This window comes from Streptomyces sp. NPDC030809, from assembly GCF_055572195.1.
In genome coordinates this window covers 32,971-89,549 of record NZ_JBVIDV010000030.1, presented here as the reverse complement: position 1 = coordinate 89,549, position 56,579 = coordinate 32,971, and the positions used below count along the sequence as shown (strand labels likewise).

Annotated in this window: 47 protein-coding genes and 1 tRNA gene (1 of these 48 running past the window's edge); 24 read left to right on the top strand and 24 right to left on the bottom strand. The window is 74.9% G+C overall.

Features of this window, described 5'->3' with window-relative positions:
* Together ACZ407_RS30905 and ACZ407_RS30900 are read left to right on the top strand one after the other, a co-directional pair.
* Positions 1-575, top strand: the 3' portion of a protein-coding gene (locus ACZ407_RS30905) for an ABC transporter permease (protein ID WP_468134078.1). It extends 307 nt beyond the left edge of the window; the window shows 575 of its 882 coding nt (coding positions 308-882); its start codon lies beyond the left edge, outside the window; its stop codon occupies positions 573-575.
* Positions 576-582: 7 nt separating this feature from the next.
* A complete protein-coding gene (locus ACZ407_RS30900; RefSeq protein WP_468134076.1) occupies positions 583-1,356 on the top strand; it encodes a sirohydrochlorin chelatase in 774 nt (257 codons plus the stop codon).
* A gap of 15 nt (positions 1,357-1,371) precedes the next feature.
* Here the strand turns inward: ACZ407_RS30900 and ACZ407_RS30895 are convergent, their stop codons facing one another.
* Positions 1,372-2,397 carry a ketopantoate reductase family protein gene (locus tag ACZ407_RS30895; RefSeq protein ID WP_468134074.1) on the bottom strand — a complete coding sequence of 342 codons (1,026 nt, stop codon included), beginning with the start codon at positions 2,395-2,397 and terminating at the stop codon, positions 1,372-1,374.
* Between the two features lie 73 nt (positions 2,398-2,470).
* Positions 2,471-3,079: a DUF1697 domain-containing protein gene (locus ACZ407_RS30890; RefSeq protein ID WP_468134072.1), complete on the bottom strand. Its 609-nt coding sequence runs from the start codon at positions 3,077-3,079 to the stop codon at positions 2,471-2,473.
* Positions 3,080-3,218: 139 nt separating this feature from the next.
* Between ACZ407_RS30890 and ACZ407_RS30885 the strand changes: the two genes are divergently transcribed.
* Entirely contained in the window at positions 3,219-4,073 is an 855-nt protein-coding gene (locus ACZ407_RS30885; RefSeq protein ID WP_468134070.1) for an aminoglycoside phosphotransferase family protein, read from the top strand.
* Positions 4,074-4,244: 171 nt separating this feature from the next.
* Here the strand turns inward: ACZ407_RS30885 and ACZ407_RS30880 are convergent, their stop codons facing one another.
* From ACZ407_RS30880 to ACZ407_RS30865, 4 genes are all read right to left on the bottom strand, one after another.
* Positions 4,245-4,979, bottom strand: coding sequence for an exonuclease domain-containing protein (locus tag ACZ407_RS30880; RefSeq protein ID WP_468134068.1), 735 nt, complete (start codon positions 4,977-4,979; stop codon positions 4,245-4,247).
* Positions 4,980-5,083: 104 nt separating this feature from the next.
* On the bottom strand, positions 5,084-6,328 hold the full coding sequence (locus ACZ407_RS30875) for an SAV2148 family HEPN domain-containing protein (RefSeq protein WP_468134066.1): 1,245 nt from the start codon (positions 6,326-6,328) through the stop codon (positions 5,084-5,086).
* A gap of 111 nt (positions 6,329-6,439) precedes the next feature.
* On the bottom strand, positions 6,440-7,756 hold the full coding sequence (locus ACZ407_RS30870) for a copper amine oxidase (RefSeq protein ID WP_468134064.1): 1,317 nt from the start codon (positions 7,754-7,756) through the stop codon (positions 6,440-6,442).
* 64 nt (positions 7,757-7,820) lie between these two features.
* On the bottom strand, positions 7,821-8,648 hold the full coding sequence (locus tag ACZ407_RS30865; protein WP_468134062.1) for a Tat pathway signal sequence domain protein: 828 nt from the start codon (positions 8,646-8,648) through the stop codon (positions 7,821-7,823).
* A 141-nt stretch (positions 8,649-8,789) separates the two neighbouring features.
* Between ACZ407_RS30865 and glgX the strand changes: the two genes are divergently transcribed.
* Positions 8,790-10,904, top strand: a complete 2,115-nt coding sequence (gene glgX, locus ACZ407_RS30860) for a glycogen debranching protein GlgX (protein ID WP_468134060.1) — start codon at positions 8,790-8,792, stop codon at positions 10,902-10,904.
* On the opposite strand, the gene ACZ407_RS30855 is transcribed toward glgX, so the two are convergent.
* On the bottom strand, positions 10,889-12,181 hold the full coding sequence (locus ACZ407_RS30855) for an MFS transporter (RefSeq protein ID WP_468134058.1): 1,293 nt from the start codon (positions 12,179-12,181) through the stop codon (positions 10,889-10,891). The genes glgX and ACZ407_RS30855 overlap by 16 nt on opposite strands.
* An 82-nt stretch (positions 12,182-12,263) precedes the next feature.
* Between ACZ407_RS30855 and treY the strand changes: the two genes are divergently transcribed.
* Positions 12,264-14,726, top strand: coding sequence for a malto-oligosyltrehalose synthase (gene treY, locus ACZ407_RS30850; protein ID WP_468134088.1), 2,463 nt, complete (start codon positions 12,264-12,266; stop codon positions 14,724-14,726).
* A gap of 75 nt (positions 14,727-14,801) precedes the next feature.
* Positions 14,802-16,076, top strand: a complete 1,275-nt coding sequence (locus tag ACZ407_RS30845; protein WP_468134056.1) for a M14 family zinc carboxypeptidase — start codon at positions 14,802-14,804, stop codon at positions 16,074-16,076.
* On the opposite strand, the gene ACZ407_RS30840 is transcribed toward ACZ407_RS30845, so the two are convergent.
* Both ACZ407_RS30840 and ACZ407_RS30835 read right to left on the bottom strand, forming a co-directional pair.
* A complete protein-coding gene (locus tag ACZ407_RS30840; protein ID WP_468134054.1) occupies positions 16,066-16,608 on the bottom strand; it encodes a GNAT family N-acetyltransferase in 543 nt (180 codons plus the stop codon). The genes ACZ407_RS30845 and ACZ407_RS30840 overlap by 11 nt on opposite strands.
* A gap of 70 nt (positions 16,609-16,678) precedes the next feature.
* Positions 16,679-17,239 carry an FHA domain-containing protein gene (locus ACZ407_RS30835; RefSeq protein WP_468134052.1) on the bottom strand — a complete coding sequence of 187 codons (561 nt, stop codon included), beginning with the start codon at positions 17,237-17,239 and terminating at the stop codon, positions 16,679-16,681.
* Positions 17,240-17,344: 105 nt separating this feature from the next.
* Between ACZ407_RS30835 and treZ the strand changes: the two genes are divergently transcribed.
* Positions 17,345-19,090: a malto-oligosyltrehalose trehalohydrolase gene (gene treZ / locus ACZ407_RS30830; protein WP_468134050.1), complete on the top strand. Its 1,746-nt coding sequence runs from the start codon at positions 17,345-17,347 to the stop codon at positions 19,088-19,090.
* 388 nt (positions 19,091-19,478) lie between these two features.
* Here treZ and ACZ407_RS30825 read toward each other — a convergent pair whose 3' ends face one another.
* Positions 19,479-19,970 carry a GNAT family N-acetyltransferase gene (locus tag ACZ407_RS30825; protein WP_468134048.1) on the bottom strand — a complete coding sequence of 164 codons (492 nt, stop codon included), beginning with the start codon at positions 19,968-19,970 and terminating at the stop codon, positions 19,479-19,481.
* A gap of 172 nt (positions 19,971-20,142) precedes the next feature.
* On the opposite strand from ACZ407_RS30825, the gene ACZ407_RS30820 reads away from it, so the two are divergent.
* Positions 20,143-20,215: transfer RNA gene (locus ACZ407_RS30820), tRNA-His, on the top strand.
* 73 nt (positions 20,216-20,288) lie between these two features.
* On the opposite strand, the gene ACZ407_RS30815 is transcribed toward ACZ407_RS30820, so the two are convergent.
* On the bottom strand, positions 20,289-21,044 hold the full coding sequence (locus ACZ407_RS30815) for an alpha/beta fold hydrolase (RefSeq protein ID WP_468134046.1): 756 nt from the start codon (positions 21,042-21,044) through the stop codon (positions 20,289-20,291).
* A gap of 131 nt (positions 21,045-21,175) precedes the next feature.
* Positions 21,176-23,236, bottom strand: a complete 2,061-nt coding sequence (locus tag ACZ407_RS30810) for a phosphocholine-specific phospholipase C (RefSeq protein ID WP_468134044.1) — start codon at positions 23,234-23,236, stop codon at positions 21,176-21,178.
* Between the two features lie 219 nt (positions 23,237-23,455).
* Between ACZ407_RS30810 and ACZ407_RS30805 the strand changes: the two genes are divergently transcribed.
* The 3 genes from ACZ407_RS30805 (at position 23,456) to ACZ407_RS30795 (ending at position 28,886) form a co-directional block, all read left to right on the top strand.
* On the top strand, positions 23,456-26,668 hold the full coding sequence (locus tag ACZ407_RS30805) for a hypothetical protein (RefSeq protein WP_468134042.1): 3,213 nt from the start codon (positions 23,456-23,458) through the stop codon (positions 26,666-26,668).
* Between the two features lie 113 nt (positions 26,669-26,781).
* Positions 26,782-28,053 (top strand): VWA domain-containing protein, encoded by a 1,272-nt coding sequence (locus tag ACZ407_RS30800; RefSeq protein WP_468134041.1) that lies wholly within the window; start codon positions 26,782-26,784, stop codon positions 28,051-28,053.
* Entirely contained in the window at positions 28,053-28,886 is an 834-nt protein-coding gene (locus ACZ407_RS30795) for a hypothetical protein (RefSeq protein ID WP_468134039.1), read from the top strand. The genes ACZ407_RS30800 and ACZ407_RS30795 overlap by 1 nt, the downstream gene beginning before the upstream one ends.
* Positions 28,887-29,038: 152 nt before the next feature.
* Here the strand turns inward: ACZ407_RS30795 and ACZ407_RS30790 are convergent, their stop codons facing one another.
* The 5 genes from ACZ407_RS30790 to katG form a co-directional block, all read right to left on the bottom strand.
* Positions 29,039-29,647 (bottom strand): GTP-binding protein, encoded by a 609-nt coding sequence (locus ACZ407_RS30790; RefSeq protein WP_468134037.1) that lies wholly within the window; start codon positions 29,645-29,647, stop codon positions 29,039-29,041.
* The gene (locus ACZ407_RS30785; protein WP_468134035.1) at positions 29,634-30,122 is read right to left on the bottom strand and encodes a DUF742 domain-containing protein; all 489 of its coding nucleotides are present in this window, start codon (positions 30,120-30,122) and stop codon (positions 29,634-29,636) included. Before ACZ407_RS30785 ends, ACZ407_RS30790 begins: the two co-directional genes overlap by 14 nt.
* Entirely contained in the window at positions 30,122-30,526 is a 405-nt protein-coding gene (locus ACZ407_RS30780; RefSeq protein ID WP_468134033.1) for a roadblock/LC7 domain-containing protein, read from the bottom strand. The genes ACZ407_RS30785 and ACZ407_RS30780 overlap by 1 nt, the downstream gene beginning before the upstream one ends.
* Positions 30,523-32,958 carry a sensor histidine kinase gene (locus ACZ407_RS30775; protein ID WP_468134031.1) on the bottom strand — a complete coding sequence of 812 codons (2,436 nt, stop codon included), beginning with the start codon at positions 32,956-32,958 and terminating at the stop codon, positions 30,523-30,525. Before ACZ407_RS30775 ends, ACZ407_RS30780 begins: the two co-directional genes overlap by 4 nt.
* Before the next feature lie 231 nt (positions 32,959-33,189).
* Positions 33,190-35,415 (bottom strand): catalase/peroxidase HPI, encoded by a 2,226-nt coding sequence (gene katG, locus ACZ407_RS30770; protein ID WP_468134029.1) that lies wholly within the window; start codon positions 35,413-35,415, stop codon positions 33,190-33,192.
* A gap of 248 nt (positions 35,416-35,663) precedes the next feature.
* Here katG and ACZ407_RS30765 point away from each other — a divergent pair, with 248 nt between their 5' ends.
* Complete coding sequence (locus ACZ407_RS30765) at positions 35,664-36,092, top strand: Fur family transcriptional regulator (RefSeq protein ID WP_468134086.1); 429 nt, start codon at positions 35,664-35,666, stop codon at positions 36,090-36,092.
* A gap of 137 nt (positions 36,093-36,229) precedes the next feature.
* Here the strand turns inward: ACZ407_RS30765 and msrB are convergent, their stop codons facing one another.
* From msrB to ACZ407_RS30745, 4 genes are all read right to left on the bottom strand, one after another.
* Complete coding sequence (msrB, locus tag ACZ407_RS30760; protein ID WP_468134027.1) at positions 36,230-36,643, bottom strand: peptide-methionine (R)-S-oxide reductase MsrB; 414 nt, start codon at positions 36,641-36,643, stop codon at positions 36,230-36,232.
* 13 nt (positions 36,644-36,656) lie between these two features.
* Positions 36,657-38,051: a UDP-N-acetylmuramate--L-alanine ligase gene (murC, locus tag ACZ407_RS30755; protein ID WP_468134025.1), complete on the bottom strand. Its 1,395-nt coding sequence runs from the start codon at positions 38,049-38,051 to the stop codon at positions 36,657-36,659.
* Between the two features lie 75 nt (positions 38,052-38,126).
* Positions 38,127-38,600: an indole-3-glycerol phosphate synthase gene (locus tag ACZ407_RS30750; protein WP_468134023.1), complete on the bottom strand. Its 474-nt coding sequence runs from the start codon at positions 38,598-38,600 to the stop codon at positions 38,127-38,129.
* Between the two features lie 125 nt (positions 38,601-38,725).
* Positions 38,726-39,496 (bottom strand): pyrimidine reductase family protein, encoded by a 771-nt coding sequence (locus ACZ407_RS30745; RefSeq protein ID WP_468134021.1) that lies wholly within the window; start codon positions 39,494-39,496, stop codon positions 38,726-38,728.
* A gap of 37 nt (positions 39,497-39,533) precedes the next feature.
* On the opposite strand from ACZ407_RS30745, the gene zapE reads away from it, so the two are divergent.
* The 5 genes from zapE (at position 39,534) to ACZ407_RS30720 (ending at position 44,584) form a co-directional block, all read left to right on the top strand.
* On the top strand, positions 39,534-40,649 hold the full coding sequence (gene zapE / locus ACZ407_RS30740) for a cell division protein ZapE (protein WP_468134019.1): 1,116 nt from the start codon (positions 39,534-39,536) through the stop codon (positions 40,647-40,649).
* Positions 40,650-40,704: 55 nt separating this feature from the next.
* Entirely contained in the window at positions 40,705-41,133 is a 429-nt protein-coding gene (locus tag ACZ407_RS30735; protein ID WP_468134017.1) for an OsmC family protein, read from the top strand.
* Positions 41,134-41,272: 139 nt separating this feature from the next.
* Positions 41,273-42,637 carry an alkaline phosphatase PhoX gene (locus ACZ407_RS30730; RefSeq protein ID WP_468134015.1) on the top strand — a complete coding sequence of 455 codons (1,365 nt, stop codon included), beginning with the start codon at positions 41,273-41,275 and terminating at the stop codon, positions 42,635-42,637.
* A 70-nt stretch (positions 42,638-42,707) separates the two neighbouring features.
* Positions 42,708-43,667: a PPK2 family polyphosphate kinase gene (locus tag ACZ407_RS30725; RefSeq protein ID WP_468134013.1), complete on the top strand. Its 960-nt coding sequence runs from the start codon at positions 42,708-42,710 to the stop codon at positions 43,665-43,667.
* A 17-nt stretch (positions 43,668-43,684) separates the two neighbouring features.
* Positions 43,685-44,584 (top strand): polysaccharide deacetylase family protein, encoded by a 900-nt coding sequence (locus tag ACZ407_RS30720; protein WP_468134011.1) that lies wholly within the window; start codon positions 43,685-43,687, stop codon positions 44,582-44,584.
* 47 nt (positions 44,585-44,631) lie between these two features.
* Here ACZ407_RS30720 and ACZ407_RS30715 read toward each other — a convergent pair whose 3' ends face one another.
* Entirely contained in the window at positions 44,632-45,306 is a 675-nt protein-coding gene (locus ACZ407_RS30715; protein WP_468134009.1) for an AIM24 family protein, read from the bottom strand.
* Between the two features lie 127 nt (positions 45,307-45,433).
* Here ACZ407_RS30715 and ACZ407_RS30710 point away from each other — a divergent pair, with 127 nt between their 5' ends.
* From ACZ407_RS30710 to ACZ407_RS30690, 5 genes are all read left to right on the top strand, one after another.
* A complete protein-coding gene (locus tag ACZ407_RS30710; protein ID WP_468134084.1) occupies positions 45,434-46,135 on the top strand; it encodes a peptidyl-tRNA hydrolase in 702 nt (233 codons plus the stop codon).
* A gap of 76 nt (positions 46,136-46,211) precedes the next feature.
* Positions 46,212-47,600 (top strand): MbnB/TglH/ChrH family RiPP precursor modification enzyme, encoded by a 1,389-nt coding sequence (locus ACZ407_RS30705; RefSeq protein WP_468134007.1) that lies wholly within the window; start codon positions 46,212-46,214, stop codon positions 47,598-47,600.
* Positions 47,597-48,652: a TIGR04222 domain-containing membrane protein gene (locus ACZ407_RS30700; protein ID WP_468134005.1), complete on the top strand. Its 1,056-nt coding sequence runs from the start codon at positions 47,597-47,599 to the stop codon at positions 48,650-48,652. The genes ACZ407_RS30705 and ACZ407_RS30700 overlap by 4 nt, the downstream gene beginning before the upstream one ends.
* Before the next feature lie 78 nt (positions 48,653-48,730).
* Positions 48,731-49,531 carry a TIGR04222 domain-containing membrane protein gene (locus ACZ407_RS30695; RefSeq protein WP_468134003.1) on the top strand — a complete coding sequence of 267 codons (801 nt, stop codon included), beginning with the start codon at positions 48,731-48,733 and terminating at the stop codon, positions 49,529-49,531.
* Between the two features lie 99 nt (positions 49,532-49,630).
* Positions 49,631-51,268, top strand: a complete 1,638-nt coding sequence (locus ACZ407_RS30690; protein WP_468134001.1) for an alpha/beta hydrolase — start codon at positions 49,631-49,633, stop codon at positions 51,266-51,268.
* A 138-nt stretch (positions 51,269-51,406) separates the two neighbouring features.
* On the opposite strand, the gene hemQ is transcribed toward ACZ407_RS30690, so the two are convergent.
* Together hemQ and hemG are read right to left on the bottom strand one after the other, a co-directional pair.
* Positions 51,407-52,120: a hydrogen peroxide-dependent heme synthase gene (gene hemQ, locus ACZ407_RS30685; protein WP_226733729.1), complete on the bottom strand. Its 714-nt coding sequence runs from the start codon at positions 52,118-52,120 to the stop codon at positions 51,407-51,409.
* Between the two features lie 4 nt (positions 52,121-52,124).
* Positions 52,125-53,612: a protoporphyrinogen oxidase gene (gene hemG, locus ACZ407_RS30680; RefSeq protein WP_468133998.1), complete on the bottom strand. Its 1,488-nt coding sequence runs from the start codon at positions 53,610-53,612 to the stop codon at positions 52,125-52,127.
* Positions 53,613-53,753: 141 nt separating this feature from the next.
* Between hemG and ACZ407_RS30675 the strand changes: the two genes are divergently transcribed.
* Both ACZ407_RS30675 and ACZ407_RS30670 read left to right on the top strand, forming a co-directional pair.
* Positions 53,754-54,863, top strand: coding sequence for a DUF4349 domain-containing protein (locus ACZ407_RS30675; protein ID WP_468133996.1), 1,110 nt, complete (start codon positions 53,754-53,756; stop codon positions 54,861-54,863).
* 124 nt (positions 54,864-54,987) lie between these two features.
* Entirely contained in the window at positions 54,988-56,406 is a 1,419-nt protein-coding gene (locus tag ACZ407_RS30670) for an FAD-dependent oxidoreductase (protein WP_468133994.1), read from the top strand.
* The last annotated feature ends 173 nt before the right edge of the window (positions 56,407-56,579 follow it).

Here is a 56,579-nt window from a genome sequence, read left to right as displayed (position 1 = left end):
TCCTGATCGCGCTGGCCATCGGTACCCCGCTGGGCCTGCTGGTCGCACGGGTGAAGGTGGTGCGCGCCGCGCTCGGCCCGATCCTGTCCGGTCTGCAGTCCCTGCCCTCGGTGGCCTGGGTGCCGCCGGCCGTGCTGTGGTTCGGCCTGGACGACGCGATGATGTACACCGTGATCCTGCTCGGCGCGGTCCCCTCGATCGCCAACGGGCTGGTCTCCGGCGTGGACCAGGTGCCGCCGCTGTTCCTGCGGGCGGGCCGCACCCTGGGCGCCACCGGCCTCAAGGGCACCTGGCACATCGTCATGCCGGCCGCGCTGCCCGGCTACCTGGCGGGTCTGAAGCAGGGCTGGGCCTTCTCCTGGCGCTCGCTGATGGCCGCCGAGATCATCGCCTCCTCGCCGGAACTGGGCCTGGGCCTGGGCCAGCTGCTGGAGAACGCCCGCAACAACATCGACCTGCCGGGCGTGTTCCTGTCGATCCTGCTGATCCTGATCGTCGGCATCGCCATCGACCTGCTGATCTTCAGCCCGGTCGAGCGCTGGGTGCTGCGCAGCCGCGGCCTGCTGGTGAAGTGAGCCGGCCGTGCACCACCGTCCCGTCCTCCTCGTCATCGCCCACGGCAGCCGCGACCCGCGGCACGCGGCGACCGTCCACGCCCTGACCCGGCGGGTGCGGGCGCTGCGGCCGGGGCTCGCCGTGGAGACCGCGTTCCTCGACTTCAACGCCCCCGCCGTCGGGCAGGTGCTCGCCCGGCTGCACGCCGACGGGGTGCGCGAGGTGGTGGCCCTGCCGCTGCTGCTGACCCGCGCCTTCCACGCGAAGGCCGACATCCCGGCCGTCCTCGCGGAGGCGGCCGAGCGGCTGCCCGGGCTGCGGATCCGCCGGACCGAGGTGCTGGGCCCGTCCCCGCTCCTGGTCGCGGCCCTGGAGCGGCGGCTCTTCGAGGCCGGGGTGGACCCGGCCGACCGCTCGACCACCGGCGTGGTGCTCGCGTCCGCCGGTTCATCGGACCCGGAGGCGATCGCAGCGATCGCTGAAACCGCGCGGGAGTGGCGGCTCACCGGTTGGTGCGCCGTGCGTCCTGCGTTCGCCTCCGGAGCCTCTCCCGCCGGCTTCCCCCGTACCGAGGACGTGGTACGGGAGCTGCGCGCCGAAGGGGTCCGCCGGGTGGTGGTGGCCCCGTACGTGATAGCCCCGGGACGGCTCCCGGACCGCATCGCGGACGGGGCGCGCACCGCGGGCGCGGACGTCCTGGCCGCGGTGCTGGGCGCGGCCCCGGAGCTGGCCCTGCTGCTGCTGGAACGCTACGACGGGGCACTCGCGGCCGGCGCACGGCCGGTGGCCCTGTCCGCCTAGCCCCTCCTGCTGCTCCTACTGCGCCTTCGCCGCGCGGGCCGCCGCCTCGTCGGCGAGGGCGGTCAGTTCGGCGATGTCCATGGAGCCGGGCTCCCAGCCCTCGCGGGCGAAGATGTTCGCCGCGTGCCGCAGGGTGTCGTTCACCGGGGTCGGGACCGCGTGCAGCCGGCCCAGCAGGGAGATCTCCCCGTTGAGGTAGTCGGCTTCGACGGATCCGGTGCCCCGGCGCAGGCTCTGCCAGGAGGAGCCCCCCGTCACCGGCCCCTCTCCGGCGGCCGGGGGGACGATCTTGCCGGAGCGGGCGGCCTCCTGCTCCGCGGGGCCGACGGCGGCGATGCCGGCCGCGGCGAACACCGCTTCGCCCTCCTCGGCCGCGCGCCGCAGCAGGGCGCTCTTGGCGGGGTGCGGCTCGGGGCCGGTCACGGCCTGGACGGCGTTGCCGAGGTTGCCGAGCAGCTTCGCGTACTTCCAGTCCATCACGTTGTCGACCACGGGGGCCTCGAACGGGGCCTTCTCCAGGTCCTGCGCGATCCGCCGGACCAGCTCGTCGGAGCCGGAGGGGTAGCGGCCCAGGTGCAGCATGCCGGTGAGCGGGGCGCACAGCGCCGAGACGGTGCCGGGCTCCAGGAAGGTGGAGGGCAGCCAGACGCACATGCCGTACACCCGGTCGAAGCGGCGCAGGGCGAGCCGCTGGCTCTCCACCCCGTTCTGTGCGCAGACCACGGGGAGCCGCTGGGCCGCGGTGCCGCCGCCCGCGACGGGGGCGGCAGCCCAGGTGTCCAGGGCCTCGACGGCGTGCTGGGTCTTCACGGTGAGCAGGAGTACGTCGTCCCGGCGCAGCTCGCCCAGCTCCTCCGGCCCCTCCACGACGGGCAGCCGGTGGGTGCGGGTGCCGTCCGCGGTGGTCAGGTGCAGGCCTTCGGCGCGCAGGGCCTGCGCGTGGGCTCCGCGCGCGACGAGGACGACCTCGCTGCCGGTCTCGGCGAGCCGGCCGCCGACGGTGGCGCCGACGGCGCCCGCTCCGATGATGATGTAGCGCATGCCCCGACCTTGGCACACGGGGGTGGCCGGAGGGGCGGCGGGTGGCCCCTGCGCGGTGGCCGCGGGCCGGGGGTCAGCCTTGCTCCGGCCCGCTGCCGCCGGTGAGTTCGACCAGCTTCAGCACGGTGTTCCAGTTGCGGGTGGTGGTGAGGACCCCCTTGAGCAGGGCCGGGCGGCCGAGGGCCTCGGCGAGCTTGGAACGGCCCAGGCCCTCGGGGGCGTAGAGGTAGAGCACCCGGTCGCCGAGGCGGTAGTCCTCGGGGGCGAAGTCGGCCGGGTCCACCGCGTCGAGCCGGCCGGGCGCGGGCTGCTCCGACAGGAAGGTGGCGTGCAGCTGCTTCCCTTCGAGCTCGTCCGCCGGGTACGGGCACTGCGCGGCCACGGCCGCCAGCCGCGCCCCGTCGAGCACGAGGCAGGGGACGGCGAAGCCGAAGTGCGCCTCGATGGCCCGTTCCAGCTGCCGGGCGAGGGTGTCGGGGTCCTGCCGGGGTGCGGTGAACACGGCGTTGCCGCTCTGGAGGTAGGTGACCACCTCGCGGTGCCCGAGGCCTTCGAGCACGGTGCGCAGCTCGGCCATCGGGACCTTCTTCTTGCCGCCCACGTTGATCCCGCGCAGCAGGGCCGCGTACCGCTCCGCGGGCTCCCCGGCGGCCGGGTCCGGCACGGTCTTCGTCTTCGCCATGCCCGCAGGGTAGGGGACGGCACCGACAGCGGAAGGGTGCCGGTGGCTCCGGGGCGTGCGTGCCGGTGCGAGACTGGGCCGGTCCGCCCGGCCGGTTGCGGGGGGCGGCGGCGAACGGCGGGAAGGACGGACGGCCGGCATGGACGAGGCGAGGGCCAGGGAGGTGCTGGCGGAGGCCGGAATCGGGGCCGCGGGGGCCGAGTTGCTGGCCCTCGGCGAGAACGCGGTGTTCGCGGCCGGGGAGCTCGTGGTCAAGGTGGGGCGGGATGCGGAGCTGCTGCCGCGGGCCGAGCGGGAGCTCGCGGTGGCGCGGTGGCTGGCCTCGGCGGACGTGCCGGCGGTACGGGCGGCCGAACCGGCGGCCCGGCTGGTCGGCGGGCATCCGGTGACCTTCTGGCACCGGCTGCCGGCCGCGGTCCGGCCCGCGGAGGCGCGGGACCTGGCGCTGCTGCTGCGGCGGGTGCACGCGCTGGAGGCGGCGCCGTTCCCGCTGCCCCGGCGGGAGCTCCTCGGCGGGGTCGAACGGTGGCTGCGGCTGGCGGGAGATGCGGTGGACCCCGGGGACGCGGCCTTCCTGCGGGCCCGCCGGGACGCGTTCGCGGCCGAGGCCGCGGGGCTGGAGCCGTTCCTGCCGCCGGGGCCGGTGCACGGGGACGCGCTCCCGCGCAACGTGCACGTCGGTCCGGACGGGCCGGTCCTGGTGGACCTGGAGACCTTCTCCTCGGACCTGCGCGAGCACGACCTCGTGGTCATGGACCTCCAGCGGGACCGGTACGGGCTGCCCGGGAAGGCGTACCGGGAGTTCGTGCGGGTGTACGGGTGGGACGTGCGGGAGTGGAGCGGCTGGGCGGTGCTGCGGGGGGCGCGGGAGACTGCGAGCTGTGCCTGGGTGGCGCAGCATGCCCCTGCCGGGGCTGCCGCCCGGGCCGAATTCCGCCGCCGCGTGGCCTCCTTGCGCGCCGGCGACCCCCACACCCGCTGGCACGCGTTCTAGCCCCCCGGGGGGGGCTCCGCCCCCGCACCCCCGCGCCTCGATCGCCGGCGAGGCTTGGCCCAAGCCGGGGGCGGCGGAATACAGCCCGTCCGGCGTTTGAGGACCGGGGGTTCGGGGGCGGAGCCCCCGAGGCCGCGCGGCGGGCCCCGATGGCCCGCCCGCCGGGTCTCGTTACGGCGTGAGCGGGGTCAGGGGGCGGAGGGGCCAGGTGGGGTCGATGTGGGCGTCCGGGGTGCCCTGGCGGCGGAGGTAGGACTGGAAGTCCTCCGCCCACCGCGCGTACCAGGAGACCTGGCGCAGGTGCAGGTCAGCCGGCGTCAGCGCCCCCACCTTCGGGTGCCGGACGGCTATCGCCCGGGCCACCTCCACCGCCGCCAGCGCATCCGCCCCCGCATCGTGCGCGTCCGCGAGGACCACCCCGTACTCCCGGCAGGCCGCCTCCAGCGTCCGCTTGCCGCGCCGGTAGCGGTCCACCGCCCGGTCGATGGTCAGCGGGTCCACCACGGGCCCGGTCCCCCCGGCCGCCACCCCGCTCCGCTCCGCGAGCGAGGGCAGCCCGTGCCGGTGCAGTTCGGCCGCGAGCAGCGTCAGGTCGAAGGCGGCGTTGTACGCCACCACCGGTATGCCCCGGTCCCACAGGCCCGCCAGCGCACTCGCGACCTCGTCGGCCACCTCGGCCGCCGGACGGCCCTCGGCCGCGGCCTCGGCCGTGCTGATCCCGTGGATGGCGGTGGCCTGTTCCGGGATGGCGATCCCGGGGTCGGACAGCCAGAGGGTCCGCCTGACCACCGTCCCGTCGGGCTCCACCTCCAGCACCGCGGCCGTCACGATCCGCGCCTCGCGCGGCTCCGTGCCCGTCGTCTCCAGGTCGAATCCGGCCAGTACTCCCCCGTGCCAGTCCCCCATGCGTCCCTCCCCCGTTCGTTCTCGACGGCCTCAGCCTCGCACGCCGCACTGACACCGCCGCGCCCGGGACCGCCGCACCGGGGGCCGCGGCGGGCGGCGGCCGCTCAGGAGACCGGCCGCGAGTCCTGCCACACCGACTCGAACTCCTCGCGGTACGTGGTGAAGAGCCCGTGGTCGGCGTCCTTCGGCACGCCCCGGCCGCCGCCGCGCAGGACGAGCACCGGCGCCTCCATCCCGCGGGCCCGCCGCAGGTAGGACTGCACCACCGCTATGCCGTGGCCGGGGGTCTCCCCGTCCACCAGGTAGGCCGTGAAGCGCGGGGTCTCGTCGAAGACGTGGATCGCGAAGGCCGAAGGGTCGGTCAGCCGGGACCGGACCCGGCGGACGTGCAGGATGTTCATCTCGACCGAGCGGCTCAGCTCGCCCTTGCGCAGCCCGAGCTCCCGCTCCCGCCGCTTGACCGCGCTGCTCGCCGGGTTGAGGAACAGCAGCCGGACCCGGCAGCCCGCCTCGGCGAGCCGGACCAGCCGGCGGCCGGAGTAGTTCTGGACGAGCAGGTTCAGGCCTATGCCGATCGCGTCGAGCCGCCGGGCCCCGCCGAAGAGGTCCTCCGCGGGCAGCTGCCGCTGGAGCCGCACCCGGTCCGGGTGCACCGAGACCACGTCGGCGTACCGGTCCCCGACCAGGTCCTCCACCGCGTCGATCGGCAGCCGCTCGGCCGAGGGGCTGCCGGCGCCGCCGCCGAGCACCTCCAGCAGCCGGGCGGACGCCCGCTCGGCCTGGGAGAGCACGGCCCGGGACAGCGCCCGGTTGCGGGAGACCACGTTGCGCGTGACCTCCAGCTCGTCGAGGGCGAGCTCCACCTCGCGGCGGTCGTCGAAGTACGGCTCGAAGCAGGGCCAGTGCTGGACCATCAGCTCCCGCAGCTGCGGCAGGGTCAGGAAGCTCAGCACGTTGTCGTCGGCGGGGTCGAGCAGGTAGCCCTTGCGGCGGCTGACCTCGCGGACGGCGACGGCCCGCTGCACCCACTCCTGCCCGGCCGGTCCGGCCGCGGCCACCACCCAGTCGTCCTCGCCGTGCACCGGCTCGTAGATGGGCCGCAGCACCGCGCCCACCACGGCGCGCAGCCGCTGTTCGATGAGGTTCAGCCAGATGTAGGCGCGGCCGGCGCGCTGGGCCCGGGTGCGGACCTCGCTCCAGGCCTCCGCACTCCAGTCCAGTTCGGCCCCGGCCCGCGCCGCGGCGGCGTCCGGCGGCTGCGCCAGGGACACCGCCCCGGCCGCACCCTCCGGCGGACCGCCCTCGTGACCGCCGTCACCAGGGGGAAGCTCCAGCCCTCCCGAGCTCACCCGTGCACCGCCTCCCGCTCCTGGCTGGACGCCTTCTCCAGTGATCAAGGAAGGGTACTCCGGGAGCGGGAGGCGGTGCAGCCGGATGGCCGCTACGGTTGGCCAACTCTCTTAGTTGGGGCGTCCGTTCTGTCCTGCGAGGGCCGGCGGAGTGAGCGGATTCATAGCGGTGACGTCACGCGGGCTGAGCTGGAAGCCCTGCCAGTGCACCGGCATCGGCTGCTGGTCCTCGTCGCGGGCGACGTGGTGGAAGCCGATGTTGACCCACGCGATGGGGTGCTTGAGCGCCTCGCCGTTGACCCAGGTGTCCACGCTCCGGCCCGCCTCGGGGCCGCAGTTGCGCAGGTTGTGGGTGGCGAACTGCTCACACGCCTTGTACTCGGTGAAGTACACGTCGTGCTGGGTGTAGGGCCGTCCGGGGTACTTGGCGGAGGCGCCCGGCACGATCTCGTAGCTGCGGGCGTGCCCGTCCTTGTTCCTGCCGGTGGCGCTGACCATCCGCCACCAGCGCATGCCCTGCGCGTCGCCCGCGAGTTCCTTGGTGACGGGGGTGCGGGTGGTCAGGGTCTTCGGGGTGGACCCGTCCGCGCTGGGGGTGGTCTGGGAGTCGTACTGCTCCACCGTGCCGTTGGGCGAGCCGTCGAGGGCGAAGTTCAGCCGCCAGAAGACGTTGTGGCTGTGGCTGGTGGCGTAGGCCTTGGCGCCCTTGCCGATGGGCCAGCCGCGGCCGTCGCCGGCGTCGTAGTCACCGGGCGAGAGGCTGCCGGTGGCGCCGACGTTGGCGTGGATCATGCCGTCGTCCTGGAAGCGCCATTCGGTGATGTACTCGTACCAGCCGACCTTGTTGACGGTGTAGACCAGCAGGTCCTTGCCCTGCTCCTGCCAGATCTGGCCGGGGTTGTCACCCGCCATCCGGTACGCGTGGCCGCGTGCGCGGGTGGTGGTGCACAGGCCCTTGACGTCCTTCTGGGTCTGGTCCCAGGTGTTGGTGACCTTGACGGTCTTGATGGTGCCCCCGGGGCACTCGCCCACGGCCATGTCCTGGAGGCCCGCGCCGAAGCCGGCGCCGGTCAGGTCGTCGTACTCGGCGCGGCCGTCGTCGTAGGGGACGTGGATCTGGCCGAGCTTGGCGGAGGTGAGCACCGCGATCGGGGCGGGCTCGCCCTTGGGCTGGTACGAGATCTGGTCGAGGACCAGGCCGGCCTCGCTCTCGTAGCGCCAGCACATCCGCCAGGTGGTGCCGCCGGCCAGCGTCTGCTGGATCCGGTAGGCCTCGCTGCAGTCGGGTTCGGGGGCGCTGGGGGCCTTCTTGGCCAGGGGGGCGGCGGAGACGGGGCCGGCGGCCGCGGTGGCTCCGCCGAGCAGGGCGGCGACCGCCAGGGCGACGGCGGCCTTGCGGCGGGTGCCGCGGGAACGGTTCACGTGCATGTGGAGAGACTCCTGGACGGGAGGGGCAGGACGGCCTGCGCTGCGGGGAGGGCGCGGGAGGACGTCAGAGCTTGTGTACGGTGCGGGCGCTGAGGTCGACGACCAGCGAGCGGACGTCGATCCACGGACCGTTCTTCACCTTGAGGAAGAGGCGGGCACAGCGGTGCCTGCCGCATTCGGCGACGGCTGCGGGGCCCGGGTTCTCGGCGTCGACGCGGTAGACGAGCGCGTTCTTCAGGGACAGCTGGTCCGGCGTGGTGAGCGCCCTGCCGGTGGCGTCCTTGTAGTCCTTGCGCAGCCCCTCGCCCTGCTTCGCCGCGATGATGAGCTTGACCGCCTCGACGGCCTCCTCGCGGGCGAGCGGCGGCTGGACGCCCTTCTGGACGTCGGTGGACTCCACCTTGCCGGTGTCGAGGTTGACCACCGAGGTCCGCAGGGCGTCGCCCTTGTAGTCGTACGAGGTGACCTGGGCGCGCCGGGGCGCGTGGCCCTTGCGCACGTCCTCGGGGCGCAGCTCGGCCAGGTCGGTGGTCAGCCACTGGGGGCCCTTGCCGCCGCGGGCGTTCTTCGCCCCCAGGCCGGCGGGGCCGGTGACGAGCGCCTTGAGCCGGTCGAGCTCGGCGTCGGTCAGCGGGTCGCGGCCGAATCCCCTGGTCCCCTCGGCGGGCGCCGCCTGGACGGTGCCCGGCCGTACGTTCTGCAGGCCCCGGCCGGCGCTGCCGGCCGCCTCGGCGGCCGCCGCGGTGCCGCTCGCCGCGCCCTTGGCGTCCTGTCCGCCGGCGGCGTCCGCGGAGCCCGGCAGGGTGACGCCGATCATCACGGCGGTGCCGGTGACGGCGATGGCCGCGCCGGCCAGCAGCTTCCCCAGATGGCGGCGTACTGTTATGTGCACATTTCCCCCTTACATGCATACCTGGTATGCGTGGTCACCCGGTAGGACGGTCCCAAGTCCCCCCGGGTTGCCCTCCTTTCGGGGAAGATCTGGCGAAGGAAAAGACCCAGATGCCGGATCAGGAGCGGAAGAGTCACATATATGCAGGTCTGGCCGGGACAGGCGTACCCCCTCGGTGCCACGTACGACGGCGCCGGCACGAATTTCGCGGTCTACTCCGAGGCCGCCCGACGCATCGAGCTCTGCCTCCTCCACGACGACGGCTCGGAGACCGCCGTCGAGCTGCGCGAGACGGACGCGTTCGTGCGGCACGCGTACCTCCCCGGGGTGATGCCCGGGCAGCGGTACGGCTTCCGGGTGCACGGCCCGTACGAGCCCGAGCGCGGGCAGCGCTGCAACCCCGCGAAGCTGCTCCTCGACCCGTACGCCCGGGCGATCAGCGGGAGCATCTCCTGGGGCGAGGAGGTGTACGGGTACCACTTCGGGCGGCCGGACTCCCGCAACGACCTGGACTCCGCCCCGCACACCATGAGCTCGGTCGTGGTGAACCCGTACTTCGACTGGGCGAACGACCGCCCGCCGCGGACCGAGTACCACCACACCGTGCTCTACGAGGCCCACGTCAAGGGGCTCACGATGCGGCACCCGGAGCTGCCGGAGGAGCTGCGGGGCACGTACGCGGCCCTGGCCCACCCGGCGGTGATCGGGCACCTGGTGAAGCTCGGCGTGACCGCGCTGGAGCTGATGCCGGTGCACCAGTTCGTCAACGACCACCGGCTGGTGGACGACGGCCTCAGCAACTACTGGGGCTACAACACGATCGGCTACTTCGCCCCGCACAACGGCTACGCCTCGGGGGACCGCGGCCAGCAGGTGCTGGAGTTCAAGTCGGCGGTGCGGGCCCTGCACGAGGCGGGCATCGAGGTGATCCTCGACGTGGTCTACAACCACACGGCCGAGGGCAACCACCTCGGCCCGACCCTGTCCTTCCGGGGGCTGGACAACGCCTCGTACTACCGGCTGGCGCAGGACCCGCGGTACTACGTGGACACCACCGGCACCGGGAACTCGCTGCTGATGCGCTCCCCGCACGTGCTCCAGCTGATCATGGACTCGCTGCGGTACTGGGTCACCGAGATGCACGTGGACGGCTTCCGCTTCGACCTGGCCGCCACGCTGGCCCGGCAGTTCCACGAGGTGGACCGGCTCAGCTCCTTCTTCGACCTGGTGCAGCAGGACCCGGTGGTGAGCCAGGTGAAGCTGATCGCCGAGCCGTGGGACCTGGGCGAGGGCGGCTACCAGGTGGGCAACTTCCCGCCGCTGTGGACCGAGTGGAACGGCAAGTACCGCGACACCGTACGGGACCTGTGGCGGGGCCAGCCGCGCACCCTCGCGGAGTTCGCGGGCCGGCTCACCGGCTCCTCGGACCTCTACCAGGACGACGGGCGGCGCCCGCTGGCCTCGGTGAACTTCACCACCTGCCACGACGGGTTCACGCTGCACGACCTGGTGTCGTACGACGAGAAGCACAACGAGGCGAACCGCGAGGGCAACCGGGACGGGGAGGCGTACAACCGGTCCTGGAACTGCGGGGTGGAGGGCCCCACCGACGATCCGGAGGTGCAGGAGCTGCGGGCCCGCCAGATGCGCAACTTCACGGCCACCCTGATGCTCTCGCAGGGGGTGCCGATGCTCAGCCACGGGGACGAGTTCGCCCGCACCCAGGGCGGCAACAACAACGCCTACTGCCAGGACAACGAGGTCTCCTGGGTGGAGTGGCCGGAGCCCGGCAAGCCGGCCCCGCCGCTGCTGGAGTTCACCCGGCAGATGGTGTGGCTGCGGCGCAACCACCCGGTGTTCCGGCGCCGCCGGTTCTTCCACGGCCGGCCGGTGGAGGGCACCCACGACGAGCTGTCGGACATCGCCTGGTTCACCCCGGCGGGCGAGGAGATGCGGGCCCGGGACTGGCAGGCCCAGCACGCCCGGGCGCTGACGGTCTTCCTCAACGGGGAGGCGATCTCGGAGCCGGGGGTGCGCGGGGAGCGGATCACCGACGACTCGTTCCTGCTGATGTTCAACGCGAGCGCGGAGCCGCTGGGGTTCACGCTCCCGCCGGGGCACGGGCGGCAGTGGCAGCTGGTCGTGGACACCGCCAGGGAGGATCTGCCGGCACCCGGCACCGGCCCGCGATGGGGGGCCGGCGACCGGGTGACGCTGGCGGGGCGGAGCCTGGTGGTGCTTCAGCGGCCGGCGTAGGCCCGCCCGCCGGGGACCGGTCCGCCGGGCCCGGGCCGCCCGGGGGCCGGGTTCGGGTGGACGGGCGCGGTGCGGCCGGCCGGGACCCGGGTGAACAGGGCCAGGCACAGGCAGAGGGCGGCGGCCGCGACGGCGACCAGGAAGGCCCCGGCCGGGCCGTGGTGCTCGGCGAGCCGCCCGGAGAGGGCGAGCGCGAGGGCCTGGCCCGCCACCAGCGAGCTGGCCGCGAAGGCCATGGCCTCGGCCAGCCGCGCCGGGGCCACGGCCCGCTCGGTCAGCGCGAAGGCGGTGATCAGGTGCGGGGCGTAGGCCGCGCCGAGCACGGTGACGACCGCGTACAGGCTCCACAGGCCGTCCGTGAACACGAGCGGTACGGACAGCACGAGAGCGGCGGCGGTGGCGGCCCGCCAGCGCAGCCGCAGTCCGATACGGGCGGGGAGGGCGCCCAGCGCCAGGCCGACGGCCGCGCTGACCACGCCCATGGCGGCGTAGACGAGCCCGGCCTGCCCGGGCACGCCGAGCCGGTCGGTGAGCGAGGCGATGCCCGCCTGGCAGGCGCCGAACATGGCGCCCTGGAGGGCGAGGGAGGCACGGACGGCGTGGACCACGCCGGGGTGCCGGCGGCGGGCCGCGCCGCCCGGGGGCCGGCGGGCGGCGGGGCTCCCGGCGGTGACGGCGGCGGTCGGGTGCAGGGCGAAGGCGGTGCCGAAGACGGCGACGAGGGCGGCGGCACCGCCGAGGGCCACGGCCGGGTGCGCCACGAGGGCGGCCAGGCCCACGAGGGCCGGCCCGAAGACGAAGGAGATCTCGTCGAGGGTGCCCTCCAGCGAGTGGACGGCGCCCACCACGGGCTCACCGGCCCCGGCCCGGTGCGCGAGGGCCACCGAGCGGGTCCGGGCCAGCGGCCCGATCAGCGGGACGGAGGCTCCCGTGACGGCGCCCACGGCGGCGAGCGCGGCGGTGCCGAGCCCGGCGAGGGCGCCTGCCACGAGGGCCGCGGTGGCCACGGCGTTCACCGCGGCCGCGGCGAGCACGACGGGCCGCTGGCCGCGGCGGTCGGCGCACCGGCCGAGCAGCGGCCCGCACACGACCTGCCCGGCGGACAGGGTGCCGCCGACGATCCCCGCGGTCGCCAGCGAGCCGCTGGTCTCGGCGACGAGGAGCACGCTGCCGAACTGGGCCATGGCCACGGGGAGTCGGGCGAAGAAGGAGACGAGCGGGAGTAGGGGCCCGGTCAGGGCGATGACTCTGCGATAGGTGAGGACGGTTCCAACCACTCGGTCAACGCTAACGCGCTGGAGTCACCCGAATGCACTGGGCAATGGCACGGAAACGCGGCCGGTGGGTACGTACGTTCTCATGACCGAGGAGTACTCCAGCAGGATTCCGACGGACCGTCAGCAGACGGCCCCGCACGGGGCCCCGGCCCCGCCCACGGCCACCTACCGGCTCCAGCTCCAGCCGGACTTCCCCTTCGCCGCGGCCGCGGCGGCCGTGCCGTACCTCGCCTCGCTGGGGGTCTCGCACCTGCACCTGTCCCCCGTACTGGAGGCGGTGCCCGGATCCTCGCACGGCTACGACGTGGTGGACCACACCCGGGTGCGGGAGGAGCTCGGCGGGGAGGCCGGGCTGCGGGCACTGGCGGACACGGCGCGGGCCCACGGGCTGGGCCTGGTGCTGGACATCGTGCCCAACCACATGGCAGTGCCGGTCCCGGAGCGGCTCAGCCGGCCGCTGTGGGAGGTGCTGCGGGAGGGCCCGCACTCCCCGTACGCGCGCTGGTTCGACATCGACTGGGCGGCCGGCGGGGGCCGGGTGCTGCTGCCGGTGCTGCACGGCCCGCTGGCCGGGGAGCTGGGCCGGCTGGTGCCGGTGCCCGGGGCGGGCGTGCTGCGGTACGGGGACCACGAGTTCCCGCTGCGCGCCGGCACGGCCGGGCTGCCGCTGCCGGAGCTGCTGGCGGCGCAGTGGTACCGGCTGGGCTGGTGGCGGCTGGCTCGGACCGAGCTCAACTACCGGCGGTTCTTCACGGTTTCGGAGCTGATGGGGGTCCGGGTGGAGGACCCCGAGGTGTTCGCCGCCACCCACGGCAAGGTGCTGGAGCTGCTGCGGGACGGGGTGGCCGACGGCCTGCGGATCGACCATCCGGACGGGCTCGCGGATCCGGGGGCGTACCTGCGGCGGCTGGCGGCGGAGACCGGCGGCCGGTGGACGGTCGTGGAGAAGATCCTCTCCCCGCAGGAGCGGCTCCCGGCGGGCTGGCCGGTGGCCGGCACCACCGGGTACGACGCCCTGCACCGGCTGGACGGCCTGTTCACGGATCCGGCGGGGGCCCGGGCGCTGGAGCGGCTGCACCGGGAGTACACCGGGGCCGCCCCGGACGCCGGCGGGGAGTGGGAGGCCACCGCCCGGCGGGCCGGGGCCGAGGTGGCCGCGCACGACCTGGCCGCCGAGACGGCCGCCCTGGTGCGGCTGGCGGAGCCGCACGCCGCGGCCCGGGACCACGCGCCGTGGGCGCTGCGCACGGCGGTGCACGGGCTGCTGCTCGCGCTGCCGGTCTACCGGCCCTATCCCGAACCGGACGCGGCGGACCTGCTGCCGCCGGAGGCGGTGGCCGCGGCCCGGGCGGCCTTCGCCGTGCCGGCCGAGGCGGCCGCCGTGGACTGCGTACGGCACCTCGCGCTGGGCGGGGACCCGGCCTTCGCGGCCCGGTTCGCGCAGACCGCGGCGGCCCTGCGGGCCAAGTCCCTGGAGGACCGGGCCTTCTACCGGTACGCGCCGCTGCTGTCGGCGACGGAGGTGGGCGGGGATCCGGCGCGGCCGGCCCGCTCCCCCGAGGAGTTCCATGCGTACTGCGCCCGGATGGCCCGGGACTGGCCGCTGGGCGGGACGGTGCTGTCCACGCACGACACCAAGCGCAGCGCCGACGTGCGCGCCCGGATCTCGGCGCTCTCCCAGCTGCCGGAGCGCTGGGCGGAGTTCCTCGGCTCGGTCCCGGCCGGCCCGGACCCCCAGCTGGCCTGGACGGCCTGGCAGACGGCCCTCGGCCTGGGCGCGGCGGACCGCGGCCGGCTGACCGCGGCCCTCCTGAAGGCGGCCCGGGAGGCGGGGCTGCGCACCTCGTGGACCGAGCCGGACGAGGCGTACGAGGCGGAACTCGCGCAGTACGTGGCCGCGATGCCCGGTCCGCCGCTGGCCGCGCTGGCCGCCGAGCTGGCCCCGCACGCCCGGGTGAACGCGCTGGGGGCGGCCCTGCTCCAGCTGACCATGCCGGGCGTGCCGGAGCTCTACCAGGGCTGCGAGGCGGACTACCGGGCCCTGGTGGACCCCGACAACCGGGCCCCGTTCCGCGTTCCGGCCCCGGACGAGAAGACGGCGGTGACCCGGGCGGCGCTGCGGCTGCGCCGCCGGCGCCCGGAGCTCTTCGCCCCGCTGCCGGGCGGGCCCGCGGGGGCGGGCTCGTACGAGCCGGTGGCGGTGCGCGGACCGGCGGCCGGGCACTGCGTGGCCTTCGTACGCGGCGGCGGGGCCCTCACCGCCGTCACCCGGCTGTCGGCCGGGCTGTCGGCGGAGGGCGGCTGGCGGGACACGGAACTCCTCCTGCCGCCGGGGCGCTGGGTTCCGCTGGTGCCGGAGGCGGCGGGGGCGCCGGGCCCGGCCGGACCGGCGGGCGCCGCGGGGCAGGCGGGGTCCGTGGCGCAGGAGGGGCAAGAGGGGCAAGAAGAGGCAGGCGGGGTGGTCGTCGGCCCCGGGTGGGTGCCCGTGAGTGCGTTGTTCGGGGTGCTGCCGGTGGCCCTGCTCGTACGGGAGTCCTACTGCTGAGCGCGCCCGCCACAGCATGGCAACAGGAGCCCCGCCGGAGCAGTACGCGGTGCGTGCGACGGGCAGCACAACGGGGTGACCCTTTCCCGTGACACGTGCTACCCCACCGCACACGAACTCGCCCTGACCGCACGCGCCCTCGCGGACGAGCACCCCGGCCTGGTCCGGCTCCGGCAGGCCGGCACCTCCCGGGCGGGCCGCCCGCTGTGGGTGCTGTCCGCCGGTGAGTCCCCGCCCGGCGGGGCGGGTGGCCGCGACGTGCTCGTCGTCGCCGGCGCCCACGCCAACGAGCCGGCCGGCGGCCCCACCGCCCTGGCCCTGGCCCGGCAGGTGATCCGCGAGCCGGCCCTGCGGGAGGGCGCCGGCTGGCACTTCCTGCTGTGCGCCGACCCGGACGGCGCGGCCCTGCACCGCACTCCGCGGCCGTACACCCTGCTCGACTACCACCGGAACTTCTTCCGCCCGCCCGGGCCGGAGCAGCCGGAGTGGGCGCCCTCTTTACTGGCCCCCGACCGGCTGCCGCCCGAGACCCGCACCCTGCTGCGGCTGATCGACGAGGTGCGGCCGGCCCTCCAGGTGTCCCTGCACGGCACCGACCTGGGCGGCAGCTGGGTGCAGCTGACCCGGGACATACCGGGGCTGGCCGAGCCCTTCGGGAAGTCCGCGGCCGAGCTGCGGATCCCGGTGGAGACCAGTGCCTCGGACGCGGCGGGGTGGCCCTCGCCGGGCCCCGGCATCTTCGTGATGCCGGAGCCGGGCGGGGACGGAGCCGGACCCTTCCACCCCGAGGACACCCGGCTCAGCACCTGGTACCACGCCCACCGGTACGGCGGGACCACGGCGGTGGTGGAGGTCCCGATGTGGGCGAGCGACCTCGTGGACGACCCCGCCCCGCATCCCGACCCCCGGCAGGCCCTGCGGGTGCTGGCCCGGCGGCTGGACGACGAGGCCCGGCAGGTGGGGGCGGTACTGGCCCGGGTGCGCCCGGAGCTGCCCGCCGACCCGGCCGCGGCCCCGCTGCTGCGGGCCGTGGACTGGACCCTCGCGCTGATCCCGCGGATCGCCGAGGAGTGGCGCAGCGCCGCCCCGGCCGAGGCCAGTGCGGCGTACGTGGGCTCCCTCGACGCGTTCGGGCGGCGGCTGGTGCTGCGGGTCGCCGCCATGCTGCTGCGGGTGCTGCGGGCGGCCGGGCACCGGGCCGCGCCGGAGCTGGAACGGCTGCTGGCGGGCGGCTGCGAGTCCTTCGCCGCCCGCTTCGGGGCCCGGTGGGTGCCGGTGGCCACGCAGGTGGAGCACCAGGCGAGGACGGTGGTGGCGGCCCACCGGCTGCTGCCCGCGCTCAGCCGGTGACGGAAGGTACGGGCGGTACGGGCGGGCCCGGCGCAACCGGCGGGACGGCCAGGCTGTAGCGGTGCTTGGGGCGGGAGCGGGCCCCGAGCCGGTCGTAGAAGCGGACCGCCCCCGCGTTCCACTCGGGGGTCTGCCACTGCACCTCGGCGAAGCCGAGTTCGCGGGCGAGCTCCGCCACGGCCGCCATCAGCTGCGCGCCCAGGCCGAGGCCGCGCGCCCCCTCCGCGAGGTAGAGGCAGTCCATGTGCAGGTAGTGGCGGGCCTCCCAGAAGCAGAACTCGGGGGCGCAGGCCGCATATCCGACGAGGCGGCCGTCCGGGTCGGCCGCCACGAGGACCTGCCGTCCGGGCTCGCGACCGGGCCCGAACAGCAGCGGGTGCAGCCGCTCGGCGAGGCCTTCGGGGCGCAGGGCGGACTTCTCGTAGGCGATGTGCTCGTGCATGAGCTCGACGATGCGCGGCAGGTCCTCGGGGCGGGCCGCCCGCACGGCGGGGCCCCCTTCGCGCCGGTCCGTCTGACGGGTCTCGTTCATGATCGCCATCATGCGGGGGGACCGGACCGGGCCGGCGGGCGGGGCGCGGTTCGGCCCGCGGAGAGCCGGGTCAGCCCGCGGAGAGCCGGAAGGACATCCGGCCGAAGGCGACCTGGTCCCCGTCGCGGACCACCGCGGAGCCGGTGACCCGGCGCCCGTTGACGGTGGTCCCGTTGGTGGAGCCCAGGTCGCGCAGCACCCACTGGCCGCCCTGGAGGCTCAGTTCGGCGTGGGCCCGGGAGACCGTGTCGTGGCTGAGGCGCAGTCCGTTGCCGGGGTCCCGGCCGATGCGCAGCGGGTGCGGGCCGTGCTGGGGCAGGAGCAGGGTGGGGAGTTTCTGGGTCTGCCAGGCCCGGCGGACCCCCTCGGAGACCGCGGAGACCCGGCCGACCCAGCCGAACAGCCGCACGGACCACGGGCTTTCGGCCCGGTGGGGCACGAGGTCGGCGGTGAGCACGGCGAGTTCGTCGGACCGGCGGGCGGCGAGGGCGAGTTCCATGCGGCGCATGAAGGTGTCGTGCGACAGCCTGCCCTGCGCGGCTCCCTCCCTGAGGAGGCCCAGCGCCCGGTCGCGCTCGGCATCGGACAGCCGCGGCGCGGGGCGGAGGGGGAACTCGAAACTCGATGTCACAGGGTGATTGTCGGCCCGTCGGGCCCGGAGTGTCCAGAACTCCCGCGCCCGGCCGGTGATGATGGGCCACGGCAGGTGAGTCACTCCGCTACGAGGGGACCTTCCGTGCAGTTCGAGGTGTGGGCACCACAGGCAGAACGGGTCGCGCTGCGGCTGGGCGACGGCGCGCCGCATCCGATGGCGCCCGATCCGCAGCGGCCGGGCTGGTGGGCGGTGGCCGCGGATGCCGCCGACGGGGACCGGTACGGGTACCTGCTGGACGAGGACCCGGTGCTGCGGCCGGACCCGCGCGGGCGGCGGCTGCCCGAGGGGCCGGACGGGCCCAGTGCCGTGGTTGATTTCGACCGGTTCGTCTGGTCGGTGCCGGGCCCGGCCACCCCCCTCCAGGACGCGGTGCTGTACGAGCTGCACATCGGCACGTTCACCCCGGAGGGCACCTTCGACGCGGCGGCCGCACGGCTGGGCGAGCTGGCCGGGCTGGGGGTGACGCACGTGGAGCTGATGCCGGTGTGTCCGTTCCCCGGCCGGCACGGCTGGGGCTACGACGGGGTGGCGCCCTGGGCGGTGCACGAGCCGTACGGCGGGCCGGCCGGGCTGGCCCGGTTCGTGGACACCGCGCACGAGCACGGACTGGGCGTGGTCCTGGACGTCGTGCACAACCACCTGGGGCCGTCCGGCAACCATCTGCCCGCCTTCGGGCCGTACTTCACCGAGGCCCACCACACCCCGTGGGGCGCGGCGGTGAACCTGGACGCGGCGGGCTCGGACGAGGTGCGGGCCTACCTGCTGGGCAGTGCGCTGGCCTGGCTGCGGGACTACCGGATCGACGGGCTGCGGCTGGACGCGGTGCACGCGCTGGTGGACGGGCGGGCTCTGACCTTCCTGGAGGAGCTGTCGGCGGCGGTGGACGCGCTGGCGGCGGAGACCGGCCGGGCGCTGTTCCTGATCGCCGAGTCGGACCGGTGCGATCCGCGGACCACCACTCCGCGGACGGCCGGCGGGCTGGGCCTGCACGCCCAGTGGAACGACGACTTCCACCACGCCCTGCACACCGCGCTGACCGGCGAGGACCAGGGCTACTACGCCGACTACGCGGCGGCCCCCATGGCGGCGCTCGCCAAGACGATGACCCGGGGCTTCTTCCACGACGGCACGTACTCGGCGTTCCGGGGGCGCACCCACGGCCGTCCGGTGGACCGGCGCCGCACCCCGGCGCACCGCTTCCTCGGCTACGCGCAGACCCACGACCAGATCGGGAACCGGGCGCGCGGGGACCGGTTGTCGGCGTCCCTCTCCCCCGGCCTGCTGGCCTGCGCCGCGGCCCTGGTGCTGACCGGGCCGTTCGTGCCGATGCTGTTCATGGGCGAGGAGTGGGGGGCCTCGACCCCCTGGCAGTACTTCACCGACCACACCGACCCGCGGCTCGGGCAGGCCGTACGGGAGGGGCGGCGGCGGGAGTTCGCGGCGCAGGGCTGGTCCGGGGAGGTGCCGGACCCGCAGGACCCGGCGACCCGGGAGCGGTCCTGCCTGAACCGGGACGAGCGCGGACAGGCCCCGCACGCCCGGCTGCTGGAGTGGCACCGCACCCTGATCGGCCTCCGCCGCCACCAGCACGACCTGCGGGACCCGGACCTGGCCGCGGTGCGGGTGGCGTACGACGAGGAGCGGCGCTGGCTGACCTTCCGGCGCGGGGACGTCCGGGTCTCGGTCAACCTGGCGCCCGAGCCGGTGACGATCGCCCTGGGCCGCAACGGGGTCCGGGTCCTCGCCGCCTGGGAGCCGGTCCAGCCCCCGGACGCGTACGGGCGCATCCACCTCCCGGGCGAGTGCGCGGTGGTCCTGGGGCACTGAGCCCCCGGTGCGGCGCCCCCTCCCGCCGGACCCGCCTCCGTTTAAGCCACGGCCGAATCGTGGCCCGCGGGCCGCCCCCCGCCGCACGCTGGTCCGGACGGGCCAAGGACCGGAGGAGGTGACGGGGATGCTGCTCAGCGACGTGGTCTGGACCTGAGGCGGGAGGCGCGGGGAACCCGCGCGGACGGAGGAGGTGACCGCCGTGCTGCTCAGCGACGTGGTCTGGCTCTGACGCCGGCGTGACAGGGGCACAACGACACAGGAGGGGGAGCGCCGTGCTGCTCGGCGACATCATCTGGACCTGACCTGCGAGGATGCGGGCCCCGGCCTCCGGGGCGGCCCCTGCGCGGGGCCGGGCCGGGGTCGGGGCCGGGGCCCGCAGGCCGGATCAGGTCCAGGAGAGTTCGTAGTACTTCAGCTGGTCGTCCTCGGCGACCAGCCGGAGTCCGGCGGCGGTCATGACCCGCTGGGAGGCGACGTTGTCGTGGGCGGTGTCCCCGCGGACCCGGCGGACCCCGTGCTCGCGGGCCAGCCGCAGCAGGGCCCGGACCGCCTCGGTGGCGTAGCCCTCGCCGCGCACCGAGGGGATCAGGCCGTATCCGATGGTGACGCTGCCCTCCTCGTCCGCGGGACCGTGGAACCCGAGCCCTCCGATGGCCAGCCCGTCGGCGCGGCGGCGGATCTCGTACGCCCCGAAGGGCTGTGGGTTGCCGGTCTCCTCGCAGGTGCTGAGGAAGTTCCGGGCGCCGATCGCGTCCACCTCGGCCGGATACCCGGGCGCCCAGGCGGCGGCGTCGGCAGGACCGGGCGCCAGCAGGCGCTCCGCTTCCTCGGCGCTCATCGGATGCAGGACCAGCCGTTCGGTTACCAAGTCATCCATGCGAGTGTGACTATCACAGGACCGCCTGCTTGGCCTATGAGGCGGCGACGGGTTCCCGCCGTGTGGGGCCGGTCACAGATTCCCGCGACGGCGTCCACGGCGGCGCGGGAGCACCCCGCTGATCGGCTATGCTGTGCGTGCACATCGAACGACGGCAGCGCCGTCCTTCGTGGTGGGTGTAGCTCAGTTGGTAGAGCACCTGGTTGTGGTCCAGGTGGCCGCGGGTTCGAGTCCCGTCACTCACCCTTCGCCCGAGGGGCGTACGAGATCTTCTCGTACGCCCCTCGGCCGTTTCCGGGGTCTGCCGCGCCCGCCGGATCAGGCGGTGAGGAAGGCCTCGATCTCGGTGACGAGGGCCACCGGGGTCTCGTGCATCGGGTAGTGGCCGCTGCCCGGCAGGGTCCGGACCTCGGCGTTCGGGTACCAGACCTGCCAGGTGGCCTGCATCACCTCCGCCGTCAGGGCCAGGTCGTACGCGCCGACCAGCACCAGCACGGGCACGGTGCTGCCCTTGACGGCGGCGGACAGGTCGAGGGACTGCCAGCTGGCGAGGTAGCCGGCGAAGGCCTCGGGCCGGGAGACCTCCAGGGAGTGCGCGACCATCCGGTCCAGCCAGTGGCCGCTGGCCCGGTTGCCGGTGACCAGGTCGAGGATGGCGCGCCGCTTCTGCGGGTCCTCGGCGGCGCCGAAGAACAGGGCGTGCGCCTGGTCGTCCATCTCGTACGGGGCGGCGGGCACGGGCGCGAGCCCGATGAGCCGCTCGACCCGTTCGGGAGCCCGGACCAGGACCTGCTGGATCGCCTTGCCGCCCATCGAGTGGCCGACCAGGGAGAAGCGCTCCCAGCCGAGCTCGTCGGCGAGGGCGAGCACGTCCTCGGCGATCTCGGGGACGCTGTAGCGGCCGGTCTCCTCCTTGCGGTCGCCGTAGCCCCGGTAGTCGAGGAAGGCGTACGTGAACCGCTCGGGGTCGAAGTAGTCCAGTACGGAACCCCAGTTGGCGGAGGTTCCGAACCAGTCGTGCAGCACGATGACGCGGACGGGTCCCGATCCGGTGATCCGGTGGGCGATGGCCATGCGTTCTCCCTGCGTTCGCCGAGGACTGACGCCGTAGGGTCTGCCCCGTCCGCCCGCGCTCAACCGGACGGGGGCCGCCCGGGCACCGCGGGGTGCCGGGGCGGCGCCCGCCGCACGGGTGCGGGAGCCGGTCAGACCGTGAGGATGCCGGGGTCGGACAGGCCCGCGGCGCCGGTCTCGACCTTGCCCGCCAGGCGGCGCAGGAAGGTGGCGTCCTCGGCGGACACGATCGTCACGTCGTACCAGTTGCGGGTGTTCCGCAGGTCCAGCGAGGCCGTGACGGCGGCCCCGGGCCGGACCGTGAAGGTCTGGGGGGCGCCTCCGTAGGCGTTGGTCACGGTGAGGTGGGCGTCCGCGGCGGAGGCGTTGGTGAAGGTCAGGTCGAGGGCGCCGGTGGCCGCGTTGTGGCGGGCGGTGGCCTCGGGTCCGGCCGTCTTGCCCGGGCTGCGGAAGCGGCGCAGGAAGCCGTTGGGGCCGTGGACGGTGAGGTCGGTGACCCCCTTGGAGTACTGGGTGTTCCAGGAGTCCGCGAGGGACTTGCCGGCCTCGGTGGTGTACGTCCAGGGGCCGTCGGTCCGGTTGGTGGCCGTGACCAGGAACTGGGCGCCGGCCTGCGGGCCGCCGCTGAAGGTCAGCTGGTACTTGCCGGTGCCGGTGTTCGCCGCGCCGTCCACGTACGGGGCGTACTTGAGCGGGCGGGTGGCCTTGGCCCCGGCCTCCTGGCGGGGCATCGTGCCGGTGGCGGGGGCCGCGGGCACGTAGTCGGGGTGCCGGTTGCGGTCCGGCGGGTAGTAGCCCGCGGTGGGCGGCAGGGCGGGCGGCGCGGCGTCGGGGCGGCTGAAGTCGAAGGCGGAGGTGAGGTCCCCGCAGACGGCCCGCCGCCAGGGCGAGATGTTGGGCTCCCGGACGCCGAAGCGCTGCTCCATGAAGCGGATGACGGAAGTGTGGTCGAAGGTCTCGGAGCAGGTGTAGCCCCCCTTGCTCCAGGGCGAGACCACCAGCATCGGGACCCGCTGCCCCAGCCCGTACGGGCCCGCGACGTAGCCGGTCTTGCCGGGGAAGTAGTCCGGCCCGGTGGCCACGGTGGACAGGCCCTGGCCGGGGCCCGAGGGCACGAACGGCGGGACGACGTGGTCGAAGAAGCCGTCGTTCTCGTCGTAGGTGATGAAGAGGGCGGTACGGGACCACACGTCGGGGTTCGAGGTCAGCGCGTCCAGTACCTGGGCGATGTACCAGGCGCCGTAGTTCGCGGGCCAGTTGGGGTGCTCGGTGAAGGCCTCGGGGGCGGCGATCCAGGAGATCTTCGGGAGCCGGCCGGCCTGCACGTCGGCGCGCAGGACGTCGAAGAGCCCGTCGCCCGCCTTGGCGTTGGTGCCGGTGCGGGCCTTCTCGTAGAGCGGGCTGCCGGGCTGGGCGCTCCGGTACTTGTTGAAGTAGAGGAGGGAGTTGTCCCCGTAGTTGCCCCGGTAGGCGTCGTTGATCCAGCCCCAGGAGCCGGCGGCGTCGAGGCCGTCGCCGATGTCCTGGTAGATCTTCCAGGAGACCCCGGCGGCCTCCAGGCGCTCGGGGTAGGTGGTCCAGCCGTAGCCGGCCTCGGCGTTGTTCAGGACCGGCCCGCCGCCGGTGCCGTCGTTGCCGGTGTACCCGGTCCACATGTAGTAGCGGTTCGGGTCGGTGGAGCCGATGAACGAGCAGTGGTACGCGTCGCAGATCGTGAAGGCGTCCGCGAGGGCGTAGTGGAACGGGATGTCCTCGCGGGTCAGGTACGCCATGGTGGTGGCGGTCTTGGCGGGCACCCACTGGTCGTACTTGCCCTTGTTGAAGGCCTTCTGGCCGCCGGCCCAGTCGTGGTTGAGGTCCTGGATGAACTGCATGCCGAGGTTGTCCGCCTGCGGGCGGAAGGGCAGGACGTCCTTGCTGCCGTTCGACTGGTACCAGACGGACTTGCCGTTCGGCTGGGTGACCGGACGGGGGTCGCCGAAGCCGCGCACGCCCTTCAGCGCGCCGAAGTAGTGGTCGAAGGAACGATTCTCCTGCATCAGGACGACGATGTGCTCCACGTCCTGGAGGGTCCCGGTGGCGCCCTGGGCGGGGATGGCGGCGGCGCGCGCGATGCTGTCGGACAGCATGGTCAGCGCGGCGGCACCGCCACCGGCGAGCTGGAGGAAACGACGGCGGTCGAGTTCAGCCATGGGTGAGTTGACCTCTGCGGGTGAGGGGGTGAGGGGCGGACTCAGAACAGCTCGTGCGTGGTACCGCCCGGAGACTGCCCCGTGACGCACGGCCGTACGCCAGGAGAACGCCCGACTCCGCAGCCCCCGGACGGCCCGTGCGCCACGCCCGTCACCTGCGCGGGGGAGATCGCCGCCACACCTGGTCGGCCGGGGTGACGCACTGTCATCATCGGTGGCATGGCTGCCATGTCACGGCCGGGGGGACGCACGCCGCGGCGACGGATCCGGACGTTCCTGTTCCTGGCCTTCGGTGCCCTCGGGCTCCTGCTCTTCCTCGTGTTCCAGGGCCTCGACCTCGGCACCGGCGACTCCCTCGCCAGCGTGCTGAGCTTCTTCCTGGGCCTCGCCGGATTCCTGCTCAGCCTCGTGGAGTTCCTGCGCGGGACGGAGCAGCCGGCGCCCGACCCGGCGGCACTCGCCGACGACCTCGGACGGACCGTACGGGCCCAGTGGCTGGAGGAGGCCGCGGCCCGGCGGCTGCGCGATCCGCGGGTGCTGCCGCTCGCCTGGGCCGCGACCCGGCGCGAGGTCGCCGATCCGCCGGCCGGCCCGGGCGGCGAACGGGTCCCCGCCGGGGGCCCGCCCCGCGGCGGGCCGGCCGCCCGGATCCCGGGTGCACGCGCCTCCCCCGCCGGCCGGATCCTGCGGGTCCGGCTCGACGGCCGGCTCGACGGCCGCTTCGAAGAGGCCACCGCCCGGCTCGCCGCCGGGTACCGGCAGATCGACAGCGGGCGCCTGGTGGTCCTCGGCGAACCCGGCGCCGGCAAGAGCGTGCTGGCCATGCTGCTCACCCTCGGCCTGCTCGCCGCCGCGGACCGCGGCGAGGCGGTCCGCCCGGTCCCCGTCCTGGTGCCCGTGTCCTCCTGGGACCCCGTCGTGGAGGACCTGGACGACTGGCTCGTGCGCACCGTGGCCGGGGCGTACTACGCCGGACGCACCGAGATCCCCCGGACCCTGCTGTCCCACGGGCTCCTCCTGCCGGTGCTCGACGGGCTGGACGAGATCCCCGAATCGGCCCGCCGCGGAGCGGTCCGGGCCCTGAACCGGGCCCTCGGCACGGACCGGCCGGTGGTGGTCACCTGCCGGAGCGCCGAGTACGAGGACGTGATCGAGGGCGGCTCCCCCGCCCTGCGCCGGGCACCGGTCGTGGAGATCGCCCCGGTGGCGGCCGAGGACGCGATCGGCTACCTCGCGGACGCCGAGTGGCCGGAGGGCACCGACTGGGGGCCGGTGTTCGGGGCGCTGCGCACGGATCCGGGCGGGCCCGTGGCCCTGGCGCTCTCCACCCCGCTGATGATCTCGGTGGCCCGTTCCCGGTACGAGCGGTCCGCCGGCCGCCCGGCCGAACTCGCCGACCCGGCACGGTTCCCGAGCCGGCACGCCGTCGAGGACCACCTCGTGGAGCGGTTCGTGGACGCCGCGTACGCGGACCTGCCCGCGGCGGAGGCGGACCGGGCCCGCGCCTGGCTCTCCTCCCTCGCCCTCTACCTGCACCGGCACCGGGAGCAGGACCTGGCCTGGTGGCTGATGCCGGGTCGGCTGTTCTCGGCGTGGGCGGCGGCCGGGGTGGGGCTGGGGCTGGGCATCCTGCTGTGGGTGTTCACCGGCGTGCTCACCGCCCGCCTGTCCGCGTACGAGTTCAAGGACGGGCAGGGCGCTGCCGTCGGGGGCTGCTTCGCCCTGCTGGCCATGATCGTCTGGTTCGCGACGGCCGACCGGCGCCCGGGCAGGCCCGCCGTCACGATCCGGGGCGCCGGGCCCCGGCTGCGCCGCGGGTTCCTGGCGGGGCTCGCCTTCACCGCGGTCCCGGCCGCGGCCGTGCTGGGAGCACTGGCCCTGGTGCTGGTCTCCCAGGGCTGGGGGCAGGACTCGGCGGGCATCCTGGTCACGGTGCAGAACCTCGCGGTGGCGGTGATGACCGCCGTGTCCTGTGCGCTGGCGGTGTACGAGTTCCTGGACGCGCCGCCCGGGCAGGCGGCCCGTTCGAACCCGTCGGGCTCGCTGCGCGAGGACCGCAACTCGGCGCTGGCCGGGGCGCTGGCCGCGGGTGCGGTGGTCGCCCTGCTGGCGTTCCCCACGCTGGTGCTGTGCGCCGCGGTGGCGACGGTGGTGGGGGCGGCGTCCAACGGCTGGGCGCACGAGCCGGGCACCACCGACCTGCTGGCCCATCAGTTCCGCACCGAGGCGGCGCGGTTCGGGGCGTCCGACGGCCTCGGTGACGCCCCGGTGCTCATCGCGGTCTGCTGCGTGCTCCCCGGCCTGGTCACCGCCCTGCTGACGCTGCTGACGCGGGCGTGGACCCGGTTCGCGCTGCTCCGACTGATCGGTGCGGCCCGGGGGCGGCTGCCGTGGCGGCTGATGGGCTTCCTGGCGGACGCCCACCGGCGGGGTGTGCTGCGGCAGTCGGGCGGGCTGTACCGGTTCCGGCACGTGCGGATCCAGGAGACCCTGGTGAACGCCTCGGGCGGACGGGACCCGGGCACCGGGCCCGCGCAGGCGCCGGCGGGGCGCCGGCGGCTCGCCCTGGTCCTGGCGGTCTGCCTGCTGCCGGTGTGCGCGCTCCTCGCGCTGCCGCCGGCCCGGGCCGTGCCCCCGGACACCGCGCGTGCCACCCTCATGCCCCGGTTGCGGCCGGACCACCTGTGGTTCGAGGGCGGACGGCTGTACACCTCCCAGGCCGGGGCGGTCGAACGCTGGGACGCGGACACGGGCGAGCGGGTCGCGGGAGGGCCGCCGGTCCGGCTCCGGCCCGTGGACCTGTCGAGGGAGCTGTTCCGCTCCCCGGTCCCCCCGGAGCTGCGGGGACTCCTCGCCGAGGGCGAGGTCGACGTGCTCGACGTGCAGCGCGGGACCGCGTACCGGGTGCGCCCGGACCACGACCCGGACGCGGCGGTGTACTGGCGGGGCGGCGGGCATCCCGTGGTCCTGGTCGCACCGTGCGCCCCCGCGCCGCTGCTGTGGGACGTGACGGCCCGGCGGGTGCTGCGGCGGCTGCCTGCGCTGCGCGACTGGAAGGGGTGCCAGGGCCTGTACACGTTCAACTCCGGCCGTACGGTGGTGGCCGACCTGCAGAGCACCGGGGACTGCGAAGCGTTCGCGGTCTGGGACCTGGGCACGGGCCGCCGCCGGTCCTTCCCCGCCGTGTGCAACACGCAGACCGTGGCAGCCCTCAGCGACGACGGCCGGCTGGCCGCGATCGACACGGGCTCCTCGTACGGCGACGAAGGGGGCGGCGTCCAGGTCCTCGACACGCATACGGGGGTCCGCCGCGGACCGGTCCTGACGGGGCATCTGCGGGGCGCCGTCGCCATGGCCTTCGACCACGCGGCCCGGCGGATCGCCGTGGCGGCCTCCGACGGCACCGTCCGCATCTGGGACCTCCTCCGCTGAACGGGCGGGCGCGGCCGGGGCGCCCGTTCCGGCGGAGGCTCGGCGTCCGGATGTCGGGGCGCCGGGCCCGCCGCCCGTTTGGCCCAGCGCCTGACGGTCAATAGGATCCGCCGGTGATCACTAAACTGCGGCCGGCGGCATGGCTCTGGGTCCTGCTCGCCGCGCTCACCATGGGACTTCAGCCCGGTCCCGCCTTCGCGGGTGAACCGGGCGGGGACGCGGCGCCGAAGGTCGAGCTGGTGCTCGATGTCAGCGGCTCCATGCGGGCCCGGGACATCGACGGCGGCTCCCGCATGGCGGCGGCGAAGCAGGCGTTCAACGAGGTGCTCGACGCGACCCCTTCGGAGGTCGAGCTCGGGATACGGACCCTCGGCGCCCAGTACCGCGGCAACGACCGGCAGGAGGGCTGCAAGGACACGCAGCTCCTCTACCCCGTCGGCCCGCTGGACCGCACCGACGCCAAGACCGCCGTGGCCACGCTGGCGCCCACCGGCTGGACCCCGATCGGCCCCGCCCTGCTGAAGGCGGCGGACGACCTGGAGGGCGGCGAGGGCGCCCGGCGGATCGTCCTCATCAGCGACGGCGAGGACACCTGCGCCCCGCTCGACCCGTGCGTGGTGGCGCGCGAGATCGCAGCCGAGGGCATCCACATCACGATCGACACGCTCGGCCTGGTGCCCGACGCCAAGACCCAGGCGCAGCTGAGCTGCATCGCGTCCGCGACGGGCGGCACGTACACCGCGGTCCGGCACAAGAAGGACCTCTCGCGGCGCGTGAACCAACTCGTGGACCGGGCGGCCGAACCCGAGGTCACCCCGGTGGCCGTCGAGGGTGCGGCCGAGTGCACGAAGGCACCGGAGCTGAAGTCCGGGCTGTACAGCGACCGCGAGGAGTTCGGCGCGCACCGCTGGTACCGCGTCTCGCTGAAGCCCGGCCAGGAGCTGCGCGCCTCGGTGAGCGTGGCCGCGGACCGCGCGGTGGGGCGTGACTACGGGGTGCTGCTGCGCGCCACGACCCTGTACGGGCGGGAAATCGTCCGCGGGCAGGAGTCGGGTGACGGCCGCACCGACGTGATCTCCACCGGACTGCGGTACCCGCGGCCGGAAGCGGAGTCCGACGATGCCGAGGACACCGCCGCGGAGACCGTGTGCCTGCGCGTGAGCAACTCGTACGCGCCCGCCCCGGGGGTGAAGACCAGTCCCGGCTTCCCCGTGGAACTGACCGTGGACGTGGTGGACGGGCCCGACGAGGCCTCGGACGTGGCCGCGTTCGGGCTGGGCCGCGGCTGGTGGCTGCTGGTGGTCCTGGTACTGGCCGGGTTCCTCGGGGGCCTGCTGTGGGGCTGGATCTCGCGTTGGCGCGTGACCGTGTGGAGGACCAACTGATGGGTGTCAAGAAGATCGTGGCGGGCGCCGCCGCGGCACTCGTGCTGATGGCCGGGGCGGGTCCGGCCGCGGCCGACGGCCCGTCCCCGTCCGCGTCGGCGAGCGGCGCGGCCGCCGGGCCCGCCGAGGCCGGTACCTCGTTCCGCACCGCCGGGGAGATCCCCGCGGAGGGCCGCGGCAGCGCCGACGCCTCCACCGGCGACTACCTGTACTGGTCCTTCGCCGCGGACGCCGGGCAGCAGCCCACGGTGCGGGCGGAGGTCCGGCTGCCGGAGACCGCCGCCGGGCGGTCCTCCTCTGCCTGGCAGCTCGACGTGTACGACGGGCTGCGCCGCCGGCAGGCCTGCCGGTACGGGGTCACCACGCGGGCCGCGGCGGCCGGCGAGCGCGCGGTCGAACTGGTCTGCGCGCTGCGGACGGTGCGGGCCTGGACCGAGCCGTGGGCCGTGGACCCGCTGCCGGGCACGTACTACGTCCGGCTGACGGCCGTGGGCCTGGCCAAGGCCGACCAGGGCCTGCCGGTGCACGCCGAGGTCTCGGTCGCCACCGAGGAGGCGGGCGGCTCGGCGGCCGTGGACGGCTCGCTGGCCCAGCCTCTGGTGCCGGGCATCGCGGCCGGTGCGGGGGCCGGGGACGGATCCGGCGGGACGGCCGGGCGTACGGTGGCCACGCTGTTCTCCGGGGAGCCGGAGGACGGCTGGGCCTCGGGCTGGTGGACGGACCGCTGGCTGTGGACGGCCGTCGGCGGGCTGCTGGCCGCCCTCGCGGGCATCTGGGGCTACCGACTCACCCGCGGCACGGGCCGCCCCTCGCACCTGCCGCCGGGCGCCTGACCTCGGCAGCCCTGCGTACGGGAGCCCCTCCGGCGGCCGCACACCGCGGCCGGCGGAGGGGCTCCGGCGCATCCCGGGCGCTGCCGGTCGGACGGTGGCGGTCGGACGGCCCGGTCGGCCGGTGCCGGTGCCGGTGCCGGTGCCGGTGCCGGTCAGACGGTGGCCGGCGCTCCGACCCCGGACTTCGCCGCGGCGTCCGCGATGAGCAGGTCCAGGAGGGAGACCAGGACCGTGCGCACGTCGCCGCGGTCGCGGGCGTCGAGCATCAGGACGGGGGTGTTGGGGTTGCGCAGGTGCAGGGCGGCCGCGATCTCCGCGGCGGTGTAGGGCTGTTCGCCGTGGAAGCAGTTGGCGCCGACCACGAAGGGCAGGCCCCGGCTCTCGAAGAAGTCCACGGCGGCGAAGCTGCGGTCCAGGCGGCGGGTGTCGACGAGCACGACCGCGCCGAGCGCCCCGTTCAGCAGGTCGTCCCACATGAACCAGAAGCGCTCCTGCCCCGGGGTGCCGAAGAGGTAGAGGACCACTCCGGCGTCGGTGAGGGTGAGCCGGCCGAAGTCCATGGCCACGGTGGTGACCGCCTTGGACTCGATGCCGTCCAGGTCGTCCACGCCGACGCCGGCGGCCGTCAGCCGCTCCTCCGTGCGCAGCGGCTCGATCTCGGAGACCGCCTCCACCAGGGTGGTCTTGCCGACTCCGAAGCCTCCGGCGATCAGGATCTTGACGGGGGCCGCCTCGGCGGCGGAGGTCTCATATCCGGGCAAGGTTGTCCCTGATTCTCATGAGCAGGTGGACGTTGGTGGTCTCGGCCCCCGACAGGGGCGGCCGGTGGTGGACGAGCCCGCGGTCCGCGAGTTCGCCGAGGAGCAGCGTCATCGGGGTGAGCCGCATGTGCATCCGGGCCGCGAGCTCGGCGACGGCCCGCCCGCCGGGGGCCGGGCACAGGGCGAGCACGGCCCGCCACTCGGTGGGCAGCCCGCCGGCGGCCTCCGGGCGGGCGGCGGCCGTGATGGTGGTGTCCATCGTGAGCGCGGTGTGCCCGGCCGTGCCGGTGCGCCCGTCGGTGAGGGCGTACAGGCGCGTCCGGCGGCGGCCCCACGGGCGCGCGGGCTCGGGGACCGCGCCGGGGCCGGTGTCCGGGCCAGTGTCCGGACCGGCTTCCGGACCGGGCTCCGGTACCGGTCCGCGTGCGGCCGCGCGGCGGCGCCCCGGCTGCGGCTGCTCCTCGGCGGCGGGCATCAGGCCGTGGGGACCTGGGCGCGCTGCGGGGTGCCGAGCCACTCGCCGAGCGCCTGGGCGGTGCGTACCGCCTCGCCGCCCAGCTCGCCCAGGCGGGCCTTGCGGGAGGTGACCACGATCAGCGTGCTGCCCTCCCCGCACCCGACGATGCACAGGTAGCGGTCGTCCATCTCGACGAGCTGGCGGATGACCCGGCCGCCTTCGAGCTCCCGGGATATCGCCTTCATCGTGGCGGCGACCCCCGAGGAGGCGGCGGCGATGCGCTCGGCCTGGTCCCGGTCGAGGAGGTAGGCGCTGAGCATGATCCCGTCGTTGGACAGGAGCACCGCTCCCTGGATGCCGGCGATCCGGCTGAGGTTGTTGTCCAGGACGCTGTAGATCATGTCGTTGGATGCGGTCGTCATGGCTGATCCCGTCTGAGCTCTTGTTCCACTGTCTGGGTCCCGTGTTCGTAGTCCGCCCAGGCGTCGGCCACCTCTTCGGGGGTGGCGGTGTCCGGGCCGCGGTCCGGCTCCGCGGGGCGCGGGGCGCGCAGCTGCGCCGTCATGTGGGTCTGCGGGACGCGCTCGGGCAGGGCCGGGCGGGCGGGGGCCTGCGCGGGGACGGACCTGAGGGCGACCGGGCGCTGCGGCTGCGGGGGCCCGTCCGGTCCGGGTGCGGCGGAGAGCGGCGGGCCGGTCCGGCGGCGGCCGGGCAGCCCGGCGGCGGTGGGCGGCAGCGGCTCGGCAGCGGCCTGCGGTCCGGAGGCGCGTGCCGGGACGGGGGCGCCCGCGGCGGCCGCCGCGACCGCACCGGCCGGTACGGGATCCCGCACGGGATCGGGTACGGGCGCCGCGCCCGCGGCGGGGATCCGCTCCGGCGCGGGCCGGGCCGAAGGCGGCTGCTCGCCCGCGTCCGCCAGCAGGGAGCCGGGCAGGATGACCACGGCCGAGGTGCCCCCGTACACCGAGCGGCGCAGGGTGACGGTGGCCCCCAGCCGGTCGGCGAGGTGGCCGACCACGAAGAGGCCGAGCCGGTGGGCGTTCTCGGCGAGTACGGAGTACGGCGGCGCGGTGTGCAGGCGCCGGTTCATCTCCTCGTAGCGGGCGCTGCCGACCCGCGGGCCGCGGTCCTCGATCTCGACGGACAGGCCGTCCGCGACCAGTTCGGCGCGGATGACCACCTTGGACTTGGGCGGGGAGAACCGGGTGGCGTTGTCCAGGAGTTCCGCGAGGAGGTGGCTGATCTGGCTGATGGCGTGCGGCTCCACGCTCGCCTCGTCCAGGGCCTGGCGTTCGATCCGCCGGAAGTCCTCCACCTCGGCGGCGGCCTCGCGCAGCAGGTCGGCCACGCGCATGGGCTCGGCGTGCGGGTCGGGTATCTCGCCGCCGGAGAGGATGAGCAGGTTCTCGATCTGCCGGCGCATGCCCACGGTCAGCTGGTCGGCGCGCATCAGCTGGGCGAGGAGGGCCTCGTCGTGGCCGAAGGCGTCCTGGAGGTCCTCGGTCAGGCTCAGCTGGCGGCTGACGAGGTTGCCGGTGCGGGAGGCGATGCCGGAGGCGAACATGCCGAAGCCCTGGCGCTCGGCGGCGAGCTGCCGGTGCCCGTCCACGGACACGGCGACGACCCGGGCGAACGCGTCGTTGATCCGGCCGACTTCGTCCCGGTCCCCCCGGATCGCGGGCAGGGCGCCCTCGTCCACGTCCTGGCCGCGGTGCAGCCGTCCCACCACGTCGGGCAGCACCTGCTCGGCGATGGCCACCGTGCGCCGGTGCAGGCCGTCGAGGCGGCGCAGCAGCGAGCGGGTGGTCAGCACGACGACGGCCACGACCAGCAGCAGCACCCCGCCGCTGGTGCCGACGAGCCACCAGACCTCCCGCTCCATCCCGGCGGCGTCCGCGTCGGCCTCGACGAGCACCGCCCGCCAGCGGCCGGCGCTCAGCTCGGACAGCCGCGGGGCGAACTGCTCGTACGCGACGCGCCAGCCCGCCACTTCGGCGGGCAGCCGCACCCCGGACCCGACGTCCTTGTGGTCGGCGATGACCGCGTTCTCGATGCGGAGCTTGGTCCGCCAGGCGCTCGACGCGGTGATCCGGTCGTAGAACACCCGCTCGCGGTCGGGCAGATAGGGCACGATCGCGGTGTCGTACAGGTACCGGTGGGATCCGACGGCCTCGACGAACCCGGCGAACTCGGAGGTGGTCAGCCGGCCCGAGGGTCCGGCCAGGGCGAGGAACGAGCCCTCGCGGGCCACCGTTTCGTACGCCGACAGCAGGGCCACGGCCGAGCGGCTCGCCTGGCCCAGCCCGGAGTCCTCGGCGTGGCTGAAGCCCTCCTGGCACAGGCGGATCATGCGGTCGATCACGTCGGTGTAGTACGCGATGGCCAGTTCCGGGCCGCCGATCCGCCCGTCGGTCCGCTCGCGCTGGGGCCGCAGCACGTCCAGCCCGCCGGCCACTTCGCGGACCAGCCGGTCGGCCTCGGGCGAGCGCTGCGGTCCGGCGCCCGTCAGCCTCCGGAAGTCCGCCGCGGCGCGGTCGGTGGCCGCGCGCGCCTCGCGCAGCTCGGCCGCGGCCAGGGGCGCGTCCACCCACCAGCCGGCCGTCGCGGTCCGCTCCTCCTGCATGCCGGTCATGAGCCTGAGCAGGGGCTCGCCGAGCTGCCGGCCGGCCTCCACGTCGGCGCGCAGGTGGCCGGATCTCGCCAGCAGCCGGTCCGCATCGACCACGGTCTGCGTCCCCATCGCGGCGGTGGGTACCACCGCGAGCCAGATCAGCAGGGTGCGCAGGCGTACCGTGCGCCGCCGCCGGCGCCGCTTCAACGGCTCTGCTGGGCCTTCGGGTTCAGTGGCAGACATCGGTCCTCGGGAGCTGCTGGGGGACGCGCGGGGGGCGAACCGGAGCGGGCCGCAGCGGGTACGGCCCGGGCAGGAGCGCTGATCATATCCAGCCACGCCGAGGAATCGGAGAGATTGTTTCGGGGGCCTGCGCGTGCTATGGGCGGGCGAGTTGCCCGCGCGGGCGCAGCAGAAAGTCCAGGCCGGCCCGTGCGGGCCGGCCTGGACTTCAGTGCCGGGGCGGTGCGGGGATCAGACCAGGTCGAACCGGTCCAGGTCCATGACCTTGGCCCACGCCGCGACGAAGTCGTTCACGAACTTCTCCTTGGCGTCGTCGCTCGCGTACACCTCCGCCACCGCGCGCAGCTCCGAGTTGGAGCCGAAGACCAGGTCGGCGCGGGAGCCGGTCCACTTGACCTCGCCGGAGGCGTCGCGGCCCTCGAAGGTGTGGGCGTCGGCGGAGGTCGGCCGCCAGGTCGTGCCCAGGTCGAGCAGGTTGACGAAGAAGTCGTTGGTGAGCGAGCCGGGGGTGTCGGTGAACACGCCGGTCTTGGAGTCCCGGTGGTTCGCACCCAGCACGCGCAGGCCGCCGACGAGCACCGTCAGCTCGGGGGCGCTCAGCGTCAGCAGGTTCGCCTTGTCGAGCAGCAGGTACTCGGCCGGCAGGCGGTTGCCCTTGCCGAGGTAGTTGCGGAAGCCGTCGGCCGTGGGCTCCAGCGCGGCGAAGGACTCCACGTCGGTCTGCTCCTGCGAGGCGTCCACGCGGCCCGGCGAGAAGGGCACCTCGACGGTGAAGCCCGCCTTCGCGGCGGCCCGTTCCACGCCCACGCCGCCAGCCAGGACCACGAGGTCGGCCAGGGAGACCTGCTTGCCGCCGGTCTGCGCCGCGTCGAAGGAGGCCTTGACCCCCTCCAGGGTGCGGAGCACGGACGCGAGCTGCTCGGGCTCGTTGACCTCCCAGCCGGCCTGCGGCTGGAGGCGGATGCGGCCGCCGTTGGCGCCGCCGCGCTTGTCGCTGCCGCGGAAGGAGGAGGCGGCTGCCCAGGCGGTGGAGACCAGCTGGGCGTCCGTCAGCTCCGTGGCCGCGATCCGGCTCTTGAGGTCGGCGACGTCGGCGGCGTCGACCGGCTCGTGGGTGCGGGCCGGCAGCGGGTCCTGCCAGATGAGCTCCTCGGACGGGACCTCCGGGCCGAGGTAGCGGACGACCGGGCCGAGGTCGCGGTGGGTCAGCTTGAACCAGGCGCGGGCGAAGGCGTCGGCGAAGGCGTCCGGGTCCTCCAGGAAGCGCCGGGAGATCTGCTCGTAGGCCGGGTCGAAGCGCAGCGCCAGGTCGGTGGTGAGCATGGTCGGGGCGTGGCTCTTGGACGGGTCGTACGCGTCCGGGATGGTGCCCGCGCCGGCCCCGTCCTTGGCCACCCACTGCTGGGCGCCGGCCGGGCTGGTGGTCAGCTCGTACTCGTAGCCGAAGAGGTTCTCGAAGAACCCGTTGCCCCAGCGGGTGGGGGTGCTGGTCCAGGTGACCTCCAGGCCGGAGGTGATCGTGTCGGCGCCCTTGCCGGTGCCGAAGCTGTTCGCCCAGCCCAGGCCCTGGGCCTCCAGCGGGGAGGCCTCGGGGTCGGCGCCGACGTGGTCCGCCGGGCCGGCGCCGTGGGTCTTGCCGAAGGTGTGGCCGCCGGCGATGAGGGCGACGGTCTCCTCGTCGTTCATGGCCATGCGGCGGAAGGTCTCGCGGATGTCGCGGGCGGCCGCGACCGGGTCCGGGTTGCCGTTGGGGCCCTCGGGGTTGACGTAGATGAGGCCCATCTGCACGGCGCCGAGGGGGCTCTCCAGCTCGCGGTCGCCGGTGTAGCGCTGGTCGTCGAGCCAGGTGGTCTCGGGGCCCCAGTAGACGTCCTCGTCGGGCTCCCAGACGTCGGCGCGGCCGCCGGCGAAGCCGAAGGTCTTGAAGCCCATGGACTCCAGCGCCACGTTGCCGGCGAGGATCATGAGGTCGGCCCAGGAGAGGCTCTGGCCGTACTTCTTCTTGACCGGCCACAGCAGGCGGCGGGCCTTGTCCAGGTTGGCGTTGTCCGGCCAGCTGTTGAGCGGGGCGAAGCGCTGCTGGCCGGCTCCGGCGCCGCCGCGGCCGTCGCTGATGCGGTACGTGCCGGCGCTGTGCCAGGCCATGCGGATCATGAACGGGCCGTAGTGGCCGAAGTCGGCGGGCCACCAGTCCTGCGAGGTGGTGAGCACCTCGGCTATGTCCTGCTTCACGGCCGGCAGGTCGAGGCTCTTGAACGCCTCGGCGTAGTCGAAGTCCGCCCCGAGCGGGTTCGCCACGGCCGGGTTCTTGGCGAGGATCTTCAGGTTGAGCCGCTCCGGCCACCACTGGCGGTTGCCGCCGCCCTGGGTGGGGTGCGGGGCGCGCCCGTGGACGACCGGGCAGCCGCCGGCGCCCTCCGTCGCGGCGACGACGTCTGCATCGTGCTTCTCGGACATGCGAATCCTTCCGAACTGAGCGGATCACGGCTCGGTTATCGAGGGCGGGGGAACAGCCGGACGCGGTCGTCTCGTGGCGACCGCGGCGCGGCCGGGCCGGGAGCCGCGGCGCGGCGCCCGTACTCGGTCTTGTTCTGTTCCTTGGCTGTCACCGGATTCGATCCTACGATGGACTCATTCCAAGTCAATACGACAACAAGACCCGCACGAAATCATTCTTCGGACACTGCACCGTTAGGCTGGTGACCATGAGTAACCTGCTGGAGCGGCTCCGCGGACGCGGCTGGCGGCTGACGGCCCAGCGCCGCGTGGTCGCCGAGGTGCTGGACGGCGAGCACATCCACCTCACCGCGGACGAGGTCCTCGCGGCGGCCACCGCCCGGCTGCCGGAGATCTCCCGGGCGACCGTCTACAACACCCTCGGGGAGCTGGTCTCGCTGGGCGAGGTGGTCGAGCTGTCCACCGACGGCCGCGCCAAGCGCTACGACCCGAACGCCCACCGCCCGCACCACCACCTGGTGTGCTCGGGCTGCGGCACGATCCGGGACGTCCACCCCACCGGCGACCCCCTGGCCGCCCTGCCCCCCGACCGCTGCTTCGGCTTCGCGGTCGCCGCCGCCGAGGTCACCTACCGCGGCCTGTGCCCGTCCTGCGCGGGGGCCGCGGCCGGGGCCTGAGCGGGCCGCCTGCACCGGGCCGGCCGCCTCGGGACGCATCCGCGGCGGCGGGCTCAGGGCAGCACGAAGGGGCGGCCGGTCCCCGCGGGACCGGCCGCCCCTCCTTCCGCCTCCGCCCGAAACCCGGGCGCGCGCCGTCAGCCCTGGTCGGCGTCCGGGGTCAGGCGCAGCGAGATGCTGTTGATGCAGTACCGCTGGTCGGTCGGGGTGCCGTAGCCCTCGCCCTCGAACACGTGGCCGAGGTGGGAGCCGCAGCGGGCGCAGCGGACCTCGGTGCGGACCATGCCGTGCGAGGTGTCCGCGAGCAGCTCGACCGCGTCGCTGTCCTTCGGGTCGTAGAAGGACGGCCAGCCGCAGTGGGAGTCGAACTTGGTGTCCGAGCGGAAGAGCTCGGCCCCGCAGGCGCGGCAGGAGTAGACCCCGGCCGTCTTGGTGTCGGTGTACTCACCGCGGAAGGCCGGCTCGGTGCCCGCCAGCCGCAGCACCTGGTACTCCGAAGGGGTGAGCTCCGCCTGCCACTGCTCGTCGCTCTTCTCGATCTCGTACGGCATGACGTCCGCTCCCTCAGTTCGCCAGACGGGCCAGGATGGCCGGGCCCAGGTCGGTCACGTCGCCCGCGCCCATCGTCAGAACGAGGTCGCCCGGCTTGGCCATTCCCGCGATCACGTCCGGCACGGCGGCCTTGTCGTGCTCGGCGGCCACGTCGGCCCCGGCGGTGCGGGCCGCAGCGATGATGATCTCGCTGGTGACCCCGGGGACCGGGTCCTCGCGGGCCGGGTAGATGTCCAGGACCACGGAGGAGTCGGCCAGCGCCAGGGCCCGGCCCATCTCGGTGCCCAGCTCCTGGGTGCGGGAGAACAGGTGCGGCTGGAAGACGACCAGGATCCGGGCCTCGCCGGCCGCCCCGCGGATGGCCTCCAGGTCGGCCGTCATCTCGGTCGGGTGGTGCGCGTACGAGTCGATGACCTGCACCCCGGCCGCCTCGCCCTTGAGCTGGAGGCGGCGCTTGACCCCGGTGTACTTGCCCAGGGCGGCGGCCAGCTCCGCGGCCGGGACGCCCAGGGCGGCGCCGGCGGCGAGCGCGGCCACCGCGTTGTGGGCGTAGTGGCGGCCGGGGACGGAGACCGTGAAGGTCAGCTCGGCGCCGTCCATGAGCACGGTGACCTCGCTGGTCAGGCCGCGCGGGGTGACCCGGGTGACGCGGACGTCGGCCCCCTCGCTCTCGCCGTACGTCACGACGTTCACGGCCGTGGCCGCGCGGACCCGGCGGGTCAGCTCCACGGCCCCGGCCTGGTCGGCGGACACCACCAGGGTGCCGCCCGGGACGATCTTGCCGACGAAGGTCTCGAAGGACTCGTAGATCTCGTCCATCGAGGCGTAGTTGGCGTGGTGGTCCAGCTCGGCGTTGAGGACGATGGCGACCTCGGGCGCGTACGTGTGGAAGGAGCGGTCGCTCTCGTCGGCCTCGGCCACGAAGATCTCGCCGGCGCCGTGGTGCGCGTTGGAGCCCGGCGCGTCCAGGTCCCCGCCGATGGCGTACGAGGGCTCCAGGCCGAGGGCCGAGAGGGAGACCGCCAGCATCGAGGTGGTGGTGGTCTTGCCGTGGGTGCCGGCGACCGCCAGGGGGCGGGCGCCGGCCATGAGGGCGGCGAGCGCGTCGGAGCGGTGCACGACCGGGATCCCGAGCTCGGCCGCGCGGGCGAGCTCGGGGTTGTCCGCCCGGATGGCGCTGGAGACGACGACGCAGGTGGCGTCGTCGGCGAGGTGGCCGGCGTCGTGCCCGATGTGGACCGTCGCGCCGAAGCCCCGCAGGGCCTCGGCGGTGGCGGACTCACGGGAGTCGCTGCCGGCCACCTTCGCTCCCCGCTGGGCGAGGATCTTTGCGATTCCGGACATTCCGGCGCCGCCGATGCCGATGAAGTGGGGCCGGTCCATGGCGGTCGGCAGGCCGAGTGTCATGCGTGTCTCTCCCGAGGGCTGCGCCCGAAGGCTTGGTGCGGCGGTGCCCCGGAACGGGACACCCACCCCCGCAGCCTATTCGCTCTCGTTGTGGGCGAAGAGCTTGAGCACCGGAACACCCACCTTGTGGCGGGCCCGGGAGGCCCAGTCCCGGTGGAAGAACTCCTCCACGAAGTGCGGGGCGGTCAGCACGATCACCTCGTCGGCGCCCGTCTCCTCCACGACCGCCTTGAGCTTGTCGAGCGGGTGGTCCTCGACGATGTGCCCGACCGCGGGGTGCTTGCGGTCGCGCAGGGCCCGGAGCGAGTGCTCCAGGGCCTGTGCGGCGGGGCCGAGGGCCGCCTGGCCCTCCGGTTCGTCGCCCTCCCGGATCGCCTCGGGCAGCTCGCCGAGCGCGACGTCGTCGATGGCGCGCAGCAGCCGGTCCTGGTCCCCCCGGGGCTGGAGCAGCACGACGAAGGAGACGGGGTCGTCTCCGTGCAGGGTCGTGACGAAGTCCACGTCTACGGATGTCAGAGGCTTCTCGATCATCAATACGCTCGTGAACACGGACGCCCTCTCGATTCATGGGCCGTGGGCCCCTGCGGAAACCATCCTGCCCCGTCGGCACACGGGACCTGTTCAGGTAAGTGTGCCCAGCCGGAGAAAAGCGGAACGACAAATTCCGCAGCGTGTCAGCTCCGACGGTAGCGGGTGAACAGGAACCCGGCCTCCTCCAGCAGCGCGGCGAGTCCCAGCCGGGCCGGCTCGGCCATCGCGGGCCCCCCGGCGATGCGCTGGGCGTCCCCCGCCGTGAGGGTCGGCGAGACCGTCAGGCACAGCTCGTCCAGCACCCCGGCCGCGATGAACTGGCCCAGCAGCCGCGGACCGCCCTCGGTCAGCTGGCGCCGCAGCCCGCGTCCGGCCAGGACCTCCGGGACCCGCGCCGGATCCACCCCGGCGCCCTCCCCGGCGAGCAGCACCTCGGCCCCGGCCGCCCGGGCCGCGGCCACCCGGTCCGCCGGGGCGGCGGCCCCGGTGAGCACCAGGGTGGGCACCAGCGGGGCGGTGAACAGCGGCAGCGAGAAGTCCAGGTCCAGGCTCGCGCTGACCACGGCGATGGCCGGGGCCGGGCCCTGGCCGGCGGCGGCCCGGCGGGCGGCGAAGGCCTCCCGGGCGCGGGCCGGGCGGTAGCCCTCCAGGCGAACCGTTTCCGCACCGACCACGACCACGTCCGCCAGGGCGCGCAGGGTGCCGAAGATCCGCATGTCGGTGTCGCTGGAGATGGGCTGGGAGCGCCCCTCGTGCTGGGCCGCCCCGTCGAGGGAGGAGACCATGTTCCCCCGCATCCAGTGGCCCTCCGGGCCCAGGGCGGGGTAGGCGTAGGCCTCGGCCAGCTCGTCCAGGGACCACTCCCGGTCGGCCTCGTCGGGTGTCTGATCGGTCACAGGGAACAGGCGTCGCATGCGGTGCAGTGTGGCACGCCCCGTAGAGTTGAGAGCTGTGTCGACATCTCTCACCGCCTCCTCCGGGGCGCCTGCCGCCGGGCCCGAGCCCATAGCCGGGGCGGGCCCGCTGTCCCTGTGCGCCCGCGAGCCCCACGTACCCGCCGAACGGCTGGTCGCGGAGATGGTGCCGCCGCCGCGTTTCGACTCGGTGCGCTTCGACACCTACAACCCGGACCCGAACCAGCCCAGCCAGGCGCAGGCCGTCACCACCCTGAGCGCCTTCGCCGCCGGGCTCGGCGGGGCGCACGCGGCCGGCCCGGCCAAGCGCCGCTGGTTCTCGCGGACCCCGAAGGCCGCCGCGCCGGCCGGCCCCCGGGGGATCTACCTCGACGGCGGCTACGGCGTCGGCAAGACCCACCTGCTCGCCTCGCTCTGGCACGCCACCCCGGCGGCCCCCGAGTACAAGGCGTTCGGCACCTTCGTCGAGCTGACCAACCTGGTGGGCGCCCTCGGCTTCCAGCAGACCGTGCAGACCCTGGGCGGGCACCGGCTGCTGTGCATCGACGAATTCGAGCTCGACGACCCGGGCGACACCGTGCTCGTCTCCAGCCTGCTGCGCAAGCTGGTGGAATCGGGCGTGGCGCTGGCCGCCACTTCCAACACCCTGCCCGGCAAGCTGGGCGAGGGCCGGTTCGCCGCGGTGGACTTCCTCCGCGAGATCCAGGGCCTGTCCGCCCACTTCCGCCCGCTGCGCATCGACGGCGAGGACTACCGCCACCGCGGGCTGCCCGAGGCCCCGGCCCCGTACTCCGACGAGCAGGTCGCCCGGGCCGCGTACGCCACCCCCGGCGCCACCCTCGACGACTTCCCCGGGCTGCTGGACCACCTCGCCCGCGTGCACCCGAGCCGCTACAGCGCCCTGACCGAGGACATATCCGCGGTCTGCCTCACCGACGTGCGGGCGGTGCCCGACCAGTCCACGGCGCTGCGCCTGGTGGTCCTCGCGGACCGGCTGTACGACCGGGAGATACCGGTGCTCGCCTCCGGCGTGCCCTTCGACCGGCTGTTCAGCGAGGAGATGCTCAACGGCGGGTATCGAAAGAAGTACTTCCGGGCCATCTCGCGGCTCACCGCGCTCGCCCGCGACGCAAAGGGGCTGGTCTCCCAGTAGGTTGGGCCGGTCGGGCCAACACCGGCCCGGCGGACCCGCCTTGAAGGGAACCACCATGGCCGCCACGCGTCATGCACATGCCGTCTGGGAAGGCGATCTGCTCAAGGGCAAGGGCGAGGTGACGCTCGACTCCTCGGGCCTGGGCACGTACGCCGTCTCCTGGCCGGCCCGCACCGACGAGGAGGCGAACGGGCGGACCAGCCCGGAGGAGCTCATCGCCGCCGCGCACTCCAGCTGCTACAACATGGCCTTCTCGAACGTCCTGGCCAAGGCCGGCCACGCCCCGGCCCGGCTGAACACCAAGGCCGCCGTCACCTTCGTGCCCGGCCAGGGCATCACCGGCAGCCACCTGACCGTCGAGGGCGAGGTGCCCGGCATCGGCGAGGACGAGTTCCTCGCGGCCGCCGAGGACGCCAAGAAGAACTGCCCGGTCAGCCAGGCACTGGCCGGCACCACGATCACCCTGGACGCCAAGCTCGTCTGACCCCTCCCCGGGGCGACACCCGAGGACGTGTGGCCCGCATCGTTCCCCGCGCCGCAGGCGCGTGGTACCACATGCGGGTCACCTTTCCTGTCCTCCCCCGCACCCCGCCGGTGCGGGCGCCCCCGCAGGGAGTTGCCCGATGTCCGCAACACGCCGTCAGATCCTCGCCGGCACGGGGGCCATCGCCTCCGTCGCCTTCACCGGTGCCCTCGGCGAGCTGTTCACGGGAACCGCGAGCGCCGCCCCGCGGGGCCTGGCCGCCACCGGGTACGGGCCCCTCGTCCCGGACCCGGCCGGGCTGCTCGACCTGCCCGCGGGCTTCCGCTACACGGTGCTCTCCCGGTCCGGCGACCCCCTGCGCTCGGGCGAGGGCCAGGTCCCGCAGAACTGCGACGGCATGGCCGCCTTCCCCGGCGGCCGCGGCCGGGTCCGGCTGGTGCGCAACCACGAGAACCGGGCCACCGCCGCCCTGCGCGTGCCCCCCGTCGCGGGACTCACGTACGACCCCGGGGCCCGGGGCGGCTGCACCGTGCTGGAGCTGGACCCGCACGGCGCCGTGACCGGCGAGCGGGTGGGGGTGGCCGGCACCGCGGTGAACTGCGCCGGCGGCCCGACCCCCTGGCGCACCTGGCTGACCTGCGAGGAGACCGAGGACCGGGCGGGCACCGGCGACTACACCCGCGACCACGGCTTCGTCTTCGAGGTGGACCCGGCCGATCCGCACCGCAGCGGCGCGGTCCCGCTGACCGCCCTGGGCCGGTTCGCGCACGAGGCGGTGGCCGTGGACCCGCACAGCGGCATCGTGTACGAGACCGAGGACGCCTTCGTGAAGCCCTTCGGCCTCTTCTACCGCTTCCTGCCGGACCGGCCCTGCGGCGGCCTCGGCTCGCTGCGCGCGGGCGGGGCGCTGGAGGCCCTGCGGGTGCCGGACGTGCCGGACCTGTCGGCGGTGCAGGAGCCCGGGGCGCAGTTCCGCGTGGAGTGGGTGCCGGTGCCGGACCCGATGGCGGCGGGCACCCCGATCCGGCTCCAGGACTTCGGGCGGGGCGGGATCACGCACGCGCAGAAGCTGGAGGGCTGCTACTGGAGCGGCGGCGCGGTGTACTTCGTCTCCTCCTTCGCCCGCAGCAAGGACGGCTCGGCGGCGGACCACTTCGGCCAGGTGTGGAAGTACGAGCCCCGGCGCGGCCGCCTGACCCTCGTGGTGGTCTTCGGCCCGGCGACCGACGTGCAGCTGCCCGGCGAGTCCCCCGACAACATCTGCCTGGCCCCCGGCGGCGGGCTGATGGTCTGCGAGGACGGCAACGGGGCGCAGCACGTGTTCGGGCTGACCCGGCGCGGCGAGGTCTACCCGGTGGCGCGCAACGCCCAGAACCTCGGCACCCCGGCGGAGCCGGACTACGGGGAGTTCGCGGGGGTGACCTTCTCCCCGGACGGGTCGGTGATGTACCTCAACTGCTACACCCCCGGGACCACGTTCGCCGTGACCGGTCCCTGGCGCTGACTCGCGGCCGCGCCCGATCCGGCGGAGGATCGGACCCACGGCCGGTGGAGTTCCTCGGAAGGGGTGCGCGGTGGCGAAGGCCAAGGACAAGGGGACGGGCGGCAAGGCGGCCGGCAGGCGCGGGGAGGAGGGACCGGGGAGCCGGCACGGCGCCCGGCCGGAGTCCGGGCCCGCTCCCCTCGCCGGACCCGGGCCGGAGCTGCGGGCCCTGCTGCGGTTGCCCCCGGGGCGGCCGGTGGACCTGTCGGCCGCCGATCCCGCGGGCACGCCCGCCGGCCCCGGGCGCAAGGCGGCCGGGCTGGCGGCGACCGCCCTGATGGGCGAGGAGCTCGCGGCCCTCCAGGAGCGCCTGTACGCGGCGAGCACGGGAGGCGACCGGCGGCGGCTGCTGCTCGTCCTCCAGGGCATGGACACCAGCGGCAAGGGCGGCACGGTCAAGCACGTCATCGGGTACTTCAACCCCTCCGGGTGCCGCATCAAGGCCTTCAAGGCGCCCACCCCGGAGGAGCGCCGGCACCCCTTCCTGTGGCGGGTCATGCGGGCGCTGCCGGAGCCGGGCGAGATCGGCATCTTCGACCGCTCACACTACGAGGACGTCCTGATCGCCCGGGTGCGGGAGCTGGTCCCGCGCCGCTCGATCGGCCGCCGCTACGGGCAGATCAACCGCTTCGAGCAGTCCCTCGCGGACGACGGCGTGACCGTGGTGAAGGTGTTCCTCCACATCGGGTACGAGGAGCAGCGGCGCCGGCTGCTGGCGCGGCTGGACGATCCGCACAAGCACTGGAAGTTCAGCCCGGGCGACATCGACGAGCGGCTGCTGTGGCCCGCGTACCAGCGGGCGTACGAGCTCGCCCTGGAGCGCTGCTCCTCGTCCTCGGCGCCCTGGTACCTCGTCCCGGCGGACCGGAAGTGGTACCGCAACTGGGCGGTCAGCCGGCTGCTGCTGGAGCACCTGAGGGAGCTGGACCCGGCCTACCCGCCGGGAGACTTCGACGTGGAGGAGTGCCGTACCCGTCTGCTTGCCACATAGTCATATATGTTTCGCCCGTGACCATTTCCGTACGAAAGGCGGCCGCCGTGGCTGCGCTCGGTGCGGCCCTCGCCGGGTGCGGCGGCGGCACCGGTCCCGCGGAGACCCGTACCGCACCGGCTCCCGGCACCGCGTCCGCCGCTCCGGCGGCCCCGGCCCGGGGCGCCTCCCCGCAGGCCGCCGCCCCGGCGGCCCCCGCCGCGAAGCCGCCGGCCAAGCCGCCCACCCTGGCCCCGGGGCCCGGCGGGCTGACCCGCGTCTTCGAACGGGCCTCGAACGCCACGGACAAGACGGTGGCCCTGACCTTCGACGCCGACATGACCGCCGACCAGGGGCCGCGGGCCGCCGGCGGGGAGCGGTTCGACAACCCGCAGCTCATCTCCGCACTGCGCAGCCTGAAGGTGCCGGCGACCGTGTTCATGACCGGCCGCTGGGCCGAGGAGTATCCGGACCAGGCCAAGTCCATCGGCACGGACCCGAACTTCGAGATCGCGAACCACTCGTACAGCCACTACGCCTTCAAGAGCCCCTGCTACGGACTCCCGGCCCTGGACGGGGCGGCGGCCCGCGCCGACGTGGACCGGGCCTTCGAGGCCTTCCGGACCGCCGGTGCCCGCAACGTGGTGCCCTACTTCCGCTTCCCCGGCGGCTGCTACGACGACGACGCCCTGCGGGCCCTGTCCACGGCCGAGGTCACGGCCGTGCAGTGGGACGTGGTCAGCGGCGACGCGTTCGCGAAGGACCCCGGGCCGGTGGCGCAGCAGGTGCTCGACGGGGTGCGGCCGGGCTCGGTCGTGGTGATGCACTGCACGCGCAGCGCGGCCCCCACGACCGAGCAGGCGGTCCGGAAGATCGTCCCGGAGCTGCGGGCCCGCGGCTACCGCTTCGTCAAGGTGTCCGAGCTGATCGGCAAGTAGCCGGAGGGCCCGGCCGGGGCCGGGACCCGGCCGGAACCCGGTCCCGGTCAGCCCGAGGCGGGCCTCTCCACGAGCTCGCTCGGCCGGACGATGACGAAGCCCTCGCCCTGGAGCATCAGCTGCACGGCCTCTCCGGAGCCGCCGCGGATCATCGAGCCGACCGACTGGGACCGGTGCAGGCCCGTGCTGAGCTGGGCGCTCCAGCCGACCACCGCGTCGGTGTCCACGTACACGGGCATCTGCGGGGTGACGGGGATGACGATCGGGTTGCCCTCGCAGATCACGGCGAGCTTGCCGTGGCCGGTGAAGACGCTGTTGAAGAGGCCTCCGCCGGCCATTCCGCTGCCCTTGACCGTCCTTATCTCGTACGAGAGCGTCGGGTCGAAGCACAGGACGTTGCGGCCGTTGATCGTGAGCGCGTCGCCCGGCTCGATGTCCACGATGAAGCAGTTGGCGGCCTCGTGGGCGAACCAGGCCTCGCCCTGCCCGCGGACCGCCATCAGCGGCAGGCCCTCGCCGGTCACGGCGCGCTTGAGCATCCCGCCGATGCCCTGGCCCTTGCGCTCGAACTGGAGACTGCCGCGGTAGGCGATCATCGAGCCCTGCCGGGCGAGCATCTCGCCGTTGACCACGTACTTGACGGACTTGGCGTTCTGCAGGGTCATCCCGGGTGCGGTGGCCTGCTGCGCCAGGTTCTCGGAGGAAAAGAGGTCGCTCTTCATCCCAGGATCTTCGCCCTCGGGCCCTTCGCCGGACAACCGCCGGGCGTGTCACAGCCCTGCCACAGGGGCTGTGCCGGGGGCCGCGGCGGAGACTGGCATCCTTGACCCGGTGAGCAGCAGCCAGGACATGAGAGCCAGCTTCCGGGACGAGGCCCCGCAGTACGTACTGCCGCTGGTGGTGCGGATCGAGAAGGCGGAGCCGCCGGCCCGCACGGACGCGCTGGAGACGGCGGCGCGGGCGGTGCTGGTGCTCCTCGCGGACGAGCGGTCGCTCGGCGGGGGCGAGTGGGCCGCGGAGGTCGCCGCCTGGCAGGACGCCCGGATCCGGAAGGTGGTCCGGCGGGCCCGCGGGGCGGAGTGGCGCAAGGCCGGCACCCTGCCCGGGATCACGGTGCCCGGGGAGCGCGCCGAGGTCCGGGTGTTCCCGCCGGTGCCCCTCGACGGCTGGCCGAAGGAACTGGCCAAGCTCCAGGTGTCCGGGACCGACCTCGACGACCCGGAGCCGGCCGGGCCCGCCCCGGAGGGACTGCCCGTGCTGTGGCTGAATCCCGACCTCGACATGTCGGCGGGCAAGGCCATGGCCCAGGCCGGACACGGGGCGCAGCTGGCGTGGTGGGAGCTGACCGCGGCCGAGCGGGCGGCCTGGCGGGAGTCGGGCTTCGCGCTGGCGGTGCGGACCGCCCCCCGGGAGCGGTGGGCCGCGCTGTCGGGCAGCGGGCTGCCGGTGGTGCGCGATGCCGGTTTCACGGAGATCGCGCCCGGTTCCTGCACCGTCGTGGCCGACCATCCGGCCCTGCGGGCCCGGCTGGAACCTCAAATGTTGCTCTGAACGTCCCCTCTGCCGGATTCACCGGGTGCCGGGCGGGTCATCACACCGGCACAAGGAATCGGGGGAGGTATCGAGGATGAAGCCCGTGGCCCGCCTGGGGGTGGGGATCGGCTGGCGGCCGGAGATCGCGGAGACGGTCGAGCGGCTGCCGGAGCTGGACTGGGTGGAGGTGGTGGCCGAAAACATCTGCCCCGGCCACCTCCCGGAGTCCCTCGTACGGCTGAGGGAGCGCGGGGTCACGGTGGTCCCGCACGGGGTGTCGCTCGGGCTGGGCGGCGCGGACCGGCCGGATCCGGGCCGGCTCGCGGAGCTGGCCGAACGGGCGGTGGCGCTGGGGGCGCCGCTCGTCACCGAGCACATCGCGTTCGTGCGCGCCGGCGGGGAGCTGACCGCCTCCCCGCGGCTGGAGGCCGGGCACCTGCTGCCGGTGCCGCGCACCCGGGACGCGCTGGACGTGCTCTGCGAGAACGTGCGCATCGCCCAGGACGCCCTGCCGGTGCCGCTGGCCCTGGAGAACATTGCGGCCCTCGTGGCCTGGCCCGGCGAAGAGCTGTCCGAGGGCCGCTTCCTGGCCGAGCTGGTGGAGCGCACCGGCGTACGGCTGCTGATCGACGTGGCGAACCTGCACACGAACCGGGTCAACCGGGGCGAGGACCCCCTCGCCGTCCTGGCCGAACTGCCGCCGGAGTCGCTGGCGTACGTGCACGTGGCGGGCGGGGTGGAGCGCGACGGGGTGTGGCACGACACCCACGCCCACCCGGTGCCGCCGGAGGTGCTCGACCTGCTGTCCGGGCTCCGGGAGCGGCTGGACCCGCCGGGGGTCCTGCTGGAGCGCGACGACGCGTTCCCGGCGGAGCCGGAGCTGGCGGGCGAACTGGCGGCGGTCCGCGCGGCGCTGGCCCGGGGGGCGGCGTCGGCCGCGGCCCGGCGCCGACCGCCGTCTTCGCCCTCGCAGTCGCCGTCTTCGCCCTCGCAGTCGTCCTCTTCGCCCTCGTCCGTGCCCGGGCGGGCGCCGGCGGCGGACGCGGCCGTGCCGGCCGCCGCCCCCGCCGGGGCCCGGGAGCGGGTCGCGGTGGTGCAGACCGCGCTGCTCTCGGCCCTCGTGGCCGGGACCCCGGTGCCCGAGGGCTTCGACCCGGTGCGGGTGCGGGTCCAGGCGCGGGCCCTGGCGGCCAAGCGGGCCGACGTGGTGCGCAAGGTGGCCCCGGAGCTGCCCGGGATCCTGGGGGACGGGTACCGGGAGGCCTTCCTCGGCTACGCCCGGACCCGGCCCATGGCCGGCGGATACCGCCGCGACGCCCTGGACTTCGCCGAGTACCTGCTCGTCAAGGAGCTGCCGGCGGAGCCCGCCGCGCGCCGTGAACTCACCCACTGGTGGCAGGACCGCACCGGACCCCGGCCGCCCGGCCGGATCCGCCGGATGCGGCGCCGCGCCCGTACCCTCGTCGGGAGGTGGACCCCGTGAGCGGTCCCCTGTTGCTGCTCGCCCCGGCCGTCTGGGCGGCCGTCGCCTGCTCCACCCTGGCGATCGGGATCGGCCTGTCCCGGTCCCGGCGGAGCACCGGGCCGGACTCCCCGCTCCAGGACCTGTCCGAGGCCGCCTTCCTGACGGGCGGTCCGCGGCTGGTCGTGGACACCGCGATCGTCGCGCTCTGCCACGACGGCCGGATGATGGTCGGCGGGCCCGGCATCGTCCAGGTCCGCTCGGGGGCCCGGCCCGCGGACCCGGTCCAGCGGGTGGTGCTGCGTACCCACGAGGCGGGCCCGCACGGCTCGCTCGGACTGCTGCGCGCCACCGCCATGACCGATCCCGTGGTCCAGGAGATCGGGGACGACCTCGCCGACCGGGGGCTGCTGGCCCGGCCGGGCAGCGGAGACGCCTGGAAGCGGCGGGCCAAGGTGCAGATGCTGGCCTGCCTGCTCCTGCTGCCGGTCGCGTTCGCGCTGAGCGTGGTGCAGGCGGCCCGGCCGGGGCCGTTCACCGAGAACGGCCTGCCGATCCTGCTGATGGTGGCCCCGGCCGTGTTCCTCGGGCTGCTCGCGGGTGCGGTCCTGCACGGCATGGCGGGCCGCCGGGTCACCCCGGCCGGCCGCCGGTCCCTGAACGCGTACCGGATCACGTACTTGTCCTCCCGGGAACCGGTGGTGCAGGTCGCCCTGTTCGGGCTGATGCACCTGCCCGACCCGCTGCTGCGGGCCCACCTGTTCCGGGCGGGCCTGGGGGGTCCGGCCCGCGGCGGCCGCCCGGGGCGCCCGCACACCCCGTCGCACACGGACGCGTACACCCCGGGCGCCGAGACGGCGGCGGCGGTCGTGTGGTGCGCGACGAGCGACTCCGGGACGGGCTCCGGCAGCGGCTGCGGCAGCTCCTCGGGGTCCTCGTGCGGCTCCTCCGGGTCCTCCGGGTCCGCCTGCGGATCTTCCGGGTCCTCCTGCGGGTCCTCGTCCGGGTCGAGTTGCAGCAGTTCCAGTTGCGGCAGTTCGTCCGGTTCGAGCTGCGGAAGCAGCAGTTCCTGATCACGGGTCCGTCACGAGCTGCTCACGCCTCGGCGGACACCGGGATCCGCCCGCCCGGAGGCCGGTAGAACCACGGGCATGTTCTGGGTCCTCTTCCTGCTCGTGGCCTGGGCCGGGGCGCTGCTGGCCTGCGGGCGGCTGCTGATCGCGGCGGGCGCCGCCGCCGATCCCGCCCCCCGGCCCACCGTCCACCACCACGGGGAGCTGAACCTGTACGAGGCCGCCTACCTGGCCGGCGGCCCCCAGCGGGTGGCCGTGCTGACGCTGCTGTCGATGGAGCGCCAGCGGCGGCTGCTCCTGGCGCACACCGGCTGGGCCACGGTGGTGGACCCGGTGGGCCGGGACGCGCTGGAACGTTCCCTCCTGGGCGCGTTCGGCCCGGACGGGCAGTCCCCGGTGGCCTCGGTGCGGACGGCCGCGGCCGGGTGCACGGCGGTACGGGAGCTCGCCGAGCGGCTCGGCACGGCCGGGCTGGCGGTGCCGGAGGCGGTGCGCACCGCGTACGAGGAGGGGGTCCGGGCGGTCTGGGCGGCCACCGTGCTCATCCTGCTGCTCTCGGCGGCCGCGCTGTCCCTGCTCTCCGGGGCGGGCACCGATGCCACGCTGGTCGCCTGCTGGTTCGCGCTGCCGCTCCTGCTGACCGTGTCCTGCCTGGCGATCTCCCGCTTCGAGTCGCGGCCGCACTCCCCCTGGGCCTCCCCGGCCGGGCAGCGGCTGCTGGTCGGCCTGGACCGGGCCGAGGTGCAGGAGCCCCCGGAGGACGACCTCGGCCTGCTGACGGCCGTGGCGGTGCGCGGGCTGTCGGCCGTACCGGATCCGGGGCTGCGGGCCGCGCTGTCCGGCGGGCGGGGGAAGCTCCTCGTGCATCGGGGTCGTTGAACCGCGACACCCGGGCCCGCTCCTTTACTTCGCCCGGCCCTCCGCCGAGCATCCCGACCTGAAGATCAGATGATCTGCCGGTCTGCTGAAAGGCGCGGGATGCGGACTCTCGTACGGTACGCGGCCGGCGCCGCCGTGCTCTCCCTCACCCTCTGCGCCCCGGCCCCGGCAGCCGCCGCCCCGCCCGCCCCCGGCGCCTTCGGACAGGCCGCCGCCCCCGGACGGGTCGGCGCCGAGCAGGCCAACGCCGAGCAGGCCGGCGCCGAGCGCGCCGCGCGCCGGGCCGCGGCCGCCGGTCTGGCCTTCGGCCGCTGCCCGCTCGTGGAGGACCTCCCGGACGAGGTGCGCTGCGCGCTGTTGGAGGTGCCGCTCGACTACGCCCGCCCCGACGGCCCCCGGATCACACTGACCGTCAGCCGGGTCCCGGCCACCGGCCCGCGCCGCGCCCGCCAGGGCGCACTCGTCCACAACCCCGGTGGCCCCGGCGGCTCCGGCATGTACTTCCCCGCCCTCGGCACCCTCCCGCAGTGGCGGCGGGTGGCCGCCGCCTACGACCTGGTGGGCTACGCCCCGCGCGGGGTGGGCCGTTCGGCCCCGCTGTCCTGCCAGGACCCGGCCGCGTTCGCGAAGGCGCCCACCGAGGCCCCGCCGCGGCCCACCGCCGCCCACAAGAAGCAGCGCACCGCGGCGGCCCTCGCCTACGCCCGCGGCTGCGCGCGGCGGGCCGGGGCGGCCCTGCACCAGTACACGACCCGGGCCAACGCCCGCGACCTGGACGTGCTGAGGGCCGCGCTGGGCCAACGAAAGCTGACCTTCCTGGGTGCCTCGTACGGCACCTACCTCGGGGCGGTCTACGCGACGCTGTACCCGGACCGGGTCCGGCGGATGGTCTTCGACTCGGCGGTGAACCCCGATCCGCGCCGGGTCTGGTACCTCAACAACCTCGACCAGTCCCGGGCCTTCGAGCAGCGCTGGCTGGACTTCCGCACCTGGGTGGCCCGGCACCACTCCGTCTACCGGCTGGGCAGCACCCCCGCAGCGGTCCTGAAGAGCTACGAGAAGGTGCGCGCGGCGGTGGCCCGGCGGCCGGCCGGCGGGCGGGCCGGCACCGGCGAGCTCCAGGCCGCCTTCCTGAAGACCGCCTACCACGACGACTTCTGGGCGGTACGGGCAGCCGCGCTGAGCGCGTTCCTCCGGGGTGATCCGGGCCCGCTCGCCGACCAGGCGGCGCCGGACCCGCGCTCGGCGGCCGCGGACGAGAACGCGACGGCCGTGTACACGGCGGTGCTGTGCAACGACGCCGTCTGGCCCGCGGACTTCAGCACCTGGGACCGGGACCACACCGCGCAGGCGGCCGCGGCCCCGTTCGAGACCTGGGACAACGCGTGGACCAACCTGCCGTGCGCGTACTGGCCGAAGGGGCCGCGGCAGCAGCCGGTGGACGTGCGCACCGGGCCGGGGAAACTGCCGCACACGCTGATCGTGGCGGCGGAGCGGGACGGGGCCACGCCCTACCCGGGGGCGCTGGAGCTCCAGCGCAGGCTGCACGGCTCCGCGCTGGTGACGGAGCGGCGGGCCGGCAGCCACGGGGTGACCGGGGGCCTCAACGCGTGCGTGGACCGGCACGTGGAGCGCTATCTGCTCACGGGCCGCATCCCGGGATGGCGGGTGGACTGCGCGCCGCATCCGGAGCCCGCACCGGTGTCGCTGGACCGCCGGGCGGCAGCACCCTCGTGACGAGGGCATGCTGCCGCCGGGCGTCTGAACTTCCGGGCGGGGTCCGGCTGCGTCGTTTCGGGGGCACTGCCTCCCGATCCGCCGGAGTCCACCCCTGTGTCACGGGTGCAGCTCCGGCCCGTCCCCCCAGGGGAGGTCTCAGGCGAGTCCGGCCACCAGATCGGCGACGGACTTGCGGCGCCCGGTGAAGAAGGGCACCTCCTCGCGCACGTGCATGCGGGCCTCGGAAGCGCGCAGGTGGCGCATGAGGTCCACGATCCGGTAGAGCTCGTCGGCCTCGAAGGCCAGCAGCCATTCGTAGTCGCCCAGCGAGAAGGAGGCGACGGTGTTGGCGCGGACGTCCGGGAAGCCGCGGGCCATCTTGCCGTGGTCGGCGAGCATCCGGCGGCGGTCCTCGTCGGGCAGCAGGTACCAGTCGTACGAGCGCACGAAGGGGTACACGCTGACGTAGTCGCGGGCCACCTCGTCGGCGAGGAACGCCGGGATGTGCGACTTGTTGAACTCGGCGGGGCGGTGCAGCGCCATGTTCGACCAGACCGGCTCCAGCGCGCGGCCCAGCCGGGTCCGGCGGAACAGGTTGTACGCCGTCTGGAGCTCGTCCGCCGTCTCCGCGTGCCACCAGATCATGACGTCTGCGTCGGCGCGCAGGCCGGAGACGTCGTAGGTGCCGCGGACGGTGATGTCCTTGGCGGCGAGCTGGTCGAACAGCTCCTGCACCTCGTCGGCGAAGCCGGCGCGGTCCTCGGGGAGCACGTCCCGCAGCTTGAAGACAGACCACAGGGTGTAGCGGATGACCTCGTTGAGGTCCTTCGCCTTCTTCCCTGCGTTGGGGATCTTCTCGGGTGCAGTCATGTGCCTATTGTCCCGTGTCCCGATCGGTGCTCTTCGCCAGGGTGCCCAAGATCGCGTCGGCGGCCTTCTGCGCACTGCCGATCACGGCCGGGATGCCCACCCCGTCGTACAGCGCTCCGCACACCGAGAGCCCCGGCAGTGCATCCACCGAGGCCCGGATGCGGGCCACCCGGGCGAGGTGGCCGACCGGGTACTGGGGCAGTCCGCCGTCCCAGCGGGTGACGGCCGAGGCCACCGGCCGGGCGGCCAGGCCCACCGCCTCGCCGAGGTCGGCGAGGGAGATCCCGACCAGCTCGGAGTCCGGGCGGCCGAGGTCGCGCTCGTCCCCGTGCCGGCCCACCGAGGTGCGCAGCAGGAACAGGTCCCCGCCGGCCTTCCCGGTCCAGGCCCACTTGTTGCTGGAGAAGGTGGAGGCCTTGATCGTCCGGCCGTCCACGGGCGGTACGAGGAACCCGCTGCCCGCGCCGGGCCCGGTGAGGGCGGCCGGCAGCTCGGAGCGCCGGAAGGCCATGGTCACCAGGGCCATGGAGGCGTACTCGACGGTGCGCAGCTCGGCCGCGGCGGCCGGGGCGAGCGCGTCCAGCAGGGCGGCGGCCGGGCCCGCGGGCACGGCGAGCACCACGGCCTCCGCATCGAGCACCTCGCCGCCGCCGGTGACGGCTCGCCAGCCCGCCGCGGTGCGCGCCAGCTCGCGTACGGAGGTCCCCGTGCGCAGGTCGGCGCCCGCGGCGCGGCAGGCCCGGGCGACGGCCTCCGGCAGCCGGCCGATGCCGCCGTCGATGCCCTGGAAGACCGGGCCTGCGGCCCGGGGGGCCGCGGCGGCGGAGCGCTGGATCTCGCGGACGCCCTCGCCCAGGCTGCGATGGGTGCGGGCGGCCTCGAACAGGGCGGGGACGGCCGCGCGCATCGAGATGCGGTAGGCGTCCCCGGCGTACACCCCGCCGAGGAGGGGTTCGACGAGCCGGTCGACGACCTCGCGGCCCAGCCGGGCGGCCACGTACGCGCCGACGGCCACGTCCTCGCCGATCTCGGTGGCGGGCAGTTCGGCGTCCTGCGCGGTGCGGCGCAGCCCTTCGTCGGTGAGCACGCCGGAGGCGGCCAGCGGGGCGAGGTCGCCGGGGACGCCCATCACGTGGCCGGTGGGCATGGGGCGCAGGGCCCCGCGGGTCCACAGGGTGGCGGTCGCGGTCGCGGGCGGCTGGAGGGCCTCGCCGAGGCCGACCGCCCGGGCGAGTTCCACGGCTTCGGGGCGGCGGGCGAGCATCGACTCGGCGCCCAGGTCCACGGGCCGGCCCTCGAGTTCGCCGGCGTACAGCTTGCCGCCGAGCCGGTCCGCGGCCTCCAGCAGGGTGACCTGCACCCCGGCCGCCGAGAGCCGGTGCGCGGCGGCGAGCCCGGCGATGCCACCGCCGATCACGAGCACCCGGCGGGCCGGGCCGCCGCCGGGTCCGGCGGGCCGGGTGGATTCCGTACGCACGTCCGCTTCTTGCATGGGTGCATCGTCTCATTTCCCGTAACGAGGCCGGACCGTGACCGGTTCGGGACCACGGGACGGCAACCCGGGCGGGGGCTGCGCACGTCGAACCAGCGCACGGAAGACACTCGGCAGGAACCAACACCTCGGGGGCAGCCCATGCACACCACCCGTACCACCGGCCGCACGGCCGCCGCGCGCACCGCGACCGGGCTCGCGGCCCTCTCGTTGGCGGGGGCCCTCGCGCTCACCGGCTGCGGAGCCGGCGGGAGCAGTGCCGGCCTGGGCGCCGACCAGGGCAAGTCGGCCCCGCAGGCCGCGGACCGGGCCGGGCAGTCCGGCGCCGGGGCCAAGGGCTCCGGCGCGGAGGCCGCCCGGCCCGGCGGTACCGCCAAGGCCCCGGCCGTCCGCTCCCACGTGATCCGCACGGCGCAGCTGTCCGTCGAGGCGAAGAGCGCGCAGCGGGCCCTGGCCGCGGCGCGGGCGGCCGCGGTGGACGCCGGCGGGTACGTGGGCAACGAGTCCAGCGAACGCGATCCGGACGGCGGGATGTCCTCGCAGCTCACCCTGCGGGTGCCGGCGGAGCGCTTCGACCGGGTGCTCGGCGCCCTGGAGGGCAGCGGGAAGCTGCTGAGCCGCAAGGTGGACGCCCAGGACGTCACCCAGCAGGTGGTGGACGTCGAGAGCCGCGTGAAGTCCCAGCAGGCGAGCGTGGCCCGGGTGCGGGAGATGATGCAGAAGGCCACGCAGCTGAGCGACGTGGTCATGCTGGAGGGGGAGCTGAGCCGCCGTCAGTCCGACCTGGAGTCCCTGCTGGCGCAGCAGGAGTCCCTCAAGGACCGGACCTCGCTGGCCACGATCACCCTGACGGTGTCCGAGCCCGCTCCGGCCGGGGAGGAACCGGCGGAGGACTCCGAGCCCGGGTTCCTCGACGCGCTCTCCGGCGGCTGGTCGGTCTTCCTCGCGGTGCTGCGGTGGATCACGGTGGTGTTCGGGGCCCTGCTGCCGTTCCTGGTGCCCGCCGCCCTGCTGGTGGCGGTCCGGCGGCCGCTGGGCCGGCTCTACCGCAAGGTGCGCCCGGCGCGGCCGTCGGCGCCCGGGCACCCGGCCGGTCCGGCGGCGGGGCCGTGGCCGGCTCAGCCGCAGGTGCCGGTGCAGGCGCCGGTGCCGGGCCCGGTGCCTGCGCAGGTCCCGGCCCGGGCTCCGGAGCCGGGCGCGGGCCCGGACGCCGGCTCGGGCTCGGGCTCGGGCGACCCCGGCAACGGCTGAGCCCCCCGTACCGTCCCGAACCCCCGTTCCCCCGTAGCGTGTTCCGCACAGGCACAGGCACCCGCCCGGGTACGTGGACGACAGCGCGCACGGGCACGGGCACGGCGGAGGGACGGGACGCGGCATGGCGACGGAACGGCTGGTGGTGGTCGGAGGCGACGCGGCGGGGATGTCCGCCGCGTCCCAGGCCCGGCGGCTCAAGGGCCCCGGGGAACTGGAGATCGTCGCCTTCGAGCGCTCGCACTTCACCTCGTACTCGGCGTGCGGGATCCCGTACTGGATCGGCGGCTCGGTGCCCGAGCGCGACGACCTCGTCGCCCGCACCGCCGAGGAGCACCGGGCCCGGCACATCGGCCTGCGGATGCGCACCGAGGTGGTGGAGCTGGACCTGGCCGGCCGGCGGGTCCGGTCCCGCGACCTGGACTCCGGGTCCGAGGAGTGGACGGGCTTCGACAAGCTGGTGCTGGCCACCGGGGCCCGCCCGCTGCGGCCCCCGCTGCCCGGGATCGACGCGCCCGGGGTGCACGGGGTGCAGACCCTCGACGACGGGCAGTCCCTGCTGGACACCCTCGACGGGCTGGAGTCGCAGGACGGGCACGGGGCGGCCGGGGACGGCGCCGGGCGGCAGGCCGTGGTCGTCGGCGCCGGCTACATCGGCGTGGAGATGGCCGAGGCGCTGACCGTCCGCGGCTACGAGGTGACGGTGCTGCACCGCGGCGACCAGCCCATGGCCACGCTCGACCCGGACATGGGCGGGCTGGTGCACCGGGCGATGAACGCGATGGGCATCCGCACGGTCGCCCGCGCCGAGGTCACCGGCTTCCGCACCGGACCGGAGGGCCGGGTCCGGTCGGCCGTCACCGAGGACGGCACCGAGTACCCGGCGGACGTGGTGGTGCTCGGCCTCGGCGTGGAGCCGCGGACCGAACTGGCCCGCGCGGCCGGGCTGCCGCTGGGCGACTCGGGGGGCCTGCTGACCGACCTGTCCATGCGGGTGCGGGGGCAGGAGAACGTGTGGGCGGGCGGGGACTGCGTGGAGGTGCTCGACCTGGTCGCGGGCCACACCCGGCACATCGCGCTGGGCACCCACGCCAACAAGCACGGGCAGGTGATCGGCTCCGGGGTGGGCGGCGGCTACGCCACCTTCCCCGGGGTGGTCGGCACCGCGGTAAGCAAGGTCTGCGACCTGGAGATCGCGCGCACCGGACTGCGCGAGAAGGACGCGCTGGCGGCCGGGCTGCGCTTCGTGACCTCCACGATCCGCTCGACGAACACGGCCGGGTACTACCCCGGGGCGGCCGAGATGACCGTGAAGATGCTGGCCGAGCAGCGGACCGGGCGGCTGCTCGGCGTGCAGATCGTGGGCGGGGCGGGGGCGGCGAAGCGGGTGGACGTGGCGGCGGTCGCGCTGACCGCGGGCCTCACGGTCGAGCAGGTGGCCGCCCTGGACCTGGGCTACGCGCCCCCGTTCTCCCCCGTCTGGGACCCCGTCCTGGTCGCGGCCCGCAAGGCGGTGACCGCGGTCCGCGCCGCCTCCATCTGACGGGGGCGGAAGGATCCGGCCCGTCCGGCGCCCCCTGGACCGGCGTCCCGGGGGGGGCGCCCCCCGGGAGGAGGGGGGAGCGGGGGGGGGTTGTGTGGGCGTAGTCCCCCAGGAAGGTTGACGTGTTGGGGGCCGTCGTTGGCAAGACACCATGGGCGAAGTTGGAGAAGTGG

Excerpts from the sequence above, each read along its gene's own strand:
- ACZ407_RS30895 (WP_468134074.1), bottom strand. The coding sequence starts at position 2,397 with ATGCGCTACATCATCATCGGAGCGGGCGCCGTCGGCGCCACCGTCGGC.
- ACZ407_RS30890 (WP_468134072.1), bottom strand. The coding sequence starts at position 3,079 with ATGGCGAAGACGAAGACCGTGCCGGACCCGGCCGCCGGGGAGCCCGCG.
- ACZ407_RS30885 (WP_468134070.1), top strand. The coding sequence starts at position 3,219 with ATGGACGAGGCGAGGGCCAGGGAGGTGCTGGCGGAGGCCGGAATCGGG.
- ACZ407_RS30880 (WP_468134068.1), bottom strand. The coding sequence starts at position 4,979 with ATGGGGGACTGGCACGGGGGAGTACTGGCCGGATTCGACCTGGAGACG.
- ACZ407_RS30870 (WP_468134064.1), bottom strand. The coding sequence starts at position 7,756 with ATGCACGTGAACCGTTCCCGCGGCACCCGCCGCAAGGCCGCCGTCGCC.
- glgX (WP_468134060.1), top strand. The coding sequence starts at position 8,790 with ATGCAGGTCTGGCCGGGACAGGCGTACCCCCTCGGTGCCACGTACGAC.
- treY (WP_468134088.1), top strand. The coding sequence starts at position 12,264 with ATGACCGAGGAGTACTCCAGCAGGATTCCGACGGACCGTCAGCAGACG.
- ACZ407_RS30840 (WP_468134054.1), bottom strand. The coding sequence starts at position 16,608 with ATGAACGAGACCCGTCAGACGGACCGGCGCGAAGGGGGCCCCGCCGTG.
- ACZ407_RS30825 (WP_468134048.1), bottom strand. The coding sequence starts at position 19,970 with ATGGATGACTTGGTAACCGAACGGCTGGTCCTGCATCCGATGAGCGCC.
- ACZ407_RS30815 (WP_468134046.1), bottom strand. The coding sequence starts at position 21,044 with ATGGCCATCGCCCACCGGATCACCGGATCGGGACCCGTCCGCGTCATC.
- ACZ407_RS30810 (WP_468134044.1), bottom strand. The coding sequence starts at position 23,236 with ATGGCTGAACTCGACCGCCGTCGTTTCCTCCAGCTCGCCGGTGGCGGT.
- ACZ407_RS30805 (WP_468134042.1), top strand. The coding sequence starts at position 23,456 with ATGGCTGCCATGTCACGGCCGGGGGGACGCACGCCGCGGCGACGGATC.
- ACZ407_RS30795 (WP_468134039.1), top strand. The coding sequence starts at position 28,053 with ATGGGTGTCAAGAAGATCGTGGCGGGCGCCGCCGCGGCACTCGTGCTG.
- ACZ407_RS30785 (WP_468134035.1), bottom strand. The coding sequence starts at position 30,122 with ATGCCCGCCGCCGAGGAGCAGCCGCAGCCGGGGCGCCGCCGCGCGGCC.
- ACZ407_RS30780 (WP_468134033.1), bottom strand. The coding sequence starts at position 30,526 with ATGACGACCGCATCCAACGACATGATCTACAGCGTCCTGGACAACAAC.
- ACZ407_RS30775 (WP_468134031.1), bottom strand. The coding sequence starts at position 32,958 with ATGTCTGCCACTGAACCCGAAGGCCCAGCAGAGCCGTTGAAGCGGCGC.
- katG (WP_468134029.1), bottom strand. The coding sequence starts at position 35,415 with ATGTCCGAGAAGCACGATGCAGACGTCGTCGCCGCGACGGAGGGCGCC.
- ACZ407_RS30765 (WP_468134086.1), top strand. The coding sequence starts at position 35,664 with ATGAGTAACCTGCTGGAGCGGCTCCGCGGACGCGGCTGGCGGCTGACG.
- msrB (WP_468134027.1), bottom strand. The coding sequence starts at position 36,643 with ATGCCGTACGAGATCGAGAAGAGCGACGAGCAGTGGCAGGCGGAGCTC.
- murC (WP_468134025.1), bottom strand. The coding sequence starts at position 38,051 with ATGACACTCGGCCTGCCGACCGCCATGGACCGGCCCCACTTCATCGGC.
- ACZ407_RS30745 (WP_468134021.1), bottom strand. The coding sequence starts at position 39,496 with ATGCGACGCCTGTTCCCTGTGACCGATCAGACACCCGACGAGGCCGAC.
- ACZ407_RS30735 (WP_468134017.1), top strand. The coding sequence starts at position 40,705 with ATGGCCGCCACGCGTCATGCACATGCCGTCTGGGAAGGCGATCTGCTC.
- ACZ407_RS30730 (WP_468134015.1), top strand. The coding sequence starts at position 41,273 with ATGTCCGCAACACGCCGTCAGATCCTCGCCGGCACGGGGGCCATCGCC.
- ACZ407_RS30715 (WP_468134009.1), bottom strand. The coding sequence starts at position 45,306 with ATGAAGAGCGACCTCTTTTCCTCCGAGAACCTGGCGCAGCAGGCCACC.
- ACZ407_RS30710 (WP_468134084.1), top strand. The coding sequence starts at position 45,434 with ATGAGAGCCAGCTTCCGGGACGAGGCCCCGCAGTACGTACTGCCGCTG.
- ACZ407_RS30705 (WP_468134007.1), top strand. The coding sequence starts at position 46,212 with ATGAAGCCCGTGGCCCGCCTGGGGGTGGGGATCGGCTGGCGGCCGGAG.
- ACZ407_RS30695 (WP_468134003.1), top strand. The coding sequence starts at position 48,731 with ATGTTCTGGGTCCTCTTCCTGCTCGTGGCCTGGGCCGGGGCGCTGCTG.
- ACZ407_RS30690 (WP_468134001.1), top strand. The coding sequence starts at position 49,631 with ATGCGGACTCTCGTACGGTACGCGGCCGGCGCCGCCGTGCTCTCCCTC.
- hemQ (WP_226733729.1), bottom strand. The coding sequence starts at position 52,120 with ATGACTGCACCCGAGAAGATCCCCAACGCAGGGAAGAAGGCGAAGGAC.
- hemG (WP_468133998.1), bottom strand. The coding sequence starts at position 53,612 with ATGCAAGAAGCGGACGTGCGTACGGAATCCACCCGGCCCGCCGGACCC.
- ACZ407_RS30675 (WP_468133996.1), top strand. The coding sequence starts at position 53,754 with ATGCACACCACCCGTACCACCGGCCGCACGGCCGCCGCGCGCACCGCG.
- ACZ407_RS30670 (WP_468133994.1), top strand. The coding sequence starts at position 54,988 with ATGGCGACGGAACGGCTGGTGGTGGTCGGAGGCGACGCGGCGGGGATG.